Annotated in this window: 49 protein-coding genes (1 of these 49 running past the window's edge); 25 read left to right on the top strand and 24 right to left on the bottom strand. The window is 66.2% G+C overall.

The window, feature by feature from the left end:
- From B3547_RS14125 to B3547_RS14105, 5 genes are all read left to right on the top strand, one after another.
- Nucleotides 1-1567: the 3' portion of an MDR family MFS transporter gene (locus tag B3547_RS14125; protein ID WP_292964148.1), read on the top strand. The gene continues 29 nt to the left of window position 1, outside the view; only the last 1567 of its 1596 coding nucleotides appear in the window; its start codon lies off the left edge, out of view; its stop codon occupies nucleotides 1565-1567.
- Nucleotides 1567-3018 carry an efflux transporter outer membrane subunit gene (locus tag B3547_RS14120; protein ID WP_292964146.1) on the top strand — a complete coding sequence of 484 codons (1452 nt, stop codon included), beginning with the start codon at nucleotides 1567-1569 and terminating at the stop codon, nucleotides 3016-3018. The genes B3547_RS14125 and B3547_RS14120 overlap by 1 nt, the downstream gene beginning before the upstream one ends.
- Before the next feature lie 229 nt (nucleotides 3019-3247).
- Nucleotides 3248-3997 (top strand): TetR/AcrR family transcriptional regulator, encoded by a 750-nt coding sequence (locus B3547_RS14115; RefSeq protein WP_292964144.1) that lies wholly within the window; start codon nucleotides 3248-3250, stop codon nucleotides 3995-3997.
- Between the two features lie 777 nt (nucleotides 3998-4774).
- Nucleotides 4775-6802, top strand: a complete 2028-nt coding sequence (locus B3547_RS14110) for a putative bifunctional diguanylate cyclase/phosphodiesterase (protein ID WP_292964142.1) — start codon at nucleotides 4775-4777, stop codon at nucleotides 6800-6802.
- A 77-nt stretch (nucleotides 6803-6879) separates the two neighbouring features.
- The gene (locus B3547_RS14105; RefSeq protein ID WP_194920456.1) at nucleotides 6880-7713 is read left to right on the top strand and encodes a TIGR00266 family protein; all 834 of its coding nucleotides are present in this window, start codon (nucleotides 6880-6882) and stop codon (nucleotides 7711-7713) included.
- A 59-nt stretch (nucleotides 7714-7772) separates the two neighbouring features.
- On the opposite strand, the gene B3547_RS14100 is transcribed toward B3547_RS14105, so the two are convergent.
- The 6 genes from B3547_RS14100 to B3547_RS14075 form a co-directional block, all read right to left on the bottom strand.
- Nucleotides 7773-10271, bottom strand: coding sequence for a TonB-dependent receptor (locus tag B3547_RS14100; RefSeq protein ID WP_292964139.1), 2499 nt, complete (start codon nucleotides 10269-10271; stop codon nucleotides 7773-7775).
- Between the two features lie 121 nt (nucleotides 10272-10392).
- Nucleotides 10393-10569: a YezD family protein gene (locus tag B3547_RS14095; RefSeq protein WP_124808849.1), complete on the bottom strand. Its 177-nt coding sequence runs from the start codon at nucleotides 10567-10569 to the stop codon at nucleotides 10393-10395.
- Complete coding sequence (locus B3547_RS14090) at nucleotides 10566-11603, bottom strand: sulfate/molybdate ABC transporter ATP-binding protein (RefSeq protein WP_414690563.1); 1038 nt, start codon at nucleotides 11601-11603, stop codon at nucleotides 10566-10568. Before B3547_RS14090 ends, B3547_RS14095 begins: the two co-directional genes overlap by 4 nt.
- Entirely contained in the window at nucleotides 11564-12406 is an 843-nt protein-coding gene (gene cysW / locus B3547_RS14085) for a sulfate ABC transporter permease subunit CysW (RefSeq protein WP_124808847.1), read from the bottom strand. The genes B3547_RS14090 and cysW overlap by 40 nt, the downstream gene beginning before the upstream one ends.
- Entirely contained in the window at nucleotides 12403-13254 is an 852-nt protein-coding gene (gene cysT / locus B3547_RS14080; RefSeq protein WP_124808846.1) for a sulfate ABC transporter permease subunit CysT, read from the bottom strand. The genes cysW and cysT overlap by 4 nt, the downstream gene beginning before the upstream one ends.
- A gap of 39 nt (nucleotides 13255-13293) precedes the next feature.
- The gene (locus B3547_RS14075; protein WP_292964132.1) at nucleotides 13294-14316 is read right to left on the bottom strand and encodes a sulfate ABC transporter substrate-binding protein; all 1023 of its coding nucleotides are present in this window, start codon (nucleotides 14314-14316) and stop codon (nucleotides 13294-13296) included.
- Nucleotides 14317-14697: 381 nt separating this feature from the next.
- Between B3547_RS14075 and B3547_RS14070 the strand changes: the two genes are divergently transcribed.
- The 3 genes from B3547_RS14070 to B3547_RS14060 all read left to right on the top strand — a co-directional run bounded on the left by B3547_RS14070 (nucleotide 14698) and on the right by B3547_RS14060 (nucleotide 18850).
- Nucleotides 14698-16899, top strand: coding sequence for an RNA degradosome polyphosphate kinase (locus B3547_RS14070; protein ID WP_414690562.1), 2202 nt, complete (start codon nucleotides 14698-14700; stop codon nucleotides 16897-16899).
- An 11-nt stretch (nucleotides 16900-16910) separates the two neighbouring features.
- Nucleotides 16911-18404: a Ppx/GppA family phosphatase gene (locus tag B3547_RS14065; RefSeq protein WP_292964128.1), complete on the top strand. Its 1494-nt coding sequence runs from the start codon at nucleotides 16911-16913 to the stop codon at nucleotides 18402-18404.
- Between the two features lie 131 nt (nucleotides 18405-18535).
- The gene (locus B3547_RS14060) at nucleotides 18536-18850 is read left to right on the top strand and encodes a PilZ domain-containing protein (protein WP_223806551.1); all 315 of its coding nucleotides are present in this window, start codon (nucleotides 18536-18538) and stop codon (nucleotides 18848-18850) included.
- Here the strand turns inward: B3547_RS14060 and B3547_RS14055 are convergent.
- From B3547_RS14055 to modA, 3 genes are read right to left on the bottom strand one after another with little or no spacing between them, the layout of a single operon-like run.
- On the bottom strand, nucleotides 18847-19512 hold the full coding sequence (locus B3547_RS14055; RefSeq protein WP_292964125.1) for an ATP-binding cassette domain-containing protein: 666 nt from the start codon (nucleotides 19510-19512) through the stop codon (nucleotides 18847-18849). The two genes, B3547_RS14060 and B3547_RS14055, sit on opposite strands and share 4 nt — an antisense overlap.
- Nucleotides 19502-20197 (bottom strand): molybdate ABC transporter permease subunit, encoded by a 696-nt coding sequence (gene modB / locus B3547_RS14050; protein WP_292964123.1) that lies wholly within the window; start codon nucleotides 20195-20197, stop codon nucleotides 19502-19504. The genes B3547_RS14055 and modB overlap by 11 nt, the downstream gene beginning before the upstream one ends.
- Nucleotides 20198-20205: 8 nt before the next feature.
- Nucleotides 20206-20967, bottom strand: coding sequence for a molybdate ABC transporter substrate-binding protein (modA, locus tag B3547_RS14045; RefSeq protein WP_292964121.1), 762 nt, complete (start codon nucleotides 20965-20967; stop codon nucleotides 20206-20208).
- Between the two features lie 107 nt (nucleotides 20968-21074).
- Between modA and B3547_RS14040 the strand changes: the two genes are divergently transcribed.
- The 4 genes from B3547_RS14040 (at nucleotide 21075) to B3547_RS14025 (ending at nucleotide 25300) form a co-directional block, all read left to right on the top strand.
- Nucleotides 21075-22712: an NAD(P)/FAD-dependent oxidoreductase gene (locus B3547_RS14040; protein WP_124808839.1), complete on the top strand. Its 1638-nt coding sequence runs from the start codon at nucleotides 21075-21077 to the stop codon at nucleotides 22710-22712.
- Between the two features lie 416 nt (nucleotides 22713-23128).
- Nucleotides 23129-24001, top strand: coding sequence for a bifunctional methylenetetrahydrofolate dehydrogenase/methenyltetrahydrofolate cyclohydrolase FolD (gene folD / locus B3547_RS14035; RefSeq protein ID WP_124808838.1), 873 nt, complete (start codon nucleotides 23129-23131; stop codon nucleotides 23999-24001).
- Between the two features lie 118 nt (nucleotides 24002-24119).
- Nucleotides 24120-24578, top strand: a complete 459-nt coding sequence (locus B3547_RS14030) for a c-type cytochrome (protein WP_124808837.1) — start codon at nucleotides 24120-24122, stop codon at nucleotides 24576-24578.
- Nucleotides 24578-25300 carry a cytochrome b/b6 domain-containing protein gene (locus B3547_RS14025; RefSeq protein ID WP_292964117.1) on the top strand — a complete coding sequence of 241 codons (723 nt, stop codon included), beginning with the start codon at nucleotides 24578-24580 and terminating at the stop codon, nucleotides 25298-25300. The genes B3547_RS14030 and B3547_RS14025 overlap by 1 nt, the downstream gene beginning before the upstream one ends.
- 176 nt (nucleotides 25301-25476) lie before the next feature.
- On the opposite strand, the gene B3547_RS14020 is transcribed toward B3547_RS14025, so the two are convergent.
- The 3 genes from B3547_RS14020 to B3547_RS14010 are packed head-to-tail and all read right to left on the bottom strand — an operon-like array spanning nucleotide 25477 to nucleotide 30971.
- Nucleotides 25477-26727 carry a TolC family protein gene (locus B3547_RS14020; protein WP_124808835.1) on the bottom strand — a complete coding sequence of 417 codons (1251 nt, stop codon included), beginning with the start codon at nucleotides 26725-26727 and terminating at the stop codon, nucleotides 25477-25479.
- Nucleotides 26720-29860, bottom strand: coding sequence for an efflux RND transporter permease subunit (locus B3547_RS14015; protein ID WP_292964114.1), 3141 nt, complete (start codon nucleotides 29858-29860; stop codon nucleotides 26720-26722). Before B3547_RS14015 ends, B3547_RS14020 begins: the two co-directional genes overlap by 8 nt.
- Nucleotides 29861-29864: 4 nt before the next feature.
- Nucleotides 29865-30971 (bottom strand): efflux RND transporter periplasmic adaptor subunit, encoded by a 1107-nt coding sequence (locus B3547_RS14010; RefSeq protein WP_124808833.1) that lies wholly within the window; start codon nucleotides 30969-30971, stop codon nucleotides 29865-29867.
- A gap of 106 nt (nucleotides 30972-31077) precedes the next feature.
- Here B3547_RS14010 and B3547_RS14005 point away from each other — a divergent pair, with 106 nt between their 5' ends.
- Both B3547_RS14005 and B3547_RS14000 read left to right on the top strand, forming a co-directional pair.
- Entirely contained in the window at nucleotides 31078-31734 is a 657-nt protein-coding gene (locus tag B3547_RS14005) for a response regulator (protein WP_194920426.1), read from the top strand.
- A complete protein-coding gene (locus B3547_RS14000; protein WP_292964109.1) occupies nucleotides 31731-33110 on the top strand; it encodes a sensor histidine kinase in 1380 nt (459 codons plus the stop codon). The genes B3547_RS14005 and B3547_RS14000 overlap by 4 nt, the downstream gene beginning before the upstream one ends.
- Here B3547_RS14000 and B3547_RS13995 read toward each other — a convergent pair.
- Entirely contained in the window at nucleotides 33082-33564 is a 483-nt protein-coding gene (locus tag B3547_RS13995; protein ID WP_292964107.1) for an Lrp/AsnC family transcriptional regulator, read from the bottom strand. The two genes, B3547_RS14000 and B3547_RS13995, sit on opposite strands and share 29 nt — an antisense overlap.
- 118 nt (nucleotides 33565-33682) lie before the next feature.
- Between B3547_RS13995 and putA the strand changes: the two genes are divergently transcribed.
- Nucleotides 33683-37201, top strand: a complete 3519-nt coding sequence (gene putA / locus B3547_RS13990; RefSeq protein WP_292964105.1) for a bifunctional proline dehydrogenase/L-glutamate gamma-semialdehyde dehydrogenase PutA — start codon at nucleotides 33683-33685, stop codon at nucleotides 37199-37201.
- Nucleotides 37202-37294: 93 nt separating this feature from the next.
- On the top strand, nucleotides 37295-39460 hold the full coding sequence (locus B3547_RS13985) for a penicillin acylase family protein (protein WP_292964103.1): 2166 nt from the start codon (nucleotides 37295-37297) through the stop codon (nucleotides 39458-39460).
- Here B3547_RS13985 and B3547_RS13980 read toward each other — a convergent pair.
- The 6 genes from B3547_RS13980 to B3547_RS13955 all read right to left on the bottom strand — a co-directional run bounded on the left by B3547_RS13980 (nucleotide 39457) and on the right by B3547_RS13955 (nucleotide 45784).
- The gene (locus B3547_RS13980) at nucleotides 39457-40845 is read right to left on the bottom strand and encodes a PepSY-associated TM helix domain-containing protein (RefSeq protein WP_292964101.1); all 1389 of its coding nucleotides are present in this window, start codon (nucleotides 40843-40845) and stop codon (nucleotides 39457-39459) included. The genes B3547_RS13985 and B3547_RS13980 overlap by 4 nt on opposite strands.
- Nucleotides 40846-40876: 31 nt before the next feature.
- A complete protein-coding gene (locus B3547_RS13975) occupies nucleotides 40877-41536 on the bottom strand; it encodes an SCO family protein (protein WP_292964099.1) in 660 nt (219 codons plus the stop codon).
- Nucleotides 41523-41738, bottom strand: coding sequence for a hypothetical protein (locus tag B3547_RS13970; protein WP_292964097.1), 216 nt, complete (start codon nucleotides 41736-41738; stop codon nucleotides 41523-41525). Before B3547_RS13970 ends, B3547_RS13975 begins: the two co-directional genes overlap by 14 nt.
- On the bottom strand, nucleotides 41735-42238 hold the full coding sequence (locus B3547_RS13965) for a DUF2244 domain-containing protein (protein ID WP_292964095.1): 504 nt from the start codon (nucleotides 42236-42238) through the stop codon (nucleotides 41735-41737). The genes B3547_RS13970 and B3547_RS13965 overlap by 4 nt, the downstream gene beginning before the upstream one ends.
- A 68-nt stretch (nucleotides 42239-42306) precedes the next feature.
- Nucleotides 42307-42690 carry a hypothetical protein gene (locus B3547_RS13960; protein ID WP_292964093.1) on the bottom strand — a complete coding sequence of 128 codons (384 nt, stop codon included), beginning with the start codon at nucleotides 42688-42690 and terminating at the stop codon, nucleotides 42307-42309.
- A 163-nt stretch (nucleotides 42691-42853) separates the two neighbouring features.
- Nucleotides 42854-45784, bottom strand: coding sequence for a TonB-dependent receptor (locus B3547_RS13955; RefSeq protein WP_292964091.1), 2931 nt, complete (start codon nucleotides 45782-45784; stop codon nucleotides 42854-42856).
- Nucleotides 45785-46013: 229 nt separating this feature from the next.
- Between B3547_RS13955 and ribB the strand changes: the two genes are divergently transcribed.
- From ribB to B3547_RS13940, 3 genes are read left to right on the top strand one after another with little or no spacing between them, the layout of a single operon-like run.
- Complete coding sequence (ribB, locus tag B3547_RS13950) at nucleotides 46014-47279, top strand: 3,4-dihydroxy-2-butanone-4-phosphate synthase (protein WP_292964089.1); 1266 nt, start codon at nucleotides 46014-46016, stop codon at nucleotides 47277-47279.
- Nucleotides 47280-47285: 6 nt separating this feature from the next.
- Complete coding sequence (ribH, locus tag B3547_RS13945; protein WP_124808820.1) at nucleotides 47286-47705, top strand: 6,7-dimethyl-8-ribityllumazine synthase; 420 nt, start codon at nucleotides 47286-47288, stop codon at nucleotides 47703-47705.
- Nucleotides 47702-48631: an aldo/keto reductase gene (locus B3547_RS13940; RefSeq protein ID WP_292964087.1), complete on the top strand. Its 930-nt coding sequence runs from the start codon at nucleotides 47702-47704 to the stop codon at nucleotides 48629-48631. The genes ribH and B3547_RS13940 overlap by 4 nt, the downstream gene beginning before the upstream one ends.
- 40 nt (nucleotides 48632-48671) lie before the next feature.
- Here the strand turns inward: B3547_RS13940 and B3547_RS13935 are convergent, their stop codons facing one another.
- From B3547_RS13935 to eno, 3 genes are all read right to left on the bottom strand, one after another.
- On the bottom strand, nucleotides 48672-49754 hold the full coding sequence (locus B3547_RS13935) for a hypothetical protein (RefSeq protein WP_292964085.1): 1083 nt from the start codon (nucleotides 49752-49754) through the stop codon (nucleotides 48672-48674).
- Nucleotides 49748-50842 (bottom strand): phosphotransferase, encoded by a 1095-nt coding sequence (locus B3547_RS13930; protein ID WP_292964083.1) that lies wholly within the window; start codon nucleotides 50840-50842, stop codon nucleotides 49748-49750. Before B3547_RS13930 ends, B3547_RS13935 begins: the two co-directional genes overlap by 7 nt.
- 168 nt (nucleotides 50843-51010) lie before the next feature.
- The gene (gene eno / locus B3547_RS13925; protein ID WP_292964081.1) at nucleotides 51011-52297 is read right to left on the bottom strand and encodes a phosphopyruvate hydratase; all 1287 of its coding nucleotides are present in this window, start codon (nucleotides 52295-52297) and stop codon (nucleotides 51011-51013) included.
- Here eno and B3547_RS13920 point away from each other — a divergent pair.
- The 6 genes from B3547_RS13920 to B3547_RS13895 all read left to right on the top strand — a co-directional run bounded on the left by B3547_RS13920 (nucleotide 52284) and on the right by B3547_RS13895 (nucleotide 54611).
- Entirely contained in the window at nucleotides 52284-52418 is a 135-nt protein-coding gene (locus tag B3547_RS13920) for a hypothetical protein (protein ID WP_255420449.1), read from the top strand. The genes eno and B3547_RS13920 overlap by 14 nt on opposite strands.
- Before the next feature lie 89 nt (nucleotides 52419-52507).
- Nucleotides 52508-53077 (top strand): hypothetical protein, encoded by a 570-nt coding sequence (locus B3547_RS13915; RefSeq protein ID WP_223806550.1) that lies wholly within the window; start codon nucleotides 52508-52510, stop codon nucleotides 53075-53077.
- Between the two features lie 30 nt (nucleotides 53078-53107).
- Nucleotides 53108-53500 (top strand): phage holin family protein, encoded by a 393-nt coding sequence (locus B3547_RS13910; RefSeq protein WP_292964078.1) that lies wholly within the window; start codon nucleotides 53108-53110, stop codon nucleotides 53498-53500.
- A complete protein-coding gene (locus tag B3547_RS13905; RefSeq protein ID WP_292964076.1) occupies nucleotides 53497-53799 on the top strand; it encodes a hypothetical protein in 303 nt (100 codons plus the stop codon). The genes B3547_RS13910 and B3547_RS13905 overlap by 4 nt, the downstream gene beginning before the upstream one ends.
- Nucleotide 53800: 1 nt before the next feature.
- The gene (locus tag B3547_RS13900) at nucleotides 53801-54292 is read left to right on the top strand and encodes a hypothetical protein (protein ID WP_292964074.1); all 492 of its coding nucleotides are present in this window, start codon (nucleotides 53801-53803) and stop codon (nucleotides 54290-54292) included.
- Nucleotides 54293-54389: 97 nt separating this feature from the next.
- A complete protein-coding gene (locus tag B3547_RS13895) occupies nucleotides 54390-54611 on the top strand; it encodes a DUF4170 domain-containing protein (RefSeq protein WP_124808811.1) in 222 nt (73 codons plus the stop codon).
- A 182-nt stretch (nucleotides 54612-54793) separates the two neighbouring features.
- Here the strand turns inward: B3547_RS13895 and greA are convergent, their stop codons facing one another.
- Nucleotides 54794-55270 carry a transcription elongation factor GreA gene (gene greA / locus B3547_RS13890; protein ID WP_124808810.1) on the bottom strand — a complete coding sequence of 159 codons (477 nt, stop codon included), beginning with the start codon at nucleotides 55268-55270 and terminating at the stop codon, nucleotides 54794-54796.
- Nucleotides 55271-55409: 139 nt separating this feature from the next.
- Nucleotides 55410-57671: carbamoyl-phosphate synthase large subunit (gene carB, locus B3547_RS13885; RefSeq protein ID WP_292964071.1), on the bottom strand; the 2262-nt coding region annotated here is incomplete at its 5' end.

Genomic DNA, 57671 nt, shown 5'->3' with positions numbered 1-57671 from the left:
GGCTGGGCAGCCGCCCGCGCCGCCGCCGGCCCGCGAACGCGCGGACCTTACCGCCTGGCTGGGCGTAGCCGCCGGCGCGCTCGGCTCGCTGATGGCCACGCTCGACATCTCGATCGTCAACGCCTCGCTTCCCACCATCCAGGGCGAGATCGGGGCCTCCGCCAGCGAAGGCACCTGGATTTCGACGGCCTATCTCGTCGCCGAAATAGTCATCATTCCGCTGACGGCCTGGCTGGAGCGCGTGTTCGGCCTGCGCCGGTTCCTGCTGATCGCCTCGGTCCTGTTCACCGGCTTCTCGATCATGTGCGGCACGTCGACGACGCTGACCGGCATGATCATCGGCCGCATCGGGCAAGGCTTTACCGGCGGCGCGATGATTCCCACGGCCATGACCATCATCGCCACACGTCTGCCTCCGTCACAGCAACCCATCGGCACGTCGCTGTTCGGTTCCACGGTCATCCTCGGCCCTGTTCTCGGGCCACTGGCGGGTGGCTGGCTGACCGAGAACTTCAGCTGGCACTATGCCTTTTTCATCAACGTTCCGGTCTGCCTGGCGCTGATGGTGCTGCTGCTCGTCGGCCTTGCCGACCAGAAGCCCAAGCTGGACGAACTGATCGAGGCGGACTGGCTGGGGATCGCGGGCCTGGCGCTCGGCCTCGGCGGGCTGACCGTGGTGCTGGAGGAAGGCAATCGCGAACAGTGGTTCGAATCCACGCTGATCTGGCAGTTGACCGCCGTCACCGTGCTGGGGTTCGTGCTGATCGGACTGGGACAGCTGTACGCGCGCCGCCCCGTGATCAAGCTGGCCCTGCTGCGCAACCGCACGTTCGCGGCAGTCTTCGTCCTCGCGCTGATCCTGGGCGTGGTGCTGTACGGCACCGCTTACGTGATCCCGCAGTTCCTGGCCGCCATCGCCGGCTACAACGCGATGCAGGCCGGGCAAGTCGTGTTCATCTCGGGCATTCCCGCCATGATGATGATGCCGCTGTTCCCGATCCTGCTCAGCCGGTTCGACCTGCGGCTGATCGTCGCCACCGGCCTGCTGCTGATGATGGCATCGTGCTACATCGACACATCGCTGACCGCGGACTCCACGGGTTCGGACTTCGTCGATTCCCAGCTCCTTCGCGGACTGGGTCAGGTCCTCAGCATGATGTTCCTCAACCAGGCGGCGATCGCGGCGGTGCGCCCCGACGAAGCCGGCGATGCCTCGGGCCTGTTCAACGCCGCGCGCAATCTGGGCGGTTCGATCGGGCTTGCCTTGCTGGCGACCGTCCAGGAGCGCCGGCTCGACTATCATCACTGGACGCTCAATTCCACGCTGGGCAACAACGATCTTGCCGTGCAGGACTGGGTTTCCAGCACCTCCGCCACGTTCGGAGGCGGTCCGGACGGCCTTGCCGCCGCGATACGCCAGATCGACAACACGGTGCTGCGCGAAGCCATGGTGATGGCGTTCAACGACGATTTCATGTTCCTTGTGGCGGGCATTCTCGTGGTGACCCCGCTCGTCCTTTTCCTGCGCCCTCTTCCCAAGGGACGCAACATGGCGGCCATGCACTGATGCGACCGATCCCCCGAACTCTCCTCGCTCCCCTGCTCGCTTCCGGCGTCCTGCTCGTCAGCGGCTGCGCCACGGTCGGGCCAGACTACCATGGCGCGCCGAACGTGGCGGATACCGCTGCCACGCGCGGCAGTTTCCTGCGCTCGGACGCCGGAACCAGCACCGCCGCGCCCACCGCCCGCTGGTGGCAGGCGCTGGGAGATCCCGTGCTCGACCAGGTTATCGAAACCGCGCTGACGAACGCGCCCGACGTGCAGGCCGCGAACGCCCGCATCGCGCAGGCACGCGCGGGGCTTGAGGCCAACAAGACGGCGCTGCTGCCCACCGCCAGCGTTTCGTTCGCCGTGCCCTATGTGAACCTTCCCGGCAGCATTCTGGGCAATTCGGGACGCGAGGAGTTCCACGCCTATGCACCAGGCTTCGACACCTCTTGGGAAATCGACCTGTTCGGCGGCACGCGACGCAAGATCGAGGCGGCTTCCTCCCGCGCCGAGGCCGCCGAAGCGGGCCTTGCCGACGCCCGCGTGACTCTTTCGGCGGAAATCGCGCGCGCCTACGTTTCGCTGCGCGCCAAGCAGGCCGTGCTGGCGCTGACCGATCGGCAGGCGGCAATCGACAGCGACCTCGTCTCCCTGGCCCGGCAACGACTGGCGGGCGGCACTGCACCGGAACAGCCGCTGGCGCAGGCTCGGGCCCAACTCGCGCAAACCGAGGCGGATCGCGCGAAGACGCGGGCCGACATCGTCGTGCTGATCGATCAGATCGCCGTTCTTGCCGGGCGCGAGCCGGGAGCCTTGGACGCGCTACTGTCCGCTCCGAACGCGGTGCCGCTACCGCCGGCCGACGTCGCCGTGGGCGATCCGGCGCTCTTGCTGCGCAACCGCCCGGACATCCGCATGGCCGAACGCCAGCTTGCCGCCGCCAATGCCGACGTCGGCGCCAGGGTGGCGGACAAATATCCGAAGATTAGCTTCACCGGCCTGCTCGGCACTGGCGGGCAGAACTTTGCCGACGTGTTCAAGACGTCGAGCCTCATCGGCCTCGCGCTGCCGCAGATCAAATGGTCGCTGTTCGACGGCGGCCGCGTGAACGCGCAGATTCGTTCGGCCAAGGGGGCTTATGCCGAAGCGGAGGCGCAGTTCCGCGGTACGGTCCTGAAAGCCCTGCAGGACGCGGAAAATTCGCTGACGCGCTTCGGCGGTCAGCGTATCGCCTATGGCAAGGCCCTCGACAGCCAGGCGCAGGCCGCACGGGCGCACGCGCTCCAGGTACAGCGCGTGCAGGGAGGCACCGCTTCCCGCAGCGATGCGCTGACCGCCGAGCGTCAAGCCGTCCAGGCTGGAATGGCGACGATCTCGGCACGCGCCGAGCTGACCACCGATTTTGTCGCCGTGGAAAAGGCACTGGGCCTTGGCTGGACCGCGCAGGCGATGAAGGAAGCGCCGAAATGAGCCGTTTTCGTTCCGTTTATACCGTCTTGACTCGCCGCAAATCTAAGGCACTCTCCGTACCCATAACGCCATCAAGGCGAGGATTTGGGACGGATGGACTGGATTTCGGATTTTGGCCGCCGATTCTGGCAGGCCTATCAAGAGGGGCTGGTAATGTCCTGCCCCGTTCACCGCGCAGCGGCAGACCGAGCGGCGGAAAAAACCCCGTGCGACATCGGTATGCACCAGTATGACGTCGCTGAAGCGCTCGCAAGGCAGCAAGCCGTCCGCCACTGAACAGACAGATGGGCCGACTGACCTGATCGTCACTTGTGCGGATGAAGGCATCGAAAGCCGCGCCGTGCGCCGTGGTCGTCCATCCGCGGCGGAAGCAGAGCAGATCGTCGGCCGGATTCTGGAGGCAAGCTGGGACGTCCTGCTGGCCGAGGGCTTTGAAGGCTTCACCTTCGATCGCGTTGCCCGCCATGCTCATATCGGCAAGGCCACGATCTATTCCCGCTTTGCCAACAAGCGGGAACTGATGGGCGCACTCTTGCGCCATCGCATCGAAGCCCAGCACGCCCATATCACGGCTATGGGCGCGGGTCTTCCGCCGATGGAGGCGTTCATCGCGCGCAGCACCGAAGTACTATCGCTGCTGCTTTCCCCCGATGGCATTCTGCAAGAACGCCTGATCGACTGGATGGATCAGGAAGGTGACGGCGAATGCGGCGAAATCCGCAACGCGATCTACCGCCATTCGCTGGTCGCCATCGAAGCGTTGATCCACCAAGCGAATGCCACCGGCCTGATCCATATTCCCGATCCGGCAGCGGCAGCCGAGTTTTGGCTGGAAGGACTCGTCGGCCATGCGCGCGTCACGCGCGCCGAAGAGAACGGGGATAGGGTCGCGCATGAACGCTGGTCGCGCAGATATGTCCATTTCTTCTTTTCCGGGACCGCAACCGTCGCCCCGAACACCAGCGCTTCCAGCGCCTAGGTTAGCATTCAGCGGGATAGCTTCAGCGCATCGCGGGCGAAGCAGCGGAACCGTTCCAGCCGCTCGCCATCCCCGTCATCGCCATAGGCAGAGCGTCTTTCCCCTTGCGGGGAGCGATCGTCATCGCGCGGCGGAATATCCAGCGCGGCGGCGGTGACGAAGCGGATACGCCAGGCGAGAGCCACCGCATCGACCTCGGGCTGGCACGCGGACAGCATCCTTGTGACGCGATCGACACCTTCGGCGAACAGGCTCCATATCTGCTCGTGAATGCTGTCCGCCGCGCGCGAGAACATCTCGTCCAGCACCACGATCGCGCGGAAACCGGGAGTCATCGCGGCAGAGGCGAACAGGGGCACGACCAGCGCATCGACGACGGCGGGGAAAGCGGCCTTCCGTTCCCGCTCCAGCGCATCCAGCATGCCGGTTCGAGCATCGGCGATCCGCGCCGCGTTGCGCAGCGCCAGATCGCGCAACAGCCCGTCCACATCACCGAAATGATAGCGCACCAGCGCGGAGTTGACNNGGAAGCGGTTGTCGCCATGCGCGCGCCATAACAGCAGCCGTTCGATCCGCGCCAGCGAAGAACACCGCTGCCGCAAGGTTAACGGCCTGTACGGGACCGCCCGTCCCTTGCGTTTCACCGGATCGATGGCTTTGCCTGCCAGACATCGGAGACACCTGTTCAGCCCGCGAGGCCTTCATGACCGTTCTCCTTCCCACCTCATTGCCGGATCTGGCGATCGTGGCCGAGCCTGTCCGGATATGCCCGGCGTCATGAAACACATGGTCTTTCCCGTGCCGGAAACGGGCGCCGCAAACGAAAGGGCGGACGAGCGGATCGATAGCCTGCGCCATCTGCTCGAACGCGAGCGCAAGGCGCGGATCGAAGCCGAGGCCGTAGCCGAACGGAGCTGGCGCGATCTCTACGAAAACCAGGTTCGCCTGGCGCTGCTCCAGCGGATTACCGACGCTTCCAACCAGTCGAGCGACTTCAAGGCCGCGCTGGGCATCGCGCTGGCGGAAATCTGCGCCCACATGAACTGGGACGTGGGCCACGCCTATCGCATCGATCTTGAAGGCAAGGCGCGCCGGCAGGCCCGCATCACCTATGCCGCCGAACCCGACCGGTTCCGCCCGATCATGGACGCTTCGCGGCGCCAAATCCTGCAAGACGGGGAAGACCTGCCCGGAAGGGTGCTGCGCGACCGGCATCCGCACTGGATCGACCAGATGGTGGAGGACAGGTGGTTTCCGCGCCGCGATCTGGCGCTTGAATCCGGCCTGCAATCGGCCTGCGCCTTTCCCGTGCTGGTCGGCGAAGAACTGGTAGCCGTGATGGAGTTCTTTTCGCGCCGCCCGCTGGTGGACAAGGACAACATCCTGCTGACCGTGACCCAGGCCAGCACGCAGCTGGCGCGCGTGGTGGAACGTGAGCGCGCCCGGACGGCGTTGCTGCACGAGGCACGGCACGACGCGATGACGGGCCTTCCCAACCGCGTGCTGCTGGACGAGCGCGCGCGCGCCGCCTTCGCCCGGCTCCAGCGGTCGGGGAAGGATCTGGCGATGATGGTCATCGATCTGGATGGCTTCAAGGCGGTGAACGACAAGCACGGCCACCACGCCGGCGATGCGCTGCTGATCGAGGTGGCCCGGCGTTTCAACCGGGTCGTCGCCGGGCTGCGCGGCAAGAACGGATGGCCTGGTCCCTCCCCCCGCATCACCCTGGCGCGGGTGGGCGGCGACGAGTTCGTCATGCTCCTCGACATGCTGACGGACCGGCGCCTGCCCGAATTTCTCGCGAATCGTCTGCTGGTCGCGCTGCGCGAACCGATGCCGATCGATGGGGAGCTGGTAGCGGTGGGAGCATCGATCGGCATCGCCCACGGCGGCGGCGACTATACCTCGATCGAGCAGATCCGCCGCGACGCCGATCTCGCGATGTACGAAGCCAAGGGCGCCGGACGGGACCGGATCGTCACGTTCACCGATGCGCTCGGCAGCGATGTCCGCCGCCGCATGGCGCTGGAGCGTGAGTTGCGGGAAGCGATCCGCGAGAACCAGTTCCTGCTGTTCTACCAGCCGATCTTCTGCCTTGGCGATACCCCGTATCTGCTCGGCTTCGAAGCCTTGATCCGCTGGGCACACCCCACCCGGGGCACCCTGTCACCCGATGCCTTCATCCCGGCGGCGGAAGCCAGCGGCCTGATCGTGTTCATCGGCGACTGGGTGATGCGGCAGGCCTGCACCGCGCTCGCCCGGCTGCACCGGCTGTTGCCCGCGCACAATCGCCCGTTCGTCAGCGTCAACATCGCCCCGCAGCAGTTCCTCCAGCCGGATTTCACGCAGAGCGTGCGCCGCGCGATCGCGGACAGCGGGCTGCCGCCGCGCTGCCTCAAGCTGGAAGTGACCGAAGGCGTGGCCATCATCGATGCGGCACGCACGCGCGCCGTGCTGGAGGAAATCCGCGCCTGGGGCGTGCAGACCAGTCTGGACGATTTCGGCACCGGCTATTCCTCGCTCAGCTACCTCAAGAACCTGCCGTTCGATTCGCTCAAGATCGACCGTTCCTTCACCGCGTCGATCGACGATCCCAAGAGCCGCGACATCATCCAGACCATTCTCGATCTGGCCGGCAAACTGGGCCTGACCGTGGTGGCCGAAGGCATCGAATCCTCGGAACAGGACCGGATGCTGCAAAGCATGGGCTGCACGTTCGGCCAGGGCTTCCATCTTGCACCGCCGCTGGAGGAAACGGCGGCCTTTGCGCTGGCCGCGGCCGAAGCGCCAACGCCACCGGCCTGATCGCCGACAGGGCAATTCGTCACTGTACCATCCCGGTTCAGCGGCTATCTTCGCGCTTTCTTGGCAAGGAGGCTCCCATGGCAAACAGCCCGTGGCACCACGCCCGCAACTCCAGCGTGGCCGACGACATCGATTTCGAGATCAAGGGGCAGGAACTGCAGTTCCTGGAAATCGAGCTGGACCCCGGCGAAAGCGCCGTCGCCGAAGCCGGCGCCTTCGTGTGGAAGGACGCCGCGATCGGCATGACCACGGTGTTCGGCGATGGCAGCGGCGGCGGTGACGGCGGCTTCATGGGCAAGCTGCTGGGCGCGGGCAAGCGGCTGGTCACCGGCGAAAGCCTGTTCACCACCGTGTTCACGCACAACGGCCAGGGCAAGGCGCGCGTTGCCTTCGCTTCCCCTACGCCGGGTTCGATCCTGCCGATCAAGCTGTCCGACGTGGGCGGCACGCTGATCTGCCAGAAGGACAGCTTTCTCGCCGCCGCGCGCGGCGTGTCGATCGGCGTGGCCTTTCAGCGCCGGGTGATGACCGGCCTGTTCGGCGGTGAAGGCTTCATCATGCAAAAGCTGGACGGCGATGGCTGGGTCTTCGTGCAGATGGGCGGAACGCTGGTCGAGCGCGAACTCGGCCCAGGCGAACAGCTCCATGTCGATACCGGCTGCCTTGCCGCCTACACGCAGGGCGTCGATTTCGATCTGGTGACGGCGGGCGGCGTGCGCAGCGTGCTGTTCGGCGGCGAAGGCCTGTTCTTCGCGCGGCTGACCGGGCCGGGCAAAGTCTGGATACAATCCCTGCCCTTCGCCCGACTAGCCGGGCGGATGCTGGCGGCTTCCGGCAGCCGTGGCGGCCAGAACCGTGGCGAAGGCTCGGTCCTGGGCGCGCTCGGCGATTTTATCGACGGCAATAACTGAGACGCGCGGGGCAAGCCGGCGGACTTCCATGGAACCGCCGACTTGCCCTGCTCAAAGGATCAGAACTTCAGACGGATGGTTCCGCCAAACGTGCGCGGATCGCCGACCTGCGCAGCGATCAGCCCGGTGTTGCCGCCCGTTCCGGCCAGCAGCAGGTCGATGTAGTTCCGATCGAACGCGTTGCGTACCCACAGGAAGGCATCCAGCGTTTCGGTGCGGAAGCCACCCCGGAAGTTCTGGATCGAATAGCCGTTGACCCAGGTGTAGATCGACGGCGTGGGATTGGACGACCAGCGCGAACGATAGCTGGCATCGTAGCCGATGTAGAACTGCCCTTCTTCGCCGAACACCTTGGCCGGCTGGTTCACTTCCGCACCCCAGGCGAAGGCCCACTTCGACACGCCGGGCAAGACCTGACCGGAGGCATCGACGAACGGCGGGCTGTTGCCCACCTGACCCGGTGCGGCGATCGTGCCGGTGTAGCTGCACTTGCCTGTCGCGACGATCCCGGTGCTGGTGCCCCCGGAAAGTTCCGGCGGAGGCGGCGCGTCGCAGAACTTCACGTATTTGGCATCGGTAAAGGCGCCGTTGACATAGGCCGAGAAGCGATCGCTCGGGCGGATCGAGAAATCGGCCTCCACGCCGCGCGTGCGCACCTTGTCCGCGTTCGCCAGATAGCCGCGCACCGTGCCGAACTGCCCGTTGCTGACATTGGCCTGGAAGTTCTTGATGTTGGTCCAGAAGCCGGTGACGTTGAACGTCGCGCGGCGATCCCAGAACTGGCTCTTGAAGCCGATTTCGAAGTGATCGACCTTTTCCGGCTTGATCGTGGCCGCCGCCTGGATCGGAGCGCCGTTGGCATCCGCCGGCACGCCGTTCAGGTTGATCCCGCCAGTCTTGAACGAACGGGCGTAGGTTGCGTAGACGTTGATGTCCCGGGCCACCTTGTAGCGCAGGTTCACGTCGTAGGAGACGTTCCAGGCGCTGAACTTGGGCTCGAAGAACTGCGACGCCTGGATGCCGCGCTGCGCCGCCGTCCACGGATCGTTGTAGTACGGCGATCCGGGAACCGCCGAGACCACCTGCCGCGTTCCGTCCGATGCCGTGCCCGTGACGACGGAATTATAGAGCCCGTCCTTCTTGTCGTAGTTGACGCGGAAGCCCGGCGACACGGTGAAACTGTCGGTGATGTCCCAGTTCAGCTTGGCATAGGCGGCAAGGCTGGTGTTGTTCAGCCGGATGTCATTGATGGCGACAAGGTTGTTCAGCACCGCCGGGTTGTTCGACAGCGCGCTGGTGGGGTTGAGCAGCCACTTGCTGGCGGCCGGACCGGTCTGCTGGATGCCGCTGGTGCGGATATCCTGGTGGAAGCCGAACAGGCCGACCACGAAATCGTAGCCCTTTCCCTTGTGGTTGAAGCGGAACTCCTGCGTGTACTGGTTCTGCTTGGTGGGGTTGTTGACCTTGGTATAGACCGCAAGGCCGGTGTAATCGCGGTCGTTGGCCGGGCTCCAGTCCCAGTAACGCCACGCCGTGATCGAGGTCAGCGTGTTGTCGGGATCGATGTCCCACACCGCCTTGGCCGAAACGCCGCCGTGCTCGTTGCGCGCGGACAGCGCGGCATCGGCGTCGGTCAGGCGGTCATAGGGATTGGTGCTGGGCACCCGGTATCCCGGGAAATACGAGATCAGCGCGGGATACTGGCGGTTCGTCGCCCGCTGCGTGGGACCATAGCCGCCATAGGCGAACGCGCAGCAGATCGGGTCCTGCAGGTTCCAGTCGCCCGAAAGGGTGACATTCAGGCTCGACGTCGGCTTCCATAGCAGCGATCCGCGCAGGCCGATATTGTCCTGCGACTGGATCCAGGTGTTGCTGTAGGTATCGAACAGCGTGCCGCGGCGGCTGGTCGTGGTAACGCTGATGCGCGCGGCCAGCTTGTCGGACAGCGGGCCGGAGATCGAGGCTTTGCCCTGCTTGAAGTTCAGGTTGCCGAGCGAGATTTCGGCCTTGCCTTCAAAGTCGAAGCTGGGCGGTCGCGTTGTGATGTTGATCGCGCCGGCGGTGGTGTTCTTGCCATAGAGCGTGCCCTGCGGCCCGCGCAGCGTTTCGATCTGTTCCACATCGACGAAGTCCAGCGTCGCCGAGGCAATACGGTTGTAATAGACATCGTCGATGTAGATGCCCACGCCCTGTTCGAAGCCGTCGTTGGTCAGGCCGAACGGGGCGCCAATGCCGCGGATGTTGATGAAGGTGTTGCGCGGGTTCTGCGAATAGAACTGCAGCGTGGGCTGAATCTGGGTCAGGCGCGCAATGTTGTAGGTGCCCTGCGCATCGAGCTTGGCGGCTTCGACCACCGAGATCGCCAACGGCACGGTCTGGACGTTTTCCTGGCGGCGGCGGGCCGTGACGATGATGGCGTTGCCGCCCGCGCTTTCGCTATCGGATGCGGAAACGCTTTCGGCCTCAGCCGTCGCAGGGGCTGGCGCTTCTTGCGCGAGTACGGGAGCGGCGAGCAGCGCAAAGGGCGCGGCTCCCGCCAGCAGGAGAGCACGGGACATCTTAGGATCCTTGTTGCAGGATCACGATGCCTCCAGTCGTCCGGTTGGCGGTGTGATCAGATTATTGGCGTGACGAAACGAACGGTATTCGGATTGAACGGCAGAAAGGTGGGAACGCGCCTCAGTTGGGCTTGAGGCGCTTCTTCTCGGTCACGTCGATCTGAACGACGCGACCCTCATGCACGGTCAACGAAACGTTGCCGTACTTCAGCCCGGCAAGGGCTTCGCGCACGCTGGCGATGCTTTCTTCCAGCAGGCGCTCGGCCTCGGTGCGGGGCGCAGCGGGAGAGGTATTCATGGCTGTGCTCCTTCGGGGTTGGCATTGAAAACACGGGATCGAACGGGACGGATCAAAACGGTTTCGCCGGGGTTCGGGCGCGGTTGCGCGACATCGATGTCGATTTCGACGATCAGGCCGCCTTCCGCCAGCACACCTTCGACGCGCCAGGCCCCGCCCTTGCGGAAAACGTTGTCCACCAGCAGCGCCTCGCCGCCTTCGCGCACCACTTCGACGTCATGCGGGCGGAAGTGGACTTCATCGCGCGCGCCGCCGGATGCGGGGCCAGCCGGGATGCGGTTCGTCTCGCCCACGAAGTGCGAGACGAACGGCGTCGCCGGATGCATGTAGATTTCCTCTGGCGTGCCGACCTGCTCGATCACGCCATTGTTCATCACCACCACGCGGTCGGCCAGTTCCAGCGCCTCTTCCTGGTCATGCGTGACGAAGACCGATGTCAGCCCCATCTGCTTGTGCAGTTCGCGCAGCCACCGGCGCAGGTCCTTGCGGACCTTTGCGTCCAAGGCGCCGAAGGGCTCGTCCAGCAGCAGCAGCCTGGGCTCGATCGCCAGCGCGCGCGCCAGCGCCACACGCTGGCGCTGGCCACCGGAAAGCTGCGCCGGATAGCGATCGCCCAGCCCATCGAGTTGGACCAGCCGCAGCAGTTCCTCGGCCCGCGCCGCGATGGCCGCGCGCGAAGGACGGTCACGCCGCTTGCGCACGGTCAGGCCAAAGGCGACGTTGTCGGCCACGGTCATGTGGCGGAACAGCGCATAGTGCTGGAATACGAAACCGACGTGGCGATCAGCCACCTTGCGGTCGGAAACGTCCTCTCCGCTGAACAGCACCTGTCCGCTGTCCTGGAACTCCAGCCCGGCGATGATCCGCAGCAGCGTGGTCTTGCCCGATCCCGAAGGCCCGAGCAGCGCGATGAACTCGCCCGGACGGACTTCGAGATCGATGCCGTGCAGCGCGGCGAAATCGCCAAAGCGCTTGGTAACGTTCTGGACCCTGATCAATGCCCTGCTCCCGTATGGTGGAGGTCGAAGCGCCATTCGAGAATGGTCTTGGCGACCAGCGTGACCAGCGCGAGCAGCGCCAGCAGCGAGGCGACCGCGAAGGCGCCGACGAAATCGTACTCGTTGTAGAGAATCTCGACATGCAGCGGCATCGTGTTGGTCAGGCCGCGAATGTGGCCGGAAACCACCGAGACCGCGCCGAATTCGCCCATCGCCCGGGCGTTGCACAACAGCACGCCATAAAGCAGGCCCCAGCGGATGTTCGGCAGCGTAACATGGCGGAACACCTGCCAGCCGTTTGCGCCGAGCGAGACGGCGGCTTCCTCGTCATCCTTGCCCTGCTCCATCATCAGCGGGATCAGTTCGCGCGCCACGAACGGGAACGTGATGAACACCGTGGCCAGCACGATGCCTGGCACCGCGAAGATGATCTTGAGGTCGTGCGCCGCCAACCACGGACCGAACCAGCCCTGCGCGCCGAACAGCAACACGAAGATCAGGCCGGACACGACCGGAGACACCGAGAACGGCAGGTCGATCAGCGTGATGAGCAGGCTCTTGCCCGGAAAGTGGAACTTGGTGATCGCCCAGCTTGCCGCCACGCCGAACACCATGTTCAGCGGCACGCTGATGGCCGCGATCAGCAGCGTCAGCTTGATCGCCGCCAGGGCATCGGGCGTATGGACGGCGTCAAGGAACGGCCCCAGCCCCTGCTTCAGCGCTTCGCTGAACACCACGATCAGCGGCAGCAGCAGGAACACGCCCAGGAACGCCAGCGCCAGCACGATCAGCACGATCTGCGTCAGGCGGCCTTCGGTGGTGGAACGCGGCCGGCTCATGCGCCCATCCTCCTGCGGCTGGCCGCCTGGATGAGGTTGATCACCAGCAGGATCAGGAACGAGGCCAGCATCATCACCGTGGCGATCGCGGTCGCGCCGGCATAGGCATACTGTTCCAGTTGCGTCACGATCAGCAGCGGCGCGATCTCGGTCTTGCCCGGCATGTTGCCGGCGATGAAGATCACCGATCCATATTCGCCCACCCCCCGCGCGAACGCGAGCGCGAAACCGGTAAGCAGCGCCGGAGCGATCGCCGGCACGATCACGCGGCGGAAGGTCTGCAACCGCGTTGCCCCCAGCGTGGCGGCGGCTTCCTCCACATCGCGGCCCAGGTCGGCGAGCACCGGCTCGACCGAGCGCACCACGAAAGGCAAGCCGATGAACACCAGCGCCACCACGATGCCCACAGGCGTAAAGGCCACCTTGAGGCCCAGCGGCTCAAGGAACTGCCCGAGCCAGCCGGTCGGCGCGTAAAGCGCGGTCAGCGCGATGCCGGCCACGGCCGTCGGCAGCGCGAACGGTAGGTCGACCAGCGCGCTGATCACGCGCTTGCCCGGAAAGGCATAGCGCACCAGCACCCAGGCGACGAGCAGACCCGACACCGCGTTTACCAGCCCGGCGGCGGCGGCCGTGCCGAAGCTGACGCGATAGGCTGCCAGCGCCCGGTCCGAAAAGCCCACAGCCACGAATTCGCTCCAGCCCATGCCAGCCGAGCGGATGAAGATCGATGCCAGCGGCACCAGCACGATCAGCGTGAGCCAGGCAAGCGTCACCCCGAACGTCAAGCCGAAGCCTGGCAGGACGGATGGCTGGCGCCAGCTTTTCGCGCGGGAAAGGGTTCGGGACATCTGCAGTGGCCTGCTCGATTGCGGAAGGGAAAGGGAGACTTACTTCTTGGCCGTGATGCGGTCGAAAACGCCGCCATCGTCGAAGAACCGCTTCTGCGCGGCACCCCATCCACCGAAGTCCTTGTCGATGGTGACCATCGGGATCGCCGGGAATTGCGACCGGAACTGTTCGGCCACTTTCGCGTCGCGCGGACGGTAGAAGGCATGCGCGATCGCGGTCTGCGCTTCGGGCGTGTAGAGATAGCGCAAATAGGCGTCGGCCGCTTCCTGCGTACCGTGCTTCTTCGCGTTCTCCGTCACTACCGCGACGGCTGGTTCAGCAAGGATCGACAGCGACGGCGTAACGATCTGGAACTTGCCCTTGCCCATTTCCTTTTCGGCCAGCAGTGCCTCATTTTCCCACGTCAGCAGCACATCACCGATGCCGCGTTCGACGAAGGTCGTCGTCGCGCCCCGCGCGCCGCTATCCAGCACCGGCACATTGGCGAACAGCTTGCGGACATAATCCTCGGCCGCCGCGTCGGAGCCGCCCGCCTTGCGGCCATAGGCCCAGGCGGCCAGGAAGTTCCAGCGCGCGCCGCCGCCGGTCTTGGGGTTTGGCGTGATCACCTGCACGCCGGGGCGGACAAGATCGTTCCAGTCCTTGATGCCCTTGGGGTTGCCCTTGCGGACAAGGAAAACGATCGTGGAGGTATAGGGTGACGAATTGTCAGGCAGCGCCTTCTGCCAGTCCGCCGGCAGCAGCTTGGCGCGCGCCGCAATCTGGTCGATGTCATAGGCGAGCGCCAGGGTGGCCACATCGGCTTCCAGACCGTCGATGATCGCGCGGCCTTGCTTGCCCGAACCGCCATGGCTCATCCGGAAGGTCACGTCCTTGCCCGTCTTCTGCTTCCAGTAGGTAGCGAAGGCCGGATTGATGGCCTGATAGAGTTCGCGCGTGGGATCATAGGATACGTTTGTCAGTACGATGCCATTGCCATTCCCGCCGGCTCCGCCCGAACAGGCAGACACGGTCATGGCCATTGCCGCGGCAGCGGACAGGAACAGGCGGCGATTGATCATGATTGTCTCCCTGTTGATGTGCGCTGCATATACTCAACCAATTCAATAGACATTAAAGACTCTCTGTATGCTCCTAAAGCCAAACTATCGACGCCCCCGTCGGCTCCCTTGGAAAGAGGCGGCCCATGCGCAAAGACCGCCTCCTCCCCACCGTGGCGGTCCGCGGCGAAATCATCGCTGCGGACCGACATTGGACACTTAACTCAACTTTATGAGTAGAGAATAGACTGGCGACAGGACGCGCGTATTTGGCGACAAACCGAGCGCGGGCCGGCGGATTGGACAATGTCCGGAAAAACGAAACCGCCCTTGCCGGCAGCGGTTGCGAAAATCGCGGGATTAAGAAAGAATTTCGTCATGGAGGCGTAACACGGCACCACCATGGCGCAGGCTGGGGTCCATCCGGGCAGCAACACGGAGCACAGGGTGAGCGACGAAAAACGTGTCGTAAACGGCACGGAAGCCCATGTCGGCGATCGCTATTTCAATCGCGAGCTAAGCTGGCTCGCCTTTAACCGGCGGGTTCTGGCGGAAGCCCGGAACATGGACTATCCGCTGCTGGAACGGCTGCGCTTCCTGTCGATTTCCGGCAGCAACCTCGATGAGTTCATGATGGTGCGCGTGGCCGGCCTTGCCGGACAGGTACGCCGGCAGATCGGCGAAGTCTCGATCGACGGACAGACTCCGGCGCAGCAGTTGCAGGCAGCCTATGCCGCCGTCACCGAACTCGTTTCCAGCCAGCAGGACGTGCTGACAGAACTCACCGGCAAACTGGGTGAGGCGGGCATCCGCCTCGTGGGCGAAGGGCCGGTCGAACGCGCAGAGGCCGAATGGCTGTCGCACTATTTCCGCGAACACGTCGTCCCGGTGCTGACACCGCAGGCGATCGATCCGGCACACCCCTTTCCGTTCATCGCCAACCAGGGCACTGGCATTCTCTTCACGATGACGCGCATCGCCGACGGGGCCGACGTCAACGAGATGATCCTGATTCCACCCGCCCTGCCCCGCTTCGTGCGCCTGCCCGGCGAGGAAGCCGCGTGGATCGCCATCGAGGAACTGGTGCGCCGCCACGCCATGCACCTGTTCCCGGGCTTCCGCATCCAGGGGCACGGCGTGTTCCGCGTGCTGCGCGACAGCGACATCGAAGTGGAGGAAGACGCCGAGGATCTGGTCCGGTACTTCCGTACCGCGATCCAGCGGCGCCGGCGCGGCAAGGTTATCATGCTGCACCTGCAGGAGGATTTCGATCCGGCCGCCGAACAGTTGCTGCGCCAGCAATTGCGGCTGGACCATGCGCTCGTGTTGAAATCGCGCGGCGTCATCGGCATCAATGGCCTGTCCGCCGTGGTGGACGAAGCGCGGCCGGATCTGAAGTTCGAACCCTACAGCCCGCGCTATCCCGAACGCATTCTCGAACACGACGGCGATTGCTTTGCCGCGATCCGCGAGAAGGACATCGTGATCCACCACCCTTACGAAAGTTTCGAGGTGGTGATCGATTTCCTCCACCAGGCGGCGTCCGATCCCGATGTGGTGGCGATCAAGCAGACGCTCTATCGCGCGGGCAAGCAATCCGCCGTGATCGCGGCGCTGATCGCGGCAGCCGAAGCGGGCAAGTCGGTCACCGCCGTCGTAGAACTGAAGGCGCGTTTCGACGAGGAACAGAACCTGATGTGGGCCTCGCAGCTCGAGCGCGCGGGCGTGCAGGTTATCTACGGCTTCGTCGACTGGAAAACCCACGCCAAGGTCTCGCTGGTCGTGCGCCGCGAAGGGGATGGCTACCGCACCTACTGCCACTTCGGGACGGGCAATTATCACCCCGTCACCGCGCGGATCTACACCGATCTTTCGTTCTTCACCGCCGACCCCAAGTTCGGGCGCGACGCGGGCCGGCTGTTCAACTTCATCACCGGCTATGTCGAGCCGAAGGGCACCGAAATGCTCGCGATAGCCCCGATCGGGCTGCGCAACACGCTGTACGATCACATCGATCGCGAAATCGCCTTCGCGCGCGCCGGCAAGCACGCGACGATCTGGGCAAAGCTCAATTCCCTCACCGACGAAAAGCTGATCGACCGCCTCTATGCCGCCAGCCAGGCCGGCGTCGAGATCAGCCTGGTCGTGCGCGGCATCTGCTGCCTGCGCCCCGGCGTTCCCGGCCTATCGGAGCGGATCTACGTCAAGTCCATCATCGGCCGCTTCCTCGAACACAGCCGGATCTGGGCCTTCGGCAACGCCGCGCGCCTGCCCAACAAGCGCGCACGCGTATTCATCTCCTCGGCCGACGGGATGAGCCGCAACCTTGATCGGCGCGTGGAAGTGCTGGTGCCGATCCGCAACAGCACGGTGCACGATCAGGTGCTCGATCAGGTCATGCTTGCCAACCTGCTGGATACGGAGCAGAGCTGGAAACTGGAACCGGATGGAAGCTACCACCGGATGGATCGTGGCCCCTCTCCCTTTAACCTGCATCGCTATTTCATGACCAACCCCTCCCTCTCCGGTCGCGGTGCGGCGCTGACCAAGGGCCGCAAGGTGCCCAAGCTCGCGTTGCGGCGCGGCGGCGCCAGCCGGGGCTGACGCATTTCACGATGGCCAGCAGGGACAGGTCCGGACAGAGCCAGCGGGCAGGACCGCGCAGCCCGTCGCGCGCGATCATCGACATCGGATCGAACACCGTCCGGCTGGTGATCTACGGCGGCCCGCAACGCGCGCCGGAAATCCTGCACAACGAAAAGGTGGCCGCTCGCCTGGGCAAGGGCGTGGCTGAAAACGGGCTGCTCTCCGAAAAGGCCTCCACCGCCGCGCTCGTCTCGCTGCGGCGCTATCGCGCGCTGCTGGACCTCATCGGCGTCCGCACGGTCGACGTGGTCGCCACGGCCGCGGTGCGGGACGCCCGCAACGGCGCGGCTTTTCTGGATGAAGTCCGCGCGATCGGCTTTGCTCCCCGCCTGCTTTCGGGCGAAGAAGAAGCGGTGACCAGCGCGCATGGCGTTACCGGCGCGTTCCCCGACGCGCACGGCGTGGTCGGCGATCTCGGCGGCGGCAGTCTTGAACTGGTCGATGTCGATGGCGGTAGCTGCACGCACGGCGTCAGCATGCCGCTCGGCACGCTGCGGCTGCCCGCCTTGCGCGCCGACGGTGACCGGGCGTTCGCCAAACGCATCGGCAACGCGCTCGACAGGGCGGAATGGCGCGCCACGCCCGGCACCACGCTTTACCTCGTCGGGGGATCGCTCCGCGCGTTCGCGCGCTATGCCATGGTCCGCAGCGAATGGCCGATCGACGACCCCCACGGGTTCGAGCTTCCCGCCGCAGCCGCGCTGAAATTCGCGCGCACCCTCGCCCGGCGCAAAGGATTGAGCCCGGTTCCCATCGCGGGCGTTTCCGGGTCACGGCTTACCGGCCTGCCCGATACCGCGGCGCTGCTGGCCGTGCTGGTGCGAAAGCTGGAACCCGCGCGGCTGGTGTTTTCATCGTGGGGCCTGCGCGAAGGCGTGCTGTGGGAAGCCATGCCGACAGCGGTACGAACCCAGGACCCGCTCGTGGCTGGCGTCTCGGCCTTCATCAACGATCAGGGCATATCGCCCAGCACGGGCACGATGGTCGCCGGATGGACGGCCAGCGCTCGCCCGGCCGGCAGCGGCGGTCGGCACGAACAGCTCCGCCTTGCCGCCATCATGCTGAGTCTTGCCTCGGCCCGGATCGAGCCCAATCTGCGCGCGGACCATGCGCGCGACTGGGCGTTGCGCAAGCGCTGGATCGGTATCACGGCGCAGGAACGCGCGATGCTGGCCGCGGCGATCATCGCCAATGCCGGCAAGATGGAACTGCCCCCCACGCTTACCGCGCTGCTGTCACCGGCAGCGCTGCGCGAGGCGCAGGCCTGGGGCCTTGCCACGCGCCTGTGTCGCCGCTTCACGTACGCCATGCCGCAGGGCCTAAGCGCCAGCACGCTGACCGTGGAGGGAGATACCCTGGTACTCGCCGTCGCCCCGGGCCTTGCCGAACTCGTCAACGAAGGCGTGTTGCGCGATCTCAAGGCGCTGGCTGCGCATCTTGGCCTCAAACAGGACGTGCGTTGATACGTTCCGCCCGATCGCAATGAATAGAACGCCGATAAGGACTCGTTCACCTTTCGCGTTCGTATGAACAAAACCTTTTTGGATCAAATGGGTAAGCCGACAATATGCTTTGCCGGCTTTGGGATATGCCCATGAGTAACCCCCTATCGCTCCATCGGCGCCGCGAGATGCGCCTGGCGAACCGCCTGGAAACGCGGCTGTCGGTGCAATACCGCCGCTTCACGCAGCGCTTGCCTGGCATCGTCCTTGACCTGTCTTGCGATGGCGCGCGGCTTTCCTCGGTGGAGCGGCTGCGCCCGGGCGACAAGCTGTGGCTGACCTTGCCCGGTCTGGCGCCGTGCATGGCCCGGGTCGTCTGGGTCAACGATTCGCTGGCGGGATGCAGGCTTGCCGCCCCGCTTCATCCGGCTGTGCTGAAAGCTCTGGTTGAAAGCAGCATCGCCTAGAGCCGAACCACATTGCCAGCCAGCCGGTCTATTTCGGTACGGTCGTGGCTGACATAGAGGATCGGCAGCCGCAATGCGTCGCGCAGCCGTTCGATCACCTGCATGATCTCGTCCCGGCGCTCGGCATCAAGCGAAGCCAGCGGCTCATCCAGCAACAGGAAGCGCGGACCGGCCAACAGCGCCCGCCCGATGGCCACGCGCTGCGCCTCGCCCCCGGACAGCGTGCGCGGCCAGCGATCGAGCAGATGGCCGATACCCAGAAAGGCGCTGGCCTCCTGCAGCGTCATGAACCGCCGGTCGGCCGGCGCCAGCCGTTCGCCGTAGAGCAGATTATCGCGCACGCGCCGATGCGGAAACAGGCGCGCTTGCTGGAAAACGTACCCGCAAGCGCGCTGTTCGGGCGGAAGATCGACGCCCTGCCCGGCATCGAACAGCGTCTTGCCCGCGATCGTGACATGCCCGCGTTCGGGCCGCAGCAATCCGGCGAGCGCATCCAGCACGGTGGTCTTGCCGGCGCCGGATGGTCCGAACAAGGCCGTCAATCCGGCTGTGCTGGTGAAACGCGCTTCGATCAGCCGGTTCCCGCGCCGGATCGCCACGTCCACATCGAACGCGTCCACATCGAACGCAGGGGCATCGCCGGGAGGCCCGTTAAAGGACATGCCCGCCTCCGCGCGTACCGAAACGCCGCGCCAGCAGTTCGGACGCGACCAGCGCCACCAGCGAGAGCGCCACGGATATGCCCGCCAGCCGTGCCACCATCGCATCGCCATCGGGCATCTGCAGCGCCGAATAAATCGCCAGCGGCAGCGTGCGCGTTTCGCCAGGGATGTTGGACACGAACGTGATCGTCGCGCCGAACTCGCCGATCGACCGCGCGAAGCCAAGCACGGCACCGGCCAGAATACCCGGCAGCGATAGCGGAAAAGTGATCGTCAGGAACGCGCGCCACGGCCCCGCACCAAGCGTGCGCGCCGCGTTTTCCAGCCGCGTGTCGACCGCTTCCAGCGAGAGCCGCATCGCCCGCACCATCAGCGGCAGCGCCATGATTGCGGCCGCCAGCGCCGCGCCGGTCCAGCGGAACATCAACGTGATGCCGAACGCGCGATCCAGCCAGCTTCCGATCGGACCATTCCCGCCAAAGGCGATCAGCAGCAGCCAGCCCGTCACCACCGGCGGCACCACCAGCGGCAGGTGGATCAGCGCATCGACCAGCACCTTGCCCGGAAACCGCACCCGGGCCAGCAGCCAGGCGAGCGCGAACGCCAGCGGCAGCATGAGCCCGACACCCGCCACGCTGACTTTCAGCGACAGCAGCACGATCTCCCATTCTTCCGCCGACAGCATGAAGTGCCTTACCGCGTGCCGAAACCGAACCGCGCGAAGATCGCCTTGCCTTCGCGCGAGAGCAGGAAGCGTTCGAACCCGGCAGCATCGGGCGCGCGCGAGCCGCTCAGTTGCGCGATCGGGTAGGTGATCGGCGTATGGCTGTTCGCGGGGAACCAGCCGGCAATGCGCACCCCGGTGCTGGCACGCGCATCGGTGGCATAGACCACGCCGAGCGGCGCCGCGTCGCGTTCGACCAGCGCCATGGCGGCGCGCACGTTTTCGGCCCTGGCCACGCGCGCCTGCACGCTTGGCCACACACCCAGCCGGGTCAGCGCTTCGCGGCCATAGCGCCCCGCCGGCACGGCATCGGGATCGGCCATGGCCAGCCGCCCGGCGCTGCCCAGCGCGCGGGCCAGCGGAAAGCGCGGTCCGATCACCAACGCGGCGCGGCTTGCGGCTGACGAGACCAGCACCAGCCGGTTGGTAAGGAACATCGCCCGCGTGCCCTTGCGCACCAGTCCGCGCGCGGAAACATGGTCCATCCATTCCTCGTCGGCGGAAATGAACAGGTCGGCCGGCGCGCCCGCCTCGATCTGCCGGGCAAGCGCTGACGATCCCGCAAACGAGATCACCGGGCGCTCATGCCCCTTGCGCGCCCAGGCATCGGCGGCGGCGTTCAGCGATTCCTGCAAGCTCGCCGCCGCCAGCACGACCGGAGGCCCGGCAAGCGCCGGAACGCCGGTCAACGCCAAAAGAAGGACAAGGAACGCGGAAAGCAATCTCGGCATCAACCACCCATTTCTATATTCGTCCAGATATAGCCTCGGCACCGCCCGGTCACGCGAAAAAGTTTGCCGGCTTTCCCTGCGCCACGCGGACGACTAGGGACGGAGCCATGCTGCGCATTACCGAACTCAAGCTGCCGCTCGACCACACGCCCGAAGCGCTGGAAGCCGCGATCGTCGAACGGCTGGGCATCACGCCCGCCGACCTCGTGCGCTACACCATTGCCCGGCGTGGCAACGACGCGCGGCGCAAGAGCGCGATCAAGCTGGTCTATGCGATCGACGTGACACTGGCCGACGAAGCCGCCGTGCTCGCGCGCCTCGCCGGCGACCCGCACGTCCGCCCCACGCCCGATACCGCGTACCGCTTCGTCACATCAGCGCCCCCGCCTGCCGACGCCCCCCGCCCCGTGGTCATCGGCGCCGGCCCCTGCGGGCTGCTGGCGGCCCTGATCCTGGCGCAGATGGGGTTCCGCCCGATCATCATCGAGCGCGGCAAGGCGGTGCGCGAACGGACCAAGGATACCTGGGGCCTGTGGCGCCGCAGCGTGCTGACGCCGGAATCGAACGTCCAGTTCGGCGAAGGCGGCGCGGGCACGTTCTCCGACGGCAAGCTCTACAGCCGGATCAAGGACCCGCGCCACTTGGGCCGCAAGGTGCTGGTCGAATTCGTCAAGGCGGGCGCGCCGGACGACATCCTGACCGAGGCGCACCCGCATATCGGCACGTTCCGGCTCGTCACCATGGTCATGAGCATCCGCGAAACGATCGAGGCGCTGGGCGGCGAATACCGCTTCCAGACCCGCGTAGAGGATTTCGAGATCGAGACCGCCGCCGACGGCGCCCGCTCCTTGAGGGGCCTGCACCTCAGCAACGGCGAGTTCCTGCCGGCCAGCCACGTCGTGCTCGCGGTTGGCCACAGCGCGCGCGATACGTTCCATGTCCTGCACGATTGCGGCGTGTACGTGGAAGCCAAGCCTTTCGCGATCGGCGTGCGGATCGAACATCCGCAAAGCTGGATCGACAAGGCCCGCTATGGTCCCGGTGCCGGTAACCCGATCCTGGGCGCGGCCGCCTATTCGATCTCGCACCAGTGTTCCAACGGCCGCACGGTCTACAGCTTTTGCATGTGCCCCGGCGGACGCGTCGTCGCCGCGACGAGCGAGGAAGGGCGGGTCGTCACCAACGGCATGAGCCAGTATTCGCGCGCCGAATTCAACGCCAATTCGGGCATCGTTGTCGATATCAGCCCGGATCGCGATTATCCCGGCGGCCCGCTGGCGGGCATCGCCTATCAACGCCACTGGGAATCGCTGGCCTATGTCGCCGGCGGTTCGAACTACAAGGCGCCGGGGCAGAAGCTGGGCGATTTCCTGGCCGGCCGGCCCTCCACCACGTTCGGGGAGGTCACGCCGTCCTATCAGCCCGGCGTTCACCTGACCGATCTTTCGCAATGCCTGCCCGATTTCGTGATCGAATCGATCCGCGAGGCGCTGCCCGCGTTTGGCCGGCAGGTTCCCGGATACGATCACCCCGACGTGGTGCTGACCGGAGTGGAAACGCGCACCTCCTCCCCCATCCGCATCCGGCGCGGGGCCGACTTCCAGAGCGTGAACACGCGCGGCCTCTATCCTGCAGGCGAAGGCGCTGGCTACGCGGGCGGCATTCTCTCGGCGGCGGTGGACGGTATCCGCGTGGCCGAAGCGCTGGCGCTCGACATGACGGGGCAAAGCGCGGCGGCGGCCTGAGCGTCGTTCGCTTTCGCACAATCCGTCTCACTAGCGAGACACTTCAGGCAGGATTTTGCGCTCCAGGATTAGGCGCGGCGGCGGCGGCAAGTTCGTTTCCATATCATAATATGTTGATTTTTATAAATATTATGCACGAGGACGCATTTTACAGTTGCAAAAAATGCATTAAGGTATTTTTATTTCGCACTTGCACACAATTCGTAACCAACCCATATGGAGCGGGCCTTTCAGGCATCCTCTCCCAAACTTTCAAGGGCCGACCGGGCAACTGGTCGGCCCCTTTTTTGTCTGCGGCTCGCCGGTACGGACATTGCGCAAATTTTGTATGCAACACATACAATTTATGCTAGCCGCCAGCTCCGGTCCGGACGAAATTCCGGCACGCAGTTCCGGTACGCAGGGGGAGATGACAGATGGCCCAGATCATCGACGGCAAAGCCATGGCGCGCGCGCTGACCGAGCGCACAGCGGACGAAGTCCGGCAGATCGTGGCGGAAACCGGTACGCCGCCCGGCCTTGCCGTGGTGCTGGTCGGTAACGATCCCGCCAGCGAGGTCTATGTCGGCCGCAAGATCGCCCAGTGCCGCAAGGCCGGGATCGTCTCGTTCGAACACCGCATGCCGGCAACGACGGCGGAAGGCGAACTCCACGCGCTGATCGACCAGCTCAACGCGGATCCGGCCGTGCATGGCATTCTCGTCCAGCTGCCGCTGCCCGCGGGCATCGATGCCGCGCGCGTGCTCGACCGGATCAGCCCGCTCAAGGATGTCGATGGCTTCCACCCCGTCAACGTCGGGCGCCTTTCGACCGGCACCGGCGGGCTGGTGCCCTGCACCCCGCTCGGCATCATGATGCTGCTCGACAGCGTGATCGACGATTACCGTGGCCTCAACGCCGTGGTGATCGGCAAGTCGAACATCGTCGGCAAGCCGGTATCGATGCTGCTGCTCGAGCGCGAGGCGACCGTTACCGTCACCCACATCGAAACGCGCGACCTGCCCGACGTGGCGCGCAAGGCCGATATCATCGTCGCCGCCGCCGGCGCGCCGCAACTGGTGCGCGGCTATTGGGTCAAGCCCGGTGCGGTGGTGATCGACGTGGGCATCACCCGGGTCACCGATCATGACGGCTCCTCGAAGATCGTCGGCGATTGCGCCACGCACGAACTGGAACATGCGCGCGCGGTAACGCCGGTGCCCGGCGGCGTCGGCCCGATGACCATCGCTTGCCTGCTGGCCAACACCGTGCGCGCCGCGCGGATCGCCAGCGGATCGAGCAACGCCTGACACGAAGGAAAGCGCCCTGAAAAGGGTGGGAGAACGGATACGGTTTGCGACAAATCCCCTGTCGCAAGCCCCGGTTTTTGCGCTATGCCCGGATGGAATTTCCAAGGAGCCTTCACGGATGAAAAAGCACATCGTTCTCGCCCTCGCCGCGCTGGCCGCTTCGGGAACCGTGGTTTCCGCGATCGCCGCGACGCCAGCCGAAACGGTCGCCGCGCGCCAGGCGAACTTCAAGCAGTTGGGCCGCGCGATGAAGGCTATCGGGGAGGAGCTGAAGAAGCCCGCGCCCGACCTTGGCGTGATCCGCGCCAGCGCGCAGTCGCTGAACCAGGCGGCCGGCCACGTCGGCCACGGGTTCCCGCGCGGCTCCGGCCCGGAATCGGGCGTGAAGACCGAAGCGCTCGCCGCCATCTGGCAGCGCCCGGCCGATTTCCAGGGCGCTACGCGTAATCTCGTGACGAAGGCCGGCGATCTTCGGGCGGCGGCTACCAGCGGCGATCTTAACCGCATCCGTACCGCCTTCCCGGCGGTCGGCGGCGCGTGCAAGGGCTGCCACGATAACTTCCGCGAACGCCACTGATGGGCAAGGTCCGGCTCTGGGACGCGCCGGTTCGCCTGTTCCACTGGAGTGTCGTCGCGCTGTTCGGCGCGCTCTGGTGGACCGGTGAAAACGGCAAGATCGATCTGCACAAGACCATCGGCCTCGTCATGCTGGGGCTGGTGGTGTTCCGCGTGCTGTGGGGCTTCCTCGGCGGATCGACCGCTCGCTTCGGCAGCTTTGTGAAGGGGCCGGGCGCCGTCCTCGCCTATCTCAGGGCATCGCACGAAGGCAAGGCGCCGACCATCGTCGGACACAATCCGCTGGGCGGCTGGAGCGTGCTGGTCCTGCTGGGCCTGCTGGCGCTGCAAGTGGGCCTGGGCCTGATCGCGCAGGATAGCGATGCGGTCGCTTCTGGCCCGCTCAACCATTTCGTTTCTTACGATACGGGCGATGCGGCAGGCGAAGCGCACGAGGTCGTGTTCAATATCCTGCTGCTGTTCGTGGCCCTTCACGTCGCCGCTGTCCTGTTCTACCTGTTCGTGAAGCGCGACAATCTGGTCCACCCGATGCTGTCCGGGCACAAGGCTTTCACGCAAGCCATCGAACACCCCACGTTCGCTCCGGCGTGGCGTTTGATCGTCAGCGTGATACTCGCTGCCGCGTTCGCCGGCTGGGTCGCGCTGGGCGCGCCGTTCTCGCTCGAGCAGGCGAAGCAGGCGTGGCAAACACCGCCGCCCTCGGCGGAAGAATCCTACATGTAAGGCGAGAAGGGGCGGGTCGTTTCCCGCCCTTTTTTGGCAATTGTCGCTTCGCTTGCAAAGGCAGCGCCCACCCCGAAGCGGCTAAGGCTGCCTGCGGCGACGCAAGTCTCGCTCCCCTCCCGCCTGCGGGAGGGGTTGGGGGTGGGATTTCCAGGGTCGCCGAATGCCCCTCAGCGCTATTGCTTGGCCGCATCCTCCGCATCGCCGATCCACAGTTCGTGGCTGTCGATGCGGATGCGCGTGAGCATCCGCATTGCCTCGGTGCGTGCGGCGGCCTCGGCACGGAACGCGTCCTGCACCTGCCGCTCGCCGAACAGCACATCGGACAGATCGATCTCGCCCGCTGCCTGGCCACGCCGCAGCTTCACCAGCGCCGCCACCTGCGCATCCAGCGCTTCGCGCGCGCGTTGCCAGCTTTCGTACCGGAAGCGCACCTCGGCGATATCGCCGCTGGCCGTCTCCTGTACCGCCATGCGCGCGGCCAGCGCATCGGCGCGCGCCGCGTTCGCCTGCGCATCGGCCTGCTCGGCCAGCGCGGTGCGGTGTCCGCCGCCGATCGGCATGGAGAAGATCACGCCGGCGCCCTTTTCCATGCCGCCGCGTTCGGAGAACAGGCGCACGCCCACGCTGGGATCGGCCAACCGGTCCTGCCGGACGCGCTCGGCCATGGCTTCGCGCTTGTGCAGTTCCGCTTCCGCCGCCGCGATCTCGTGGCTGCGCACGAACATCCGCGCGCCGTAGCTTTCCAGGCTCTCGCCCGGCATGACCGGCCGTGGCACTTCGGGCGCCTCCACCGGCAAGGGCAACGAGGCGAAATGGGTTGCCAGCCGCACACGGGCGAGTTGCGCCCGCCCCGCCGACTGCGCGGCGGCGACTTTCGCCGTTCCCAGCGCGGCGGCGGCCTGATCGGCGTCCAGCTGCGCGGCATCGCGCAACGCCACGCGCCGCTGCACGGCCTTGAGCGTGGCTTCCAGATTGCTGACCGCCTGCCGGTCGACTTTGGCTTCCTCCGCCGCGCCCAGCCAGTCCCACCATTCCTGTGCCAGCACCAGCGCCGCCTGATGCCGCGCGTCCTCGGCCATGTTGTGCGCGGCCTCGATCCCCAGGTCGCCGATCTGCCGGTCGAGCCGCCCCTTGCCGGGCAGGCGCACCGGGCGGGTCAATTGCGCGTCGAACTCGTTGTAGCGCCCTTCCCGGTCGACCGTGCGGCTCATGTAGCTGGTATAGAGATTGAACTCCTGCGTGCCCCGCCGCAATGCTCCGGCTTCGGCGCGCGCGGCATCGACCCGCGCGTCCGCCGCCTGCACGCTGGGATGCGCGTCGAGCGCGGCCCGCACGGCCTCGGTATCGGGCAGGCCCGGGTCCGCCGCCAGCGCCGGCAGGGCCGCCAGAAGCGCGGGAAGCGCGAGCAGCGCATGCTTACGCATGGGACGCCTCCCCTTCTTCCACGGCCCCGGATCCGGGATCGACAACGCGATCTCCGGCCTCCCGTTCGGCCCGCGATTCCCCGAAGCGTTCGTAGAGGATCGGCAGCAGCACCAGCGTGAGCAGCGTGGACGAGATCAGCCCGCCGATCACCACAATCGCCAGCGGCTTCTGGATTTCCGATCCTGGCCCCGTCGCGAACAGCAGCGGGACAAGGCCGAAGGCGGCGATCGTGGCGGTCATCAGCACCGGCCGCAGCCGCCGCTCCGCGCCGCGCCGCACCGCATCGGCCAGGGGCATACCGCCTTCGCGCAACTGGCGGAAATAGCTCACCATGACGAGCCCGTTCAGCACAGCGATGCCCAGCAGCGCGATGAAGCCAACCGAGGCGGGCACGGAGAGATACTGCCCCGACATCGCCAGCGAGATCATCCCGCCGACCATCGCGAAGGGAATGTTGACGAGGATCAGCAGCGAGGCCCGCACTGAGCGCAGCGTGGCGTAAAGCACCACGAAGATCATCGCCAGCGAGATCGGCAGCACCAGCGCCAGGCGGGCCGAGGCGCGTTGCTGGTTCTCGAATTGCCCGCCCCAGACGATCCGGTATCCCGCCGGCAGCTTCACGTTGCGCGCGATGTCGGCCTTGGCCTCGTCCACGTAGCCCACAAGGTCGCGGCCGGAAACGAAGGCCTGGATCATCGCGAAGCGCGATCCGTTCTCGTGCTCCAGCTTGACCGGCCCTTCCACGCGCGAGACTTTCGCCACGTCGCTCGCGCGCACCAGCTGGCCCGACGGCGAACGGTAAAGCTGGTCGGCGAAGGACTGCACGCCCGCGTCCTGCGCGCCGCTATCGCCGCGCACCACGATCGGCACGCGCCGCACGCCTTCGGCCACCACGCCCGCGCGCACGCCTTCCACCTGCGCGCGCATCGCGTCCTGCAGGTCGTTGACCGGCATTCCGACGCGCCCGGCCGCCGCGCGGTCGATGTCGAACTGGAGGTAGTCCACCTTGTCGTTCGCCACGGTCACCGCCTCGCTCGTGCCGGGGATGGTCTGGAGGCGTTGCTGGATCTGCCCGGCCAGGCGCGAAAGCTCGGCGATGTCAGGCCCGAACAGCTTGATCGCCAGATCCCCGCGCGCGCCGGTCAGCATTTCGGAGATGCGCATCTCGATCGGCTGGGTGAACGTCGGCTGGATACCCGGCAGGTCTTCCATGACCTTGCGAATTTCCTCGACCAGCCAGTCCTTGTCGTTGACGCGCCATTCGCTGCGCGGCTTGAGTTTGAGAAAACTGTCGGTCTCGTTGAGGCCCATCGGATCGAGGCCCAGTTCGTCGGAACCGGTGCGGGCGATCACTTCGGTCACTTCCGGCACTTTCGCCCGGATGGCCCGCTGCACCTTCATGTCGTCGTCAAGGCTGTGCGGCAGCGAGATGCTCGGCACCTTGGTAAGCTGCACGATCACCGAGCCTTCATCCATGGTCGGCAGGAAAGTCTTTCCGGTCGCCGAATAGGCCACGCCCGTCAGCAGCAGCGAGACGCCCGCGATCGAGAACACCAGCCGCTTGCGCGCAAACGCGCCCTTGAGCAGCGCGGCATAGCGCGGCCCCAGCTGGCGCATCAGCCATGGTTCGTGATGGCCCAGCCGCACTTTCAGCACGTAATAGGCCAGCACCGGCACGAGCGTCAGCGACAGCACAAGCGCCGACAGCAGCGCCAGCACGATCGTGAGCGCCACGGGGGCGAACAGCTTGCCTTCCAGCCCTTCCAGCGTCAGCAGCGGCAGGAACACCAGCGCGATGATCGCCATGCCCGAAGCGACCGGAGTCGCCACTTCGGCCGAGGCCACCAGGACGTTGTAGAGCTTGCCCGATTTCGCATGTCTCTCGTCCGAAAGGCGCTCGACCACATTCTCCACCACCACCACCGCGCCGTCGATAAGCATTCCCACGGCGATGGCGAGGCCGCCCAGGCTCATCAGGTTGGCGGTGAGGCCGATCGCCCGCATGCAGATGAACGTGAGCAGCGCCGCCATCGGCAGCGCCAGCGCAACGATGACCGAGGCGCGCGCATCCCCCAGGAACAGCAGCAAAAGCACGATCACCAGCACGGTCGCTTCGAGCAACGCTTCCTCGACCGTGCCAACGGCGTGCCCGATCAGTTCGGACCGGTCATAGAATACCGAGACGGACATGCCCTTGGGCAGGCTGGGCGCAATCTCGGTCAGGCGTGCCTTGACCCCCTGCACCACTTTCGAAGCATCCGCGCCCTTCAGGCCGATGACAAGGCCTTCCACCGCTTCGCCCTTGCCGTCGCGCGTCACCGCGCCGTAACGGGTCAGGCTGCCGATCCGCACCGTGGCGAGATCGCCCACGCGCACGATGCCGGCGGGCGAGGAGCGCACGACCACGGAGGAAAGGTCGTCCAGCGTGCGGATCGCACCGGTGGAGCGCACGATCAGCGCTTCCTCGCCAGTGACCAGACGCCCCGCGCCATCGTTGCGGTTGCCGCCCTCGATCGCGGTAGTGAGGTCGGAAACGGTCAGCCCCGCCGCCGCCATCGCTGCCGGATTGGGCGAAACCTCGAACGTTTCGGCATGGCCACCCAGCGAATTGACATCGGCCACGCCGGGCACCGTGCGCAGCGCGGGACGGATGATCCAGTCGAGTGCCCGCCGCTTTTCGGCAAGGCTTTGCGGCCCTTCCAGCGTGAACATGTACATGTCGGATAACGGGGTGGAAATCGGCGCGAGGCCGCCAGTCACCGTATTGGGCAGGTCGCCCATCGCCCCGTTCAGGCGCTCCGCCACCTGGTTCCGCGCCCAGTAGATATCGGTGCCGTCCTTGAAGTCGATCGTGATGTCCGCAATCGCGTACTTGGCGACCGAGCGCAGCACGTTCTGGTCGGGGATGCCCAGCATCTCCATCTCGATCGGCGCGATCACCCGGCTTTCCACTTCCTCGGGCGTCATGCCTGGCGCCTTCAGGATGATCTTGACCTGCGTGGAACTGATGTCCGGAAACGCATCGATCGGCAGGTTGACGAACGACCACGCCCCCGCGCCGGCCAGCACCAGCGCCAGCCCGATCATCACGAGGCGCAGCGACAGCGCTTTTTCGACCAGCCTCCGCAGCATCGCCTTACTGCCCCGCCAGCGACTTGAGTTCGGTCACGCCCGTCGTCGCCACCTGTTCCCCGACCCGGATTCCGCCGGACAGCACCGCCCGCCCGCCGGTTTCGATGGCGACGGCCACCTTGCGCCGCTCGAAGGCATTGCCCTTGCGCACGAAGACGTAATCCTGTCCGTCGATCCGGGTGACCGCGCTGACCGGCACCGCCACGCCGCTGGCGCCGGATGCGCCGCCAATCACCGCGGTGACGCCTTTGCCAGGCACCAGCCCGTCGGAGGCCGAAAGGCTGGCCTTCGCGGCAATCGAGCGCGTCACCGGATCAAGCGAGGCGCCGACCGAAAGTATCTTGCCGGTGACGGTGGCGCCGCCCTCCAGCGGCACCTGCACTGCCATGCCCGGCTGCACCTGCCCCGCCATCCGTTCGGGCAATTGCAGGTCCAGCCGCAGCGCCGAGGTGTTTTCGATCACGAAAGGCGCCGCGCCGCCGCCGACGGCTGCACCGGTTTCGACCGTCGCCGTCGCCACGCGTCCCGCAATGGGCGCGCGCAACGTGACCGTGCCATCGCGCCCCGCGCCGGCCAGCGCCAGCAGGCGCCGGTTCTCGCGCACGCTTGCCTCGCTGCGCTGAAGCGCGGCGCTGGCCTCGTCGGCGCGGACGCCGGCAACGACGCCCTCGCGCGCGAGTTGCGAAAGCCGGTTGGCGTTGGCCCGTGTCAGCGCCAGATCGGCTTCGGATCGCGCAAGTTCGGCGCCGAACTGCACCGGCTCCGCCGCGCGCACCACGGCCAGCGCCTGCCCCTTCGCAACCGCCTGTCCCTGGATCACCAGAACCTGTACCGCGGTTCCGGCGAAAGGCGTGGTCACTGCCACGCGCGCTTCGGGCGGCAGATTGACTTGCGCGGGCACCGAACCGATCGGCAGCGCGCCGGCGTCTTCCGCTGGCTTCACCTGGATGCCAAGGCGCTCGATCTGCGCCGCTGTCAGCGCCTGCGCGCCGGCTTTTTCCGTCGCGCTTTCCGTTGCTTCGGGAGCCGGCGCACGACTGGCACTCCACCAGAAAGCACCGCCGGCGAGAACGACGGCAGCCACGCCGCCTGCAAGAATCCGCTTGTCCATATCAGGGGCAATAGCCACGAACCTGACAGGAGCTTGTCAGTTTGGGAGAATACTGACAGCTTTTTCGCGATTGCTCACCGATCGGCGGAGGAGAAGGACAACAACGATGCGGCTGCTGCTGGTCGAGGATGACGAACAACTGGCGCGCCGCCTGTCCGACCGCCTGCGCGGCGCAGGCTTTGCCGTCGATCTCGCGCGCAACCGCGCAGAAGGCGAAGACTGGCCCGACATGGACAAGATGGCGGCGGTGATCCTCGATCTGGGCCTGCCAGACGGCACCGGCATGGACCTGCTGCGCTTCTGGCGTGCGCGCCGCGTCGAATGCCCGATCCTGATCCTGACCGCGCGCGGAAGCTGGCAGGACAAAGTGGAAGGGCTGAACGCCGGCGCCGACGATTTCGTGGTCAAGCCGGTGCGTTTCGAGGAACTGCTGGCCCGGCTGAACGCGCTGTTCCGCCGCCACGCGGGCAAGCACGATCCCTGGCTGGAGGAAGCCGGCATCCGGCTCGATCCGGTCAGCCGCACCGCGCTGCGCGATGGCGAGCCGCTGGTGCTGAGCAAGCAGGAGTTCCGCCTGCTGCAACTGTTCCTGCGCCGCGCCGGGCAGGTGCTCTCGCAGGGCGATATCATCGAGCATCTCTACGATCTCGACAGCCAGCGGGAACTGAACGCGGTGGAAGTGCTGGTCTCGCGCCTGCGCCGCAAGATCGGTCGCGACCGCATCACCACGCTGCGCGGACTGGGCTACAGGTTCGAACGATGACCCACCACGCCCCCCTCCCCGGCCCGCGCGGGCTGCTGAACAGCCTGCGCGCGCGCGTGCTGCTGGCGGTCCTCGTGTGGGTCGGCCTCGGTATCGGCGGCATCTGGTTCTCGGCCACGCGTGTCTTCACCAAGCACATCGAGGAACAGTACCACGAGGAACTGGACGTCCACGTCCGCGAGCTGGCCGGCTTGGTGAAGATCGGCCCCGGCGAACACATCGAACTCACCCGCCCGCTGTCCGATCCGCGCTATCTGGTGCCGCTTTCGGGCTTCTACTGGCAGGTCAGCGTGGACCGGGGCATGATCCTGCGCTCCGCCTCGATGACGCGCGGCGCGCTGGACGAGGACGTCGCCCATGGCCCGGTCATCGTCCACCGGCTCGACAACGGGCCGACCGGCCCCGCCATCACCTATGGTCTGATCCGCAAAAGCCCCAGCGGGCGAGACATCCACTTCGTGATCGCCACCGACCAGCGCCTGCTCGACGAAACCATCGCCCGGTTCACGCGCGAACTGACGCTGTGGCTGCTGGCGCTGGCCGTAGCGCTGGTGGCGACGGGCGTGTTCATCGTGGTGTTCGGCTTCCGCCCGCTCGACCGGCTGGCGCAGGCCACCTCACGCCTGCGCGCCGGCACCACTGCGCGGCTGGACGGACACTACCCGGTAGAGATCGCGCCGCTGGTGGACGACCTCAACGCCTATATCGCCCACAACACCGCAATCGTCGATCGCGCGCGGGTGCAGGCCGGCAACCTCGCCCACGCGCTGCGCACGCCGCTGGCGGTCATCACCGACGAGGCCGAACGGCTGGCGCAGGATCGCGGCACCTCCACCCCCGCCGCGGTACTGCTGGAACAGACCCGGCTGATGGCACAGCAGATCGAATACCAGCTCGCCCGCGCCCGCTCCGCCGCCGGATCGGGCGCGCCGGGCGCGATCAGCCGCCTGTCCGACGTGCTGGCGCCGATCCTCTCCGCCATGCGCCGACTGCACCCGGACAAGCGCTTCGATCTCGTCAACCACGCCGGACCGGAGGCGGCGTGGCCGGTCGATCCGGTGGACCTGTCCGAACTGCTTTCCAACCTCATCGACAACGCGGGCAAGTGGTCCGAAAGCCGGGTGCAACTGGTGATTGGCGAGGACGGCAGCGTCCGCGTGATCGACGATGGCCCCGGCCTTGCCGTCGGCGACATCGCCCGCGCTTTCGAAATTGGGAGCCGCTTCGATCCCGGCAAGCCCGGATCGGGCCTGGGCCTTGCCATCGCGCACGACATCGCGACCGCCTATGGCCTGTCGCTGACGCTGGAAAACCGGCCGTCTCCCGCGCACGGCCTTATCGTTCAGCTCAGGGCGCGCGGCCCGACAGATCCTTGACCGCTTCCATCACCACGAACGTGGACGTGTGCGAAACATGCGGCAGGCGGGAAATCTTCTCGCCCAGCACCGCACGGAACCGGGCGATGTTGGCGGTGCGCACTTTCAGCAGGTAGTCGAAATTGCCCGCGATCATGTGGCATTCCTCCACTTCCGCGATCGCCTTCACCCCGCGGTTAAACTCGGCCAGCGCCTGCTCGCGCGTGTCCGACAGCTTCACTTCGGTAAAGGCGATGTGATCCAGCCCCAGCCGCGCAGGGTCGATCACCGCGCGAAAGCCGGTGATGACGCCGTCATCAACCAGCCGTTTCAGGCGGACCTGGCACGGCGTCTTCGAGAGCCCCACACGCTCCGCCAGCTCGGTCACGGGCAACCGCCCCTCGCGCCCCAACACGTCGAGAATGCGCCGGTCGAACGGGTCAAGTTGCCTTTCAAGTTCCATTCCGTCAGGCATATCACCCGTCATACCGGCCAATTTACCCAATTGCTCTAACACAATCCCGGAAAATAAGCCAGATTGCCCTGAGCACTTCTGATAGGATCTCGGCATCCCATTCCAGAGGTCCGCCCCCATGCCCACGCGCCCGCCCTTCGCCGATTTCGCCCCTCCCATCCGCGAACAGGATGCGCTGCGCCAGGCGATCACCGCCGCCTACCGCCGGCCCGAGCAGGACTGCATTGCCGCGCTGCTGCCGCAGGCGACGCTGCCAGACGCGGCTCGCGCCGAAGCGTCCGCGCTTGCCCGCCGCCTGGTCGAAGCTCTGCGTGCCCGCCCCAAGGGCAGCGGCGTGGACCAGCTTGTGCAGGAATTCGCGCTCTCCACGCAGGAGGGCGTGGCGCTGATGTGCCTTGCCGAAGCCCTGCTGCGCATTCCCGACGACGCCACGCGCGACGCCCTGATCCGCGACAAGATCGCCGGTGGCGACTGGCGCGCCCATATCGGCGGCAACCGATCGCTGTTCGTCAACGCCGCCACCTGGGGGCTGGTGGTTACGGGCAAGCTCACCGCCAGCGTCGACGACCGCAACCTCGGCAACGCGCTGACCCGCCTCATCGCCCGCGCCGGCGAACCGATCATCCGGCGCGGCGTCGATCTGGCCATGCGGATGATGGGCGAACAGTTCGTCACCGGCCGCACCATCGAGGAAGCGCTGGAGCGCGCGCGCGAACTGGAGGCGAAAGGCTTCCGCTACAGCTACGACATGCTGGGCGAGGCCGCGATGACGGCGGACGACGCGGCGCGCTACCTGGCCGATTACGAGAACGCGATCCGCGCCATCGGCCGGGCATCGGCCGGGCGCGGCATCGTGGACGGCCCAGGCATCTCGATCAAGCTCTCCGCGCTCCATCCGCGCTATGCCCGCGCGCAGGCGGATCGCGTGATGGCCGAACTCCTGCCCCGGGTAAAAGGCCTGTGCGAACTCGCCAAGCGTTTCGACATCGGCCTCAACATCGACGCCGAGGAAGCTGACCGGCTCGAACTCTCGCTCGACCTGCTGGAAAGCCTCGCGCTCGATCCCGATCTTGCCGGCTGGAACGGTCTGGGCTTCGTCGTGCAGGGCTATGGCAAGCGCTGCCCCCATGTGATCGACTGGATCGTCGCGCTGGCGCGCCGGTCCGGCCGGCGAATCATGGTGCGGCTGGTCAAGGGCGCCTACTGGGACGCCGAGATCAAACGGGCGCAAGTGGACGGGTTGGCCGATTTCCCGGTCTATACCCGCAAGGTCCACACCGATGTCGCCTATATCGCCTGCGCGCGCCGCCTGCTGGACGCCCCGGACGCGGTGTTCCCGCAGTTCGCCACGCACAACGCGCACACGCTGGCGACGATCTACGCCATGGCCGGGCCGGACTTCGCCTCCGGGGCTTACGAGTTCCAGTGCCTGCACGGCATGGGCGAACCGCTGTACGAGGAAGTCGTCGGCGCGGACAAGCTGGACCGCCCCTGCCGCATCTATGCCCCGGTGGGCACGCATGAGACGCTGCTGGCCTACCTTGTCCGGCGCCTGCTCGAAAACGGCGCAAACTCCTCGTTCGTCAACCGCATCGCCAACGAGGCCGTGCCGGTGGAGGAGATCATCGCCGATCCGGTGGAGCAGGTCCGCGCCATGCCGATTCCCGGCGCGCCGCACCCGAACATCGCGCTGCCCGGCGCGCTCTATCCCGGCCGGCGCAACAGCCGGGGCGTGGATCTGTCCAGCGAGGCCGTGCTGGCCGATCTGGCCGAACGTTTCGCCGCCGCCAGCCGCGAGCCGGTCCACGCCGCGCCCTCCCCGCGCCTCGCCACGCTTCCGGCGCGGCCGCTACGCAATCCCGCCGAGCACGATGACACCGTCGGCACCGTGGCGGATGTGACCGCCGAAGCCGCGCGCGAAGCGGTCCGCATCGCCGCCGGCGCGGCCGCCACCTGGGCTTCCACGCCGATCAACGCGCGCGCGACGTGTCTGGAGCGCGCGGCCGATGCGCTGGAAGCGGCGATGCCCGATCTGCTCGCCCTGATCGTGCGCGAAGCGGGCAAGTCCGTGCCCAACGCCGTGGCCGAAGTACGCGAGGCTGTCGATTTCCTGCGCTACTACGCGGTCCGCGCGCGCAGCGACCTTGCCGGCAGCACGCCGCTGGGGCCGGTCGTGTGCATCAGCCCGTGGAACTTCCCCCTGGCGATCTTCACCGGGCAGGTCGCCGCCGCGCTCGTCGCCGGCAATCCCGTGCTGGCCAAACCCGCCGAGGAAACCCCGCTGATCGCGGCCGAAGCCGTGCGCCTGCTGCACGCCGCGGGCGTGCCGGCCGACGTGCTCCAGTTCGTGCCCGGCGATGGCGCGATCGGTGCGGCGCTGGTCGGCGCGCCGGAGACGGCGGGGGTGATGTTCACCGGCTCCACCGACGTCGGCCGCCTGATCCAGAAGCAGCTTTCCACCCGCCTTTCCGCCACTGGCCGCCCTATCCCGCTGATCGCGGAGACCGGCGGGCAGAATGCGATGATCGTCGATTCCTCGGCGCTGGCCGAACAGGTCGTGGCCGATGTCATCGCCTCGGCCTTCGACAGCGCGGGGCAGCGCTGCTCCGCGCTGCGCGTGCTGTGCCTGCAGGAAGACGTGGCCGACCGGGTGCTCGCCATGCTCAAGGGCGCGCTGGCGGAACTGCGCATCGGCCGCACCGACCGGCTGGCGGCGGACATCGGCCCGGTCATCACCGCCGAGGCGCAGGCGCGGATCGAGGCGCACGTCGACGCGATGCGCGCGCGCGGGCGCAAGGTGGAACGCCTGCCGCTGCCCGACGAAACGCGGGCCGGCACGTTCGTCGCGCCGACGATCATCGAGCTAGAAGCATTGTCCGATCTGGAACAGGAAGTCTTCGGCCCGGTGCTGCACGTGATCCGTTATCGCCGGCAGGACATCGACGCGCTGATCGATGCGATCAACGCCTGGGGCTTTGGCCTGACCTTCGGCCTCCACACCCGGCTCGACGATACGATCGCGCGCGTCACCAGCCGCATCCATGTCGGCAATATCTACGTCAACCGCAACGTGATCGGCGCGGTGGTGGGCGTGCAGCCCTTCGGCGGGCACGGGCTTTCGGGCACCGGACCGAAGGCGGGCGGGCCGCTCTATCTCCAGCGCCTTGTCCAGCCGCGCCCCGCGCTGCCGTTCCCGGTGGGCGCGGAGGAAGTGCTGCCCGGCCCGGTGGGCGAACACAACCTCTACCGCACCGGCCCCGCCGGACGCGTGATCCTGTTCGCGCAGGACAGCGCCGCCCTGGCCGAACAGATCGAGGCAGCGACCGCGCACGGCAACGCCGCCGTCGTCGCCGATCCTGCCCTGCTGCCGACCCTGCCCCCCACGCTGGCCGACCGGGTGCTGGCACCGGCCGACTGGCGCCAGGCGGGGCCTTTCGCGCGCGCGCTGGTCCACGGGGACAGCGCCTTCGTGGCAGCCGTGCTGCATGCGCTGGCCGCGCTACCCGGTCCGATTGTCACCGCCGAGGCGCCGTGCGCCGCCGGCGGCTATGCCCCGGCGATGCTGGTGGGAGAACAGTCCGTGTCGATCAACACCACGGCGGCCGGAGGAAACGCCAGTTTGATGACGCTGGCTTGATGGGGCTGGCCTGACCGGAATCCACGCTTGGCGTATGGCCCTGCCCGTGCGACGAAGCCATCCGGCTTCACGGAACCAAAGGGACAAGACAAGATGCGGCACTCCATCGGCCGGGCGTATTTCGGCTCCGCGGCGGCACTGGCCCTGTTCGGCGCATGGTCACCGCAGGCCAGCGCCGCCGATGCGCCGCGCAACGTGGTGATCCAGCGCGACGACTGGGGCATCGCCCACATCAGCGGCCAGACCGACGCCGATGCCGTCTATGGCATGATCTATGCTCAGGCCGAGGACGACTTCAACCGGATCGAGGTCAACTACCTCACCAACCTGGGCCGGCTGGCCGAGGCCGAGGGCGAAGGCGCGCTGTGGTCGGACCTGCGCCAGCGCCTGTTCATCGACCCCGAGGTGCTGAAGGCCGATTACGCCGCCAGTTCGCCGTGGCTGAAGGCGCTGATGGACGCCTGGGCCGGCGGGCTCAACGCCTTCCTGGCCGATCACCCGGAGGTGAAGCCGCGCGTGCTTACCCGGTTCGAACCGTGGATGGCGCTGAGCTTCACCGAAGGAAGCATCGGCGGCGATATCGAAAGCGTGCCGCTGAGCCAGTTGCAGGCGTTCTACGAAAAGCGCGCCATCGCCATGACCGCGCTGGAACGCGGCACACAGTTCCGCGAGCCGCAAGGTTCCAACGGCATGGTGATCGCGCCGTCGCACACGCAGGACGGGCACGCGCTGCTGCTGATCAATCCGCACACCAGCTTCTTCTTCCGCTCCGAACAGCAGGTGACGAGCGGCGAAGGGCTGAACGTCTATGGCGCGTCCACCTGGGGGCAGTTCTTCATCTACCAGGGGTTCAACCAGCACGCCGGATGGATGCATACCTCCAGCGGTATCGACAACGTGGACGAGTTCGCCGAAACGATCGCACCTTCGCCCGATGGCGATCTCTATTACCGCTACGGCGGCGCCTTGCGCAAAGTGACGGTGAAGCCGGTCACGCTCGCCTACCGCAAACCCGATGGCGCCATGGCCACGCGCACCTTCACCACTTATGCCACGCACCATGGCCCGATCGTGCGCGAGGCGGACGGCAAGTGGATCGCCTTCGCGCTGATGAACAAGCCCGTGCCCGCGCTGGAACAGAGCTTCCTGCGCACCAAGGCGCGCGATCTGGCGGGCTTCCTGCAAGTGGCCGAACGCAAGGCCAATTCCTCCAACAACACGCTGTTCGCCGACGACAAGGGCGAGATCGCCTACCTCCACCCGCAATTCGTGCCGGTGCGCGACGACCGCTTCGATTACCGCAAGCCGGTCGACGGCAGCGATCCGGCGACCGACTGGAAGGGGCTGCACGCGCTGTCCGATCTGCCGCAAGTGGTGAACCCGAAGAACGGCTGGGCGTTCAACGTCAACAACTGGCCGTGGACCGCTGCCGGGGCGGACAGCCCGAAGGCGAAGGCCTTTCCCCGCTACATGGATCAGGTGGGCGAGAACCCGCGCGGCGCCCATGCCGAAAAGGTGCTGTCGGCCCGCACCGATTTCACGCCCGATCGCCTGATCGCCGCCGCCTACGATCCGTGGCTGCCCGCTTTCACGCGCCTGCTGCCCGGCCTGATCGCCGCGCATGACAAGGCCCCCGACCCGGCGCGCGCGGAACCGGTGGCGCTGCTGCGCGGCTGGGACCAGCGCTGGGCGCTCGATTCCACGGCGACCAGCCTTGCCGTGTTCTGGGGCGAAGCGCTCTGGGCCAAGGGCGCGGACGAGGCCAAGCAATCGGGCATCACGGTGTGGGACTGGATGGCCGATCACGCCACCGATGCCCAGCGCCTTGCCGCGCTGGACGAAGCGACCGCCCGGCTCAAGGCCGATTTCGGCGATTGGCGCGTGGCCTGGGGCCAAATCAACCGCTACCAGCGCAACGACGGCGCGATCCGCCAGACGTTCGATGACGCGAAGCCCAGCACGCCCGTGCCTTTCACGTCGGCGCAATGGGGCTCGCTCGCCGCGTTCGGCGCGCAGCGCTATCCCGGCACGAAGCGCTATTACGGCACACGCGGCAACAGCTTCGTCGCGGTGGTGGAATTCGGTACGCGCGTGGAGGCCAGGGCGGTCAGCACCGGGGGCGAAAGCGGCCACCCCACCTCGCCCCACTTCGCGGATCAGGTGAGCCGCTACGTTTCGGGCGAGTTGCGGCCGGTGTACTTCTATCCGGAAGATCTGGCCGGCCACGTTACGTCGAAGGAGGAACTGGTGCGGCGTTAAACCGTCCGCGCCAGACCCAGCCAGCGCGCGGCGGGCGCGATCCGCAGCAGCACCAGCCGCTCGATCACCAGCATGGCCGCCATCGACAGCGCCAGCAGCGGCAGGAAGGCGGCCAGCACCAGCGCGATCGCGGCCATGCCCCGCTTGCGCGCAGGCACCGCCGGCAGCGGTGGCGCGCCCAGCGCGCCGCCGGGCTTGCGCCGCCACCACAGTACGAAGCCGCTGACCGCAAGCGTCACCAGCATCAGCGCGGTCATCACCCCGATCAACTGGTTCACCCAGCCGAACAGCGCGCCTTCGTGCCAGGAAATGCCATAGCCCACGACGCGATCGATCGGGTGCTTGTCGGCAAAGGTCTCGTGCGAACGCTGCGCGCCGGTGCGCGCATCGAACGTGTAGGTTTCACCCAGCAAACGGTTCTGCGTGTCCGCCTTCACGATCCACGCCGATGAGGGCTTGGCGCCGAACGCCCCCGGCGCGCCCGGTGGCATCACGATCACCGGCCAGGCCATGTGACGCGATCGGGCTTCCGCCACGATCTCGGTCAGCGAAACCGGCGTCGGCCCGCCGGCATGATCGTGCGCCATGCCCGGCATGGCGTGCATGGACCCGGCCCCCGCCATCATCGCGGCATGATCGTGCCCGGCGTGATCATCGGCATCGGCGGCGCGCCCGCCGATCGTCCAGTCCTGCTTGCCCTTGACCCAGCCCATCTCGGCGCGCACCGCCTTGAACGCGCTGCCCCAGACCGAAGCCCACGGCAGCCCGGTTACCAGCAGCACCAGCGCCAGACCCGAAACCCAGAACCCCGTCACCGCATGAAGATCGCGCCAGAAGGCTTGCGGCCCGCGTGTAAGGCGCGGGTAGATCACGCCCGCCGCCCCCCGTCCACGCGGCCACCACAGGTAAAGCCCGGTCAGGATCATCACGATGCCCCAGCTCGCCGCCAGCTCGACGATCCAGCTTCCACGCTTGCCCAGCAGCAGCTGCCCGTGCACCGCGCGATCGATCGCGATGATCCGCTTGTCCGGGTCAAGGCTGCCCAGCACCTTGCCTTGCGGGGAAACGAACACGTCGCGCATCCCTTTCCCTCCCGGCAGGGCGATATGGACCAGCGCGGCATCGCCTTCGCGTTCGGGCAGGCGATAGGAATGAAGCCGCGCGCCCGGGAAGGCGGACAGCGCGGCTTCACCCTGCGCGTCGGGCGAAACGGTTTCCGCAACAGGCAGGGAGCGGAAAGCCCGTTCTTCCCACCGCTCGATCTGCGGCTTGAACAGATAGAGCGATCCCGACAGCGCAAGCACCAGGACCATCGGCACCACGAACAGGCCGGCATAGAAATGCCAGCGCCAGATCGTGCGGTAGAGAGCGAAACTCTGAATCATGGGAGAAATCCGTGGAGGTTGGCGGTCCGGATCAGCTTCGTTCGACCAGCCGCTTGAGCTTGGCCAGCGATTCCGCTTCGGGTTCCTGGAAGTTGATCGTGTCGGCAAACCGGCCTGCGGCATCCATCAGGTAGATCGCGGCGGTATGGTCGATCGTGTAATCGCCACCCGGCTGCGGCACCTTCTGGACATAGACGCCATAGGCCTTCTCGATCGCGGCCAGTTGCGCGCCGGTTCCTGTCAGGCCGTGGATCGGCGAGCCGAACATCGCGGCATAGCGGCCCACGTCCGCCGGCGTGTCATGCCCGGGATCGACCGAAACGAACACGATCTCGAACCGGCCGCCGTCCGCGCCCAGTTGCTTGCGCAACCGGGCCATCCGCGCCAGGCTGGTCGGGCAGACATCCGGGCAGCGGGTGAACCCGAAAAAGATGGCAAAGGGCTTGCCCGCCAGCTTGGTGCTGGGAAAGGGCGATCCGTCAGGCGCGATCAGCGTGAACGGGCCGCCGACGTCCGCCCCCTGTTCGCCAAACTCCTGCCCTCCCGCGTTCTCCGGCTGTTCTCCCTTGCCGCCGCCGAACGCCACCAGCGCCAGACCCAGCAGGCCGATCGACACCAGCAGGACCACCAGCCAGCGCAGGCTTCGGTCGCCGGCTGGCGGAGCGGCATCGTCAGGATCAGGAACGGTCATGCGCTGTTTCCCGGCTGCAATCGGACGAAGCGCAGACAGCGCCCGCTTCGTCCAGCGCCGATGCCATGCCCGGCAGCAGCAGCCCCGGCACAGCGGCCAGCCCACGCGCCGCGAAGCACAGGGCCACGGCGGCCCATGTCCGGCGGCGAATGCGGCGCAGGTGCGCGGCGCGCGCGGGCGAGAGCGTGAAAAGGCCGCTCACGGCCGGCTCTCCGTTGCCGCGTCCAGCGCCGCCGCGATGACAGGCGCCACCGCGCGCCGTTCGTCGAGGCTCAGGCAGCGGCCGATCTCGATCACATCGGCCGCGGTCCGCACCAGCAGGCGCAGGGCCGACGGCGTTGGCGCTTCGACCCGGAACGAAAGCCACGGGCCTTCGCATTCCGTCACCCGGCCATGGCTGTCGGCATGCCGCAGGCGTCCGGGGCCGACTTCCAGCGTTTCCGCCGGTGCCGCCTGCTTCTGGTGCCGCTCCAGCGCGAACGTCAGCGCGGCGACGGCGGCCAGCGAGAAGGCGGGGACCAGCCAATAGCCATGGACAACGGGCACGATCGACAGGATCAGCAACAGGAACGCCAGCGCGGCAAAGGCGGAACGCGCCTCACGGGAGAGCGCCGAGCGATTTTCGCGCATGCGGACGACGATCGCGCCGTTATCGCACACGCCAGACCGTCCACGCGGACGGTCGAGTATTTCATACATCATGGGTACTCCGGCATGCCGGGGGCGCATCATCCGCGCCGCCCGGCCGATCCGACAGGATGATCAGGCTGTCAGGCGCAGGCCGGAGGGCCGCAGGGCGGCGGCAAGACGTGGCGCGCATGCGCAAGGCGCGGCAACGGCGCGGGGGCGAACCCCAGCGCGAGGACGAACAGGATCGCCAGCGCGATCTGGATAGGGTCTGCCCCGCCCAGCGCCGCGAAGGCATGTCCGGCGAACGGGCAGACATCGTGCGATGGCGAATTGCCATCCTTCTGGCCGGAAATCGGCAGGGAAACCTGGCGATCGAGATGATCGCCCGAAGCATCCGCGCAGACGAGCACGGTCAGGACTTTCTGCCCCGGTCGCTGCCCCACCATATAGCCGGCGGGCAGCAGCGCCTTCATCACCAGCGCGAACGCTACGACGATCGCCGCCAGGCGGCGATGTTCGATCAAGAAGGCGCGCAGTTCCCCCATCACCCGCTCGCTTACCGCGCCCCGCCCGTCCTGTCACGCCCCAAGCCGACGGGCAGGAGCCAGGACAAATTGTCCCACCCAAAGGAAAAGGCGCCGGGAGCATGCCTCCCGACGCCTTCCACCTTTCCGCTTTCCTCCCCGATCAGAAGCGGAAACCGGCCGCCACGCCATAACGGCGCGGTTCAAGCGTGAAGATGTTGGTGAAGTTCCCCGAGGACTGGTCCGTCACGTACAGACCCGTGATCGGGTTCGAGTTGCCCAGATTCTGGACGAAGCCGCGAATGAACCAGCGGCGATCCGGACCATCGATCTGCACCTGCGCGTTGATCTGGGTGTAGCTCGGGATCCGGTTGACGGCACCGTTGAAGATATTGCCGGTCGAGGTGCCCGTCAGCACGATATCGAAGCGCGGCGTAATCGAAAGACGGCCGGCCGGAATCTCGTACTGCACGCCCGCCGCAACCTTGTAGTCCGGCGCGCCGGGCAGCTTGTTGCCCTTGATGTTGACCGGAATACCCGAGGTATAGACGGTGATGCCCTTCGGATCGAACGCGGCACCGTTGGTTGCAGCAACCGCCTGCAACGCCGCGCAGATGCTGTAGGCACCGGTCGAGGCAATGCCGCTGCCCGCGCCGAACGAGGTCGTTGGCCGCAAGCCGGCACCCGCTGCAACGCCGGGAATGCTGCCCGCGTTGATAAGGGTGTTGACCGTGTTGACGAAGGCATTGACCCCGGCGGTATTCCCGGCGGTGTTGGCCCCGACGGCGCAGTTCGCCGCGTTGGTGATGTCCTTGATGATGACCGCATCGGAACGGCCGCCGCCAAAGTCACGCGGGTTGGCAAGGTATTTGTCTTCCGAAACCTTCGTATTGAGATAGCTGGCGGAGATGTTCACCGACAGCCCCGGCGTCGGCCGCAGGATCGCTTCGGCTTCCAGGCCCCAGATATTCGCGCTCACGTTATCGTTGACCGACGTGCGGGCGACGATGCGCGAAAGCTGGAGATCCTTGTACTTGTAGTAGAAGCCGGTGAGGTTCAGCGTCAGCTTGCCGAACTGGTTCTTCGATCCGATTTCGAAGGCGTTGACGAATTCCGGAGAAAACGTTTCCGGCACCGCGAAGATCGGCGACAGCGGCGGATTGATGCCGCCCGACTTGTAGCCGCGCGAATAGGACAGATAGATCAGGTTGTCCGGCGTGATCTGGAAGTCCAGAACCGCGCGCCCGGTCAGTTCGTTGAACTTGGCATTGCGAACCTGGAAGGGCTGGTTGCCCGGCAGATTGGCGTCCGCGTCATACGACCCGAAATAGGGCGACGTGTAAGCGTTGGTCGAACCGTTCGGCACGAGCCAGTTGAACACCGTCGTGCGGGCGATGATGTCCTTCTGATCGTGGTTGTAGCGCAGGCCGAGAGTCAGTTTGATGCGGTCATCGAACTTGTAGTACGCTTCGCCGAAGATGCCGTAGCTCGAAACCTTCAGGTAGTCCGAATTGTTCCGGTAGAACGGCGTCGCCAGATAGGCGGGTGGCAGAGCCGAACCCAGCGCCGTGAACGCACCGCCCACGCCGGCGAAATAGTCCAGCCCGAACGAGTTAATGTAATAGCTGTTTTCGGACATCGTCAGCTTGCTGTAGATGCCGCCCAGCAGGAAGTTGAACTTGCCGTCCCACTTCGAGCTGAGGATCGCTTCCGCCGACCAGCTCTTGTTGTACTGGACCGAACGGTCGAAGTCCTGCGGCGACATGGCGCAGGACTTGTGCCCGCCGTAAACGCCCGTCCCCGTCTCTTCCGGCAGCGAGGTGCAGATCACGCCGGTCGGGCCGTTCGGCATCAGCGCGTCGGCCACCGGCTTGAGATAGGTGGCAAGGCCGGCGCCCAACGCGCCGGAGGCGGCCGCCGCCAACGTGTTCAGCGTCGGCTGGATCAGCGCGCGGCTCTGGATCGAGTTCGTGTAGTCCTGGCTCGAATCGACCCGGACGCTTTCGAAGTTCCCGGTCAGCTTCAGGCTGAGGCCCTTGCCGAGATCCTGATCCAGAGAGCCCACGACGATCCATTCGTCCGTGAAGTAGTTCGGATCGGTATCCGTGTTGATCACGCGCGGATCGGCCGGATTGACCACGCCCGAATAGCTATCGGGGCCGTAGAGATCGCCCAGCGCGAAGGCGGTGGGCAGACCGCGGATCGCGAAGAACTGCTTGGACGTCAGGACCGAAGCCAGCGTGCTGTTGCCGTTGGTGACGCCATAGCCCTGCGTGGCGTTGAGGCAGCCGATGATGCCGGTGGGATCGCGCTGGCACAGCTGCTTCTGGATGCGCATGCGATGGTCTTTTTCGCGGAAATACTGCGCCATCAGGTCGATCGTCGTCCCGGACGTCGGTTCCCAGCGCACCGATGCGCGCAGGCCATACATATTGCGGTCGTCGTAATGCTTGCCGTTGGCGAGATTCAGCGTGTAGCCGTCGCGGTTGAGGTAGAACCCGGCAAGGCGGACGCCGAGCGTATCCGTCAGGGGCGCATTCAGCATCCCCTTCACCTTGATCGAGTTGTAGTTGCCGTATTCCGCTTCGCCCGACGCGCCGAACTTGCTGAGATCGGGCTTGGCTGTGATCAGATCGACCACGCCCGAGGTGGCGTTGCGTCCGAACAGCGTGCCTTGCGGGCCGCGCAGAACCTGGATCTGCGCAAGATCGTAGAATTCGCCTTCGAAGAGACGGGTCTGGAAAAGCGGCGAGTCATTGAGGTGGATGGCGGTGGCCTGGTCGCACGTCACGCCCACGCAAAGGTCGCCGATGCCGCGGATCGTAAAGCTGGACGACGTGAAGTTCGTCTTGGTGAAGGTGATGTTGGGCAGCGACAGTTGCAGATCGCTGGTGTTCTTGATCTGCTGCTTGTCCAGCGCCTCTGGCGTAAACGCGCTCACCGCGATCGGAACGTCCTGCAGGCGTTCCGACTGACGCTGCGCTGTGACGATGATTTCTTCGGTATCTGCCGATCCACCAGCAGACTGTGCGAAGGCGGGAGTTGCAACTGCCGACGCGCATACGCCAACAAGCAGGGAAAGCTTGCCCCTCATAGCTCAGACCTCTCTCTCCAGCGGTGCCCCTCGTTGATGTGGGCTACCCCGGAACACAGGACATAACGAGCGGGATTCCTTGTCAATGGCCAATTCGCATTCGCGCCTTGCCGTAGCGGCAACCCATTCGGCGCGTGATTTTAATGACACAGTTAACTGAAATTTTCGCGATATTACGATGTCACATTCCCCGCTTGCACTACACACTACAATGTGAAATACCCGAATCATGTCTACTGACCTCATCGAACGCATCCGCCGACTCATCGTCGATGGCGGCATGTCCCGCTCCGGCCTCGCGCGTGCCGCTGGCCTCCACGCCAACACCCTGCGCGACGTGACTCAGCCGAACTGGAACCCCACGGCAGACACGCTTGCGAAGCTTGAGCGCGTCCTCAGCGAGAGCGACGATGCGCCTGCGCTCGTTCCCATCGAGGAGATCATCGAGGAAGCGCGCAATGGCCGGATGTTCATCCTGGTCGATGACGAGGATCGCGAGAACGAGGGCGATCTGGTCATCCCCGCGCAGATGGCTACGCCGGATGCCATCAATTTCATGGCCACGCACGGACGCGGCCTGATCTGCCTCACGCTCACCCGCGCGCGCTGCGAACAGCTCGGCCTGGAACTGATGAGCCGCAACAACGGCACGCGCCATGAAACCGCCTTCACCGTCTCGATCGAAGCGCGCGAAGGCGTGACCACCGGCATTTCCGCCGGCGACCGCGCCCGCACCGTTGCGGTGGCCATCGACGCCGGCAAGACCCGCGACGACATCGTCACCCCCGGTCACGTTTTCCCGCTGATCGCGCGCGACGGCGGCGTGTTGGTGCGCGCCGGCCATACCGAAGCGGCGGTCGACATCTCGCGCCTTGCCGGCCTCAATCCCTCGGGCGTGATCTGCGAGATCATGCGCGAGGATGGCACCATGGCGCGCATGGACGATCTCGTGCCTTTCGCCCGCCGCCACGGCCTCAAGATCGGCACGATCCGCGACCTGATCGAATACCGCCGCCGGCACGATCACCTTGTCGCCAAGGTGGCCGAGGTGCCCTTCACGTCGGACTACGGCGGCGACTGGCGCCTGCTGACCTATCGCAACAAGGTCGACGGCACAGAAAGCCTCGTGCTCCAGAAGGGGCAGGTCATCCCCGGCGAACCGACCCTGACCCGCGTCCACACCTTCTCCGCCTTCCACGACCTGCTGGGCCAGCCCGGCCCGCGCAAGCGCACGCTCCAGCGCGCGATGGTGGAAATGGGCAAGGCCGGTGGCGGCGTGATCGTGCTGCTGTTCAATCCGCCCGAAGCCGATCCGGCGCGCGGTGGCGGCGGCGGACCGGACATGGACCTGCGCAGCTACGGCATCGGGGCGCAGATCCTGGCCGATCTTGGCGTACACGACATGACGCTGCTATCGAACGCCCACCGCAACGTCGTGGCCATCGAAGGCTATGGCCTCAACATCGTCGGCGAACGGCCGATCCCCGAGGAGTAATCGGCCATGGCCAAGTTTCTGATTGTCGAAGCCCGTTTCTACGACCACCTCAACGACATGCTGATCGCGGGCGCCAAGGCGGCGCTCAAGGCGGCCGGCCACAAGGCGGAAGTCATTACCGTTCCCGGCGCGCTGGAAATCCCCGGCGCGATCGCGCTGGCCGACCAGAGCGGAGACTATGACGGCTTCGTCGCCATCGGCGTGGTGATCCGGGGCGAAACCTACCACTTCGAGATCGTCGCCGGCGAAAGCGCGCGCGGCATCATGGCGCTGACCATGGACGGCATCGCCATCGGCAACGGCATCCTTACCGTCGAGAACGAAGCGCAGGCGATCGTTCGCGCCGATCCCGCGCAGAAGGACAAGGGTGGCGAGGCCGCCAAGGCCGCGCTTGCCCTGCTCGCGCTGAAGGAGCGCTTCGCATGAGCGGCAAACACCCCTCGCTGTCCGGCATCCCGCTGGTCCTCGGCGGCAACGTCTTCGGCTGGACGATCGATCGCGACCGCAGCTTCGAAGTGCTGGACGCCTTCTACGAAAACGGCGGCCGGATGATCGATACGGCCGAAGGCTATTCGGTCTGGGTTCCCGGCCACAAGGGCGGGGAAAGCGAGACCGTCATCGGCGAATGGCTGGAATCGCGCGGCGTGCGCAAGCACATGCGCATCGCCACCAAGACCAACATGGCCGGCGAGCCGGGCGGCCTGGCCCCCGCGCGCCTGCTCGAACGCTGCCAGGCCTCGCTCGAACGCCTGCGTACCGACTACATCGATCTCTATTACGCGCACCGTGACGAGGAGCAGACCCCGCAGGCCGAAGTGGCTGAAGGGTTCAAGGCGCTGTTCGACCGGAAGCTGATCCGCGAAGCGGGTGCTTCCAACTTCTCGCTCGACCGGCTGGCTTCGGCGCAGAAGGCGGCGGAAGCGGCCGGCGCGCCCGCCTATGGCGTGCTGCAGAACCAGTACAACCTGCTCGAACGCGATGCCTATCCGCCCGAACTGCAGGCGTTCTGCGTCCAGAATGACGTGGCGATGCTGCCGTTCTTCGGACTCGCCAGTGGCTTCCTGACAGGCAAGTACCGCAAGGACGCCGATTTCGCGCGCTATCCGCGTGGCGAAGGCCTGCGCAAGTATGCCGAGCCGGGCAAGCGGCTGCTGCCGGTGATGGACCGCATCGCCACCGAGACCGAAGCCACGCTGGGCCAGGTCGCGCTGGCCTGGCTGCTGAGCCAGCCCGGCATTGCCGCGCCGATCGCCAGCGCCACCACCGCCGATCAGGTCGACGATCTGGTCGAGGCGATGGAACTGGAACTGAGCGCGGCGCAGGTTGCCGCGCTGACCAAGGCGCTCGACTGAGAAGCCGTGCCCGGGGCCTCACAAGGCCCCGGATCGGTCTTCAGGCCACGTCCATGCCTTGCAGCCCCATCGGGGCGTATGGACCAAGAACAAGCTGCTCGAACACGCCCACGCCTTCCTCGCCGGCGCTGGTCGTCACTCTGGACACGATCTGGACGTGGAAGTTGTCCGGCCGGGCGGGATCGCAGGCATCAAGATCGATGTCCTCGCGCTCGACCTCCAGTGGCCCATGATACAGCCCGTGGCCCCACTTGGGCGAAGTATAGCCGATCCCGCGCATCTGGAAGCGCACGAGCGGCTCGAACGACACCGTCAACGGCCCGTCCGGCGTCGCGATCGCCAGCTTTCCCGAAGCCGGCCAGCGCGAGCCCGCCGCCAGCGGTGATACCAGGGTTGCCGAAGGCGTTTCGTAGTGATCGTGCGCGCCAGCACCATCCGGCGCGATCACCGCCCGCGTGTTCCACGGCGCGCCCTGCATATCCGCGTTGATATGGTAGAACAGGCTGCGATCCGGCAGGTTGATCGGCGTCCATTGCCAGAAGAACGACGGAATCACGCCGTGCCCGAACGGCTGCGTATCGCTGCTGCCCACCGGACGCACGCCCCAGCTGCGGTCGCGCGTGCCGGCCGTCTGCGGGTGCAGCGCCTCACGCACGCCGTCCACTTCCACCCAGCCCTCGTAATGCCCGTTCTGCGTCAGCCGTGTGTAATCCATGAACGCGCGCGGCCCGATGCGGAACGTGAAGCGCGGCTCCTCGATGGGAAAGGCACGGCCGGTGAAGGCCAGTTCGGCGGCGATCCCCTCGCCGTTGACGCGCACCACCAGCTTGCGCAGCGGTTCGACCACCTCGATCGAGATCGGCCCCACCGTCAGGTCGAACCGTTCCATATTCAGTTCGCGTGACGCGTGAAGGCAATGCTGGATGCCGTTGCGGATATAGGAAAAATGGGCATCCGCCACGTTCAGGTGCGGATAGATGCCAAAGGCCACCGCAAAGAAGCCTGAACCGTCCGGCGCATAACCGTTGAAGAAATAGCGATCGTAGAAATTCCGGTCCGTGCCGGCATAGGCGACGGGCTCGGGCGTCTGGTGCAGCGGAAAGTCATCGCCCTTGGTCAGCATGTTCCGGTCTCCAGGAAATGGCGCAGCGCGCCGATGCTGTCATGGTCGAGCGCCAGTTCGCAGGCCCCCCTTGCCATCGACAGGAAATTCTCGTCGCCACGCGGCGTCCGCACCACGAAGGCGGCGCTAAACACCGCCGTCGACACGCCATGCAGGGCACCCAGGCGATAGCGCGTCCAGATCGCCTCGCACGCGGTGGGCACGCCACGCCGGCTCATCTCGGCGCAATAGAGGTCGAGCAGTTCGTCCTCGTGCGGGCGGCGCAAGGCGCTGCCGATGCCGCACCCCATGAAATAGCCCACGTCGGTCAGTCCGCAGCCGATCCCGGTCGTCTGCCAGTCCACGATCGCAATCGGTTCGGCGCCGTTGCCCACACCGAACAGCATGTTGTCGAGCCGGAAATCGCCGTGGACGAGCCCCGGATCGGGTAGCACGCGGCCGAACCAGCCGCCGATCAGGGCATTGAGTTCATCGCACACCCGCATCAGTTCGGGTGCCAGTTGCCCATCGTAGCGTTCCCGGAACACGGCATGGGCCTGCGGATAGAGCGCGGCCATCTGCCCGGTCAGCGCCGGTTGGGGCTGGAAGCAGGGCTGCCCCAGAATGGCGGGGTGGTTGCGGCTGGGGGCGTGGATCGCCGCTGCCTGGCGAATGGCGGCGCGTGCGTCGTCGATACTGCAGCCGAGCAACTGGTTGCCGCCGCGCTCGGGCGCCAGATCCTCGAACAGAAGGACGAATTCCTGCCCGTTCTCATCCACTTCCGCCGCGAACGTGCGAGGCACTCTTGCATCCAGCAGCGCCGCCACCTCGCGGTAGAATGTCACTTCCTTGGTATAGAGCTGCAACGTTGCAGCCGTGCCGCGGCTGGTTTCGTCAGCGGAGGCAAACTTGCCCGCCACCGTGGCCGGCCCCGCGCCTTCCCGGTCATACGTCAGCGTGAAACGCGCAGTATCGCCAACCTGGCCAGTGCCGATCGGCACCCACGAAAGGCCGATGACACGCGCATCGCCCAGCGCGCCGCTTTCCCGCAGGCGCGCCTCCAGCCATCCCGCATCGACTTCGGCGGGCTTCCTCGGAAAATCGACCATGCTCTTCTCTCCCGCCGCCAAGCTGGCAGAGAGAGGAGCGGTTGTGAAGCGGAATTTAAGCGATCGATTAACAAGCGATACCGGGCCTGCAAAAGCGAAAGGCCGGAGCGCGCCTGCGCCCCGGCCTTTTGCCGGAACCGTCAGCCGGTTCGCCCCGGAAGGACCGGATCAGGCGGACAGACGGCCGAACGCGCCCTTGCCCGCGTACTTCGCCGAAGCGCCCAGTTCTTCCTCGATGCGGATGAGCTGGTTGTACTTGGCCAGCCGGTCCGACCGGGCCAGCGACCCCGTCTTGATCTGGCCGCAGTTGGTGGCAACCGCCAGGTCCGCGATCGTGGCGTCCTCGGTTTCACCCGAACGGTGCGACATCACGGCGGTGTAGCCGTTGCGCTGCGCGATCGAGACGGCCTCCAGCGTTTCGGTCAGCGTGCCGATCTGGTTGACCTTGACCAGCAGCGAATTGGCCAGCCCCTTGCCGATGCCCATTTCAAGGCGCTTCGGGTTGGTCACGAACAGATCGTCGCCAACCAGCTGGACGCGCTTGCCGACTTTCGCCGTGAGCGCGGCCCAGCCCTCGAAATCGTCCTCGCTCATGCCATCCTCGATCGAGCGGATCGGGTAGGCATCGCAAAGTGCCGCGAGATAATCCGAGAAGGCTTCGGGCGAGAGCGAGAGGCCTTCGCCGCTGATCTCGTACTTGCCGTTGCGGAAGAACTCGGTGGAAGCGCAGTCGAGCGCCAGCGCCATGTCCTCGCCGGGCTTGAACCCCGCCTTTTCGATCGAGGCCATCACGAAATCGAGCGCGTCGCGGGTGCTGGCCAGGTTGGGCGCGAAACCGCCTTCGTCGCCCACCGCCGTCGCCAGGCCCTTTTCGTGCAGACCCTTCTTCAGCGTGTGGAACACTTCCGCGCCCCAGCGCACGGCTTCGGCCAGCGTCGGCGCGCCAACCGGCATGATCATGAATTCCTGGAAGTCGATCGGATTGTCGGCATGTTCACCGCCGTTGATGATGTTCATCATCGGCACGGGCAGGACATGCGCCGAAACGCCGCCGACGTAGGAATAGAGCGGCAGGCCGCGCGCGTCGGCAGCGGCCTTGGCCACGGCCAGGCTGGTGCCCAGGATGGCGTTGGCGCCGATCCGCGCCTTGTTCTCGGTGCCATCGAACGCGATCATCGCCAGGTCGATGTCGCGCTGGTCTTCGGCGTCAAGCCCGATCAGCGCTTCGGAAATCTCGCTGTTGACGGCGGTCACCGCCTTGGTCACGCCCTTGCCGAGATAGCGCCCCTTGTCGCCATCGCGCAGTTCGACCGCTTCGTGCGCGCCGGTAGAGGCGCCCGAGGGAACCGCCGCGCGGCCGAAGCTGCCGTCTTCAAGCAGCACATCGACCTCTACGGTGGGATTACCGCGGCTGTCGAGAATCTCGCGGGCGTGGATGTCAATGATCGCGGTCATGGCAGACTCCCTGAAAATGGGCGAAAAGATGCTGGACATCGCCTTTGGCGCCGGCTCCTATCGGCTGGAACCGGCGGGCGCAACCCGCGTTGGTGCATTGCAGCGGGACACCCCGTCGTGAATTCGCAGGCGCTTTGCCCAATGGTCCAGGATGCGCTAGTCGTTGTCACCGGGCCGGCCGGGCCTCACAGTTCGAAGGAAGACAGGAAAATGGCCAAATCCACCGCCAAGGGCACCACCGCCGCCGCCGACGTCGCGGAAACCGTGACCGAAGCCGTTGAAGAAGCGGCCGCCGCTGCGGAAACCGGCAAGTCACGCTTCAGCAAGGCGGTTGAAGACGCCAAGGCCAGCGCTGAGAAGCTGAAGGGCGAGGCGATCGAGCGCGGAGCCGCCTACAAGGCGACCGTGACCGAAAAGGCCGGCGACTGGAGCGAGGACGCGAAGCTCTATGCCGGGCAAGCCAAGGAAAAGGCGATCTCGCTCGCCACCGATGGCAAGAGCAAGGCAAGCGACGCCTTGACGGTGCTGGGCAAGACCATTTCCGATACCGCCGGCACGATCGACGAAAAACTGGGCGTGCAATATGGCGATTATGCCCGTTCCGCCGCGCGCAGCATCCAGGAAACGGCGGCTAAGCTCGAATCGAAGGACGTTTCCGAACTCGGCAACGATGTGAAGGAATTCGTCCGCAAAAGCCCCGCCACCGCGATCGGCATCGCTGCTGTCGCCGGCTTCCTGCTGGCGCGCCTGGTGCGCGGGTCTGGCGACGGGGACGCGTAGCGGCAGAAGCGCGCATTGCCCGAACGACGCATGTCGTCCCCGCTCCCGCCCCAATCCGGCGCCGAGGTGTCGGCAGGTGAAGACGATATTTCGTTGACCGATACACTGCGCGCGCTGATTGACGACGGCCAGACGCTGTTCGAGGCGGAGATGGCCTATGCCCGCGCGCGCGCCAACTATGGCTGGGGCCGCGCGAAGGGTATCGTCGCGCTCCTACTGCTGGCGTTGGCCTTCGCGTTCTTTACGCTGGTGGCACTGGTGGTTGGCTTGCTGCTGGCGCTGACACCGCTGCTGACGCCGTGGGGCGCGCTGGCCGTGGTCGGGCTGGGCCTGGGCGGCCTTGCCGCGCTGTGCTTCGCCACCGCCGTCCGCCGCTTTCGCAAGGCACGCGCCGCCCTTCTGGGCAAGGACACGGATTCATGAGCAATCTCCGGGATTCCGCCGTTCTCGAAGAGGCGCGCCTGTTGCGCGAGGAAGCCCGGCAGCTGGTGCGAGGGGACATTTCCGCCCTGCGCGAGGGGTTGGCGGAGAAGCCGATCGGCCGTCGCATCCGGGAACATGCCGCCGGCGAAATCGTTGAAACCATCGACATGGCCCGCGATATCGCCAGCGAAAACAAGGCCGTGCTGGGCCTGACGGTCGCGGCCGTTGCGGGGTGGCTGTTGCGCGCGCCCCTGTCCCGGATCGCCGGGCGCTGGCTGGCCATTGCCCAAGGAGAATGATGTGAGCGACGAAACCAAGACCGGTGAACACGATCCCAACGCGGCCGTTCGCGAAAAAGTGGAAGCGGCCAAGGCGCGGGTGACCGCTTCCGGCCCGGCGAAGACCGTGAAGACGCTCGTCGACGAACATCCTGTTGCCATGCTGGCGGGCGGCATTCTCCTTGGTGCGCTGGTCGCCCGCGCTTGGCCCAAGCGCCGTTCGGCGGCGCGGGAAGTCGTGGATTCGCGCCTGGGCAAGCGCGCCGTGGCGCTCGCCGCGCTGGGCGCCGAAATCGCGTCGGCCTATGCCTCGCGCGCGGCCGACGCGGGGCGCGACGGCGTGGCCAAGCTGGAAGACATCGGCGGCACCGTGGGCGGCAAGATCGCCGAAGGTGGCGAGGAAGCGCGCAAGCGCGCGGTCGACCTGACCGAGGTCGCGGTATCGTCCGCGCGCGAGGCGGGGGAAACCGCGCTGCGCCGCCTTATCGAAATTGCGACCAGATTGCGCAAATAACCCAACAAGGGCGCGAATAAGCCATTTGTCGCACTTGCCATTCGCGCATCATTTTGTCAGTGGCACGCACGTTTCCTCCCCAATGGAAAAGGCTGCCATGCAGAAGCTGCACCTCGTTATGGGCGGGCGGGTCAAGGACCCCCAGGGCCTCGAATTCGTCGACCTCAACAAGATCGACGTCGTGGGGGTGTTCCCCGACTATCACAGCGCCGAAGAAGCCTGGCGCGCTGCCGCGCAACGCACCGTGGATGATGCGGAAATGCGCTATGTGATCGTTCACTTGCACCGGCTACTCGAACCGGAACTGCCCAAGGCCTGACCTCAGGCAAACAAAAAAGCCCCGGAGCGATCCGGGGCTTTTTGTATGGTCCGCCCGTCATCCCAGCGAAAGCTGGGATCTCAGGCCGTTGTAAAGGAAATTCCGGGCGGTTCCGCTCAGCCTAACGAGATCCCAGCTTCCGCTGGGATGACGGGTTCAAACAGGCTGTTACACTTCGAAGCTCAGATGAATTCGATCTTTTCGACGACGTAGAACTTGTCGCCCGACGGCACCGTCACCTCGACCTCGTCCTCTACCTTGCGGCCGATCAGCGCGCGGCCCAGCGGCGAATTGTAGCTGATGCGGCCCACCTTGGCGTCCGCTTCGGCCTGTCCCACGATCTGATAACGCACGGGCTTGTCGGCATCGTCGAGCAGCGTCACCGTAGCGCCGAACACGATGCGATCGCCCGAAAGGCTGGTCGGATCGATGATCTGCGCGCGGCTGATCTTGTCTTCCAGATCGGCGATGGAGGCTTCGACCTGGCCCTGCCGCTCCTTGGCGGCATGGTATTCGGCGTTTTCGGAAAGATCGCCGTGGGCGCGCGCTTCCTCGATCGCGTCAACGATCTTCGGCCGCTCCTCGCGCAGCGCTTTCAGCTCGGCAGTCAGCTTTTCATAGCCTTCGGCCAGCATCGGCAGCTTTTCCACACTTGCCATCCGTCTTCTCTTTCCTTTCGCTCCCCGCCCGCCGCGGCGCGAACGCTACGGCAACCAGGGATAACCGTCCCCAACCGGAAGCCGTATCAATCGACCGTCCGGGCTTTCACCGCCGCGATGCTGGGGAACACGTGGAAGCTCAGCTATAATAATCCTGCAACGGACGAACCGCAAGGTCGGCGCTTTGCAGCGCCTCGATTGCCGCGGCGGCGGCGACCGATGCGGCAGCCGTGGTGAAATAGGGCACCTTGCCCGACAGCGCCGAGCCACGGATCGATTGCGAGTCCTTGTGGCTCTGCCAACCCTCGGTCGTGTTGAAAATCAACGCGATGTCGCCATCGATGATCCGGTCCACGATGTGCGGACGGCCTTCGGCAACCTTGTTGATCCGTTCGACCGAGACACCGGCATCGGCGAGGTAACGCGCCGTGCCGCCGGTGGCGACGATGTGGAAGCCCAGCCCCGACAGCTTCTTTACCGCCGGCAGGACGATGGCCTTGTCGCTATCCTTGACCGAGACGAACAGCGTACCGCTGCGCGGCAGGCTGACGCCCGCGCCCAATTGGGCCTTGGCGAAAGCGACCGGGAAATTCGCATCGATTCCCATCACTTCGCCCGTGGACTTCATCTCGGGCGACAGCACCGGATCGACGCCGGGGAAGCGCGCGAAGGGGAACACCGCTTCCTTCACCGCCATGTGATCGACCTCGCGCCGGATCGCCGGCAAGTCGGCCAGCGTCTCGCCCGCCATGATCCGCGCCGCGAACTTGGCGATGGGCTGGCCGATCGCCTTGGCCACGAACGGCACCGTGCGGCTGGCGCGCGGGTTCACCTCGATCAGGTAAACCTCGCCGTCCTTCACCGCGAACTGGATGTTCATCAGCCCGCGCACGCCGAGCGCCTTGGCCAGCAGCACTGCCTGGCGCTCCATTTCCTGCACGACGTCATCGGGCAGGCTGTAGGGCGGCAGGGTGCAGGCGCTGTCGCCCGAATGGATGCCGGCTTCCTCGATGTGCTGCATGACGCCGGCCACGGTCACCTCTTCGCCATCGGCCAGCGCATCGACATCGCATTCGATCGCATCGCGCAGGTACTGGTCGATCAGCACCGGGCTGTCGCCCGAAACCTGCACGGCGGTGGCGATGTAGTCATCAAGCTGTGCCTGGCTGTCCACGATTTCCATGGCGCGGCCGCCCAGCACGTAGGACGGACGCATCAGCACCGGATAACCGATGCGCGCCGCCACCGCGACCGCCTCGTCGCGGCTGCGCGCCAGGCCGTTGGCGGGCTGCTTGAGGCCCAGCTTCTCGACCAGCGCGGCAAAGCGCTCGCGATCTTCGGCAAGGTCGATCGCATCGGGCGACGTGCCGAGGATGGGTATCCCGGCGTCTTCCAGCGCCTGCGCGAGCTTCAGCGGGGTCTGCCCGCCAAACTGCACGATCACGCCGACAAGCCCGCCGTTCGCCTTTTCGACTTCGAGAATTTCCAGCACGTCCTCGGCCGTCAGCGGCTCGAAATAGAGGCGGTCGGAGGTATCGTAGTCGGTGGAGACGGTTTCCGGGTTGCAGTTGACCATGATGGTCTCGAACCCGGCATCTTCCAGCGCGAAGCAGGCATGGCAGCAGCAGTAATCGAACTCGATGCCCTGCCCGATGCGGTTGGGACCACCGCCGAGGATCACGATCTTCCTGCGGTCCGAAGGCGCCGCCTCGTTCTCCGGCTCGCCGAACAGGCCGCCTTCGTAGGTCGAGTACATGTAAGGCGTCACCGCCTCGAACTCGGCCGCGCAGCTATCGATGCGCTTGAACACAGGGCGCACGCCCAGCCGGTGGCGCAACTTGCGCACCTCGTCCTCGCTGGTGGCCCCCGCCATGGCGCGCAGCGCATCGTGCAGCAGGCCCGAACGCTTGGCCTGGGTTTCCGCCATGCCGCCCGCGACATGGACCGACCGCACCGCCAGGGTGGCGAGGCGCTTGTCCGAAAAGCCCATGGCCTTCAGCCGCCGCAGCCCCGCCGCATCGACTGGCAGACCGTTTTCCAGGATCGCCTTTTCCTCGGCAATGATTTCCTCGATGTGGCGCAGGAACCACGGCTCGTACTTGGTGACGGCGTGGATATCGTCCACCGAGAAGCCTTCGCGAAAGGCCTGGCCGACCGCGAGCAGGCGTTCGGGCGTGGCGCGCGAGAGCACGGCGTTGATCTCGTCGCGATCCGCCCCTTCCAGCGCGACCACGCGGTTGAAACCGTCCAGCCCGGTTTCCAACCCGCGCAGCGCCTTCTGCAGCGATTCCTTGAAGTTGCGGCCGATCGCCATCACTTCGCCCACGGACTTCATCGCGGTGCCAAGCAGCGGCTCGGCCCCCTTGAACTTCTCGAACGCGAAGCGCGGGATCTTGGTGAC

This window comes from Novosphingobium sp. UBA1939, from assembly GCF_002336885.1.
In the GTDB taxonomy this organism is placed as follows: Bacteria; Pseudomonadota; Alphaproteobacteria; order Sphingomonadales; family Sphingomonadaceae; genus Novosphingobium.
Note: the sequence above shows the minus strand (reverse complement) of the source record. Positions and strands in the feature narration are given on the sequence as shown.

Coding starts and splice junctions, on each gene's coding strand:
- B3547_RS14120 (WP_292964146.1), top strand. CDS start 1,567: ATGCGACCGATCCCCCGAACTCTCCTCGCTCCCCTGCTCGCTTCCGGC.
- B3547_RS14115 (WP_292964144.1), top strand. CDS start 3,248: ATGACGTCGCTGAAGCGCTCGCAAGGCAGCAAGCCGTCCGCCACTGAA.
- B3547_RS14110 (WP_292964142.1), top strand. CDS start 4,775: ATGAAACACATGGTCTTTCCCGTGCCGGAAACGGGCGCCGCAAACGAA.
- B3547_RS14105 (WP_194920456.1), top strand. CDS start 6,880: ATGGCAAACAGCCCGTGGCACCACGCCCGCAACTCCAGCGTGGCCGAC.
- B3547_RS14100 (WP_292964139.1), bottom strand. CDS start 10,271: ATGTCCCGTGCTCTCCTGCTGGCGGGAGCCGCGCCCTTTGCGCTGCTC.
- B3547_RS14095 (WP_124808849.1), bottom strand. CDS start 10,569: ATGAATACCTCTCCCGCTGCGCCCCGCACCGAGGCCGAGCGCCTGCTG.
- B3547_RS14090 (WP_414690563.1), bottom strand. CDS start 11,603: ATGGCGCTTCGACCTCCACCATACGGGAGCAGGGCATTGATCAGGGTC.
- cysW (WP_124808847.1), bottom strand. CDS start 12,406: ATGAGCCGGCCGCGTTCCACCACCGAAGGCCGCCTGACGCAGATCGTG.
- cysT (WP_124808846.1), bottom strand. CDS start 13,254: ATGTCCCGAACCCTTTCCCGCGCGAAAAGCTGGCGCCAGCCATCCGTC.
- B3547_RS14075 (WP_292964132.1), bottom strand. CDS start 14,316: ATGATCAATCGCCGCCTGTTCCTGTCCGCTGCCGCGGCAATGGCCATG.
- B3547_RS14070 (WP_414690562.1), top strand. CDS start 14,698: ATGGCGCAGGCTGGGGTCCATCCGGGCAGCAACACGGAGCACAGGGTG.
- B3547_RS14065 (WP_292964128.1), top strand. CDS start 16,911: ATGGCCAGCAGGGACAGGTCCGGACAGAGCCAGCGGGCAGGACCGCGC.
- B3547_RS14060 (WP_223806551.1), top strand. CDS start 18,536: ATGAGTAACCCCCTATCGCTCCATCGGCGCCGCGAGATGCGCCTGGCG.
- B3547_RS14055 (WP_292964125.1), bottom strand. CDS start 19,512: ATGTCCTTTAACGGGCCTCCCGGCGATGCCCCTGCGTTCGATGTGGAC.
- modB (WP_292964123.1), bottom strand. CDS start 20,197: ATGCTGTCGGCGGAAGAATGGGAGATCGTGCTGCTGTCGCTGAAAGTC.
- modA (WP_292964121.1), bottom strand. CDS start 20,967: ATGCCGAGATTGCTTTCCGCGTTCCTTGTCCTTCTTTTGGCGTTGACC.
- B3547_RS14040 (WP_124808839.1), top strand. CDS start 21,075: ATGCTGCGCATTACCGAACTCAAGCTGCCGCTCGACCACACGCCCGAA.
- folD (WP_124808838.1), top strand. CDS start 23,129: ATGGCCCAGATCATCGACGGCAAAGCCATGGCGCGCGCGCTGACCGAG.
- B3547_RS14030 (WP_124808837.1), top strand. CDS start 24,120: ATGAAAAAGCACATCGTTCTCGCCCTCGCCGCGCTGGCCGCTTCGGGA.
- B3547_RS14025 (WP_292964117.1), top strand. CDS start 24,578: ATGGGCAAGGTCCGGCTCTGGGACGCGCCGGTTCGCCTGTTCCACTGG.
- B3547_RS14020 (WP_124808835.1), bottom strand. CDS start 26,727: ATGCGTAAGCATGCGCTGCTCGCGCTTCCCGCGCTTCTGGCGGCCCTG.
- B3547_RS14015 (WP_292964114.1), bottom strand. CDS start 29,860: ATGCTGCGGAGGCTGGTCGAAAAAGCGCTGTCGCTGCGCCTCGTGATG.
- B3547_RS14010 (WP_124808833.1), bottom strand. CDS start 30,971: ATGGACAAGCGGATTCTTGCAGGCGGCGTGGCTGCCGTCGTTCTCGCC.
- B3547_RS14005 (WP_194920426.1), top strand. CDS start 31,078: ATGCGGCTGCTGCTGGTCGAGGATGACGAACAACTGGCGCGCCGCCTG.
- B3547_RS14000 (WP_292964109.1), top strand. CDS start 31,731: ATGACCCACCACGCCCCCCTCCCCGGCCCGCGCGGGCTGCTGAACAGC.
- B3547_RS13995 (WP_292964107.1), bottom strand. CDS start 33,564: ATGCCTGACGGAATGGAACTTGAAAGGCAACTTGACCCGTTCGACCGG.
- putA (WP_292964105.1), top strand. CDS start 33,683: ATGCCCACGCGCCCGCCCTTCGCCGATTTCGCCCCTCCCATCCGCGAA.
- B3547_RS13985 (WP_292964103.1), top strand. CDS start 37,295: ATGCGGCACTCCATCGGCCGGGCGTATTTCGGCTCCGCGGCGGCACTG.
- B3547_RS13980 (WP_292964101.1), bottom strand. CDS start 40,845: ATGATTCAGAGTTTCGCTCTCTACCGCACGATCTGGCGCTGGCATTTC.
- B3547_RS13975 (WP_292964099.1), bottom strand. CDS start 41,536: ATGACCGTTCCTGATCCTGACGATGCCGCTCCGCCAGCCGGCGACCGA.
- B3547_RS13965 (WP_292964095.1), bottom strand. CDS start 42,238: ATGATGTATGAAATACTCGACCGTCCGCGTGGACGGTCTGGCGTGTGC.
- B3547_RS13955 (WP_292964091.1), bottom strand. CDS start 45,784: ATGAGGGGCAAGCTTTCCCTGCTTGTTGGCGTATGCGCGTCGGCAGTT.
- ribB (WP_292964089.1), top strand. CDS start 46,014: ATGTCTACTGACCTCATCGAACGCATCCGCCGACTCATCGTCGATGGC.
- ribH (WP_124808820.1), top strand. CDS start 47,286: ATGGCCAAGTTTCTGATTGTCGAAGCCCGTTTCTACGACCACCTCAAC.
- B3547_RS13940 (WP_292964087.1), top strand. CDS start 47,702: ATGAGCGGCAAACACCCCTCGCTGTCCGGCATCCCGCTGGTCCTCGGC.
- B3547_RS13935 (WP_292964085.1), bottom strand. CDS start 49,754: ATGCTGACCAAGGGCGATGACTTTCCGCTGCACCAGACGCCCGAGCCC.
- B3547_RS13930 (WP_292964083.1), bottom strand. CDS start 50,842: ATGGTCGATTTTCCGAGGAAGCCCGCCGAAGTCGATGCGGGATGGCTG.
- B3547_RS13920 (WP_255420449.1), top strand. CDS start 52,284: ATGATCGCGGTCATGGCAGACTCCCTGAAAATGGGCGAAAAGATGCTG.
- eno (WP_292964081.1), bottom strand. CDS start 52,297: ATGACCGCGATCATTGACATCCACGCCCGCGAGATTCTCGACAGCCGC.
- B3547_RS13915 (WP_223806550.1), top strand. CDS start 52,508: ATGGCCAAATCCACCGCCAAGGGCACCACCGCCGCCGCCGACGTCGCG.
- B3547_RS13910 (WP_292964078.1), top strand. CDS start 53,108: ATGTCGTCCCCGCTCCCGCCCCAATCCGGCGCCGAGGTGTCGGCAGGT.
- B3547_RS13905 (WP_292964076.1), top strand. CDS start 53,497: ATGAGCAATCTCCGGGATTCCGCCGTTCTCGAAGAGGCGCGCCTGTTG.
- B3547_RS13895 (WP_124808811.1), top strand. CDS start 54,390: ATGCAGAAGCTGCACCTCGTTATGGGCGGGCGGGTCAAGGACCCCCAG.
- greA (WP_124808810.1), bottom strand. CDS start 55,270: ATGGCAAGTGTGGAAAAGCTGCCGATGCTGGCCGAAGGCTATGAAAAG.